General features: G+C 71.4%; 43 protein-coding genes, 1 pseudogene and 1 riboswitch (2 of these 45 cut by a window edge). Of the genes and pseudogenes, 29 read left to right on the forward strand and 15 right to left on the reverse strand.

What is annotated here, in order from left to right; translation table 11 throughout:
• Positions 1-464, reverse strand: the 5' end (the start) of a protein-coding gene (locus ABD236_RS00835) for an enoyl-CoA hydratase/isomerase family protein (RefSeq protein WP_344068484.1). Its footprint begins 625 nt before the window's first position; only the first 464 of its 1089 coding nucleotides appear in the window; the start codon lies at positions 462-464; its stop codon lies beyond the left edge, outside the window.
• 308 nt (positions 465-772) lie between these two features.
• Positions 773-5326 carry a bifunctional nitrate reductase/sulfite reductase flavoprotein subunit alpha gene (locus tag ABD236_RS00840; protein WP_344068487.1) on the reverse strand — a complete coding sequence of 1518 codons (4554 nt, stop codon included), beginning with the start codon at positions 5324-5326 and terminating at the stop codon, positions 773-775.
• 245 nt (positions 5327-5571) lie between these two features.
• A riboswitch (cobalamin riboswitch) is annotated at positions 5572-5796 on the forward strand.
• A gap of 163 nt (positions 5797-5959) precedes the next feature.
• Between ABD236_RS00840 and metE the strand changes: the two genes are divergently transcribed.
• Complete coding sequence (gene metE / locus ABD236_RS00845; RefSeq protein ID WP_344068490.1) at positions 5960-8281, forward strand: 5-methyltetrahydropteroyltriglutamate--homocysteine S-methyltransferase; 2322 nt, start codon at positions 5960-5962, stop codon at positions 8279-8281.
• 57 nt (positions 8282-8338) lie between these two features.
• Here metE and ABD236_RS00850 read toward each other — a convergent pair whose 3' ends face one another.
• Positions 8339-9133 carry a VOC family protein gene (locus ABD236_RS00850; protein ID WP_344068493.1) on the reverse strand — a complete coding sequence of 265 codons (795 nt, stop codon included), beginning with the start codon at positions 9131-9133 and terminating at the stop codon, positions 8339-8341.
• 238 nt (positions 9134-9371) lie between these two features.
• Here ABD236_RS00850 and ABD236_RS00855 point away from each other — a divergent pair, with 238 nt between their 5' ends.
• The 5 genes and pseudogenes from ABD236_RS00855 (at position 9372) to ABD236_RS00875 (ending at position 13061) form a co-directional block, all read left to right on the forward strand.
• A complete protein-coding gene (locus ABD236_RS00855) occupies positions 9372-10280 on the forward strand; it encodes a substrate-binding domain-containing protein (protein ID WP_344068496.1) in 909 nt (302 codons plus the stop codon).
• A 113-nt stretch (positions 10281-10393) separates the two neighbouring features.
• A complete protein-coding gene (locus ABD236_RS00860) occupies positions 10394-10783 on the forward strand; it encodes a cell division protein SepF (RefSeq protein ID WP_344068499.1) in 390 nt (129 codons plus the stop codon).
• 92 nt (positions 10784-10875) lie between these two features.
• Positions 10876-12000: an AAA family ATPase gene (locus ABD236_RS00865; protein ID WP_344068502.1), complete on the forward strand. Its 1125-nt coding sequence runs from the start codon at positions 10876-10878 to the stop codon at positions 11998-12000.
• Positions 11997-12317 (forward strand): annotated as a pseudogene (locus ABD236_RS00870) (nucleotide pyrophosphohydrolase); the annotation flags it as partial. The gene ABD236_RS00865 and the pseudogene ABD236_RS00870, both read left to right, overlap by 4 nt.
• A 252-nt stretch (positions 12318-12569) precedes the next feature.
• The gene (locus tag ABD236_RS00875; RefSeq protein ID WP_344068505.1) at positions 12570-13061 is read left to right on the forward strand and encodes a DUF6099 family protein; all 492 of its coding nucleotides are present in this window, start codon (positions 12570-12572) and stop codon (positions 13059-13061) included.
• 20 nt (positions 13062-13081) lie between these two features.
• Here ABD236_RS00875 and ABD236_RS00880 read toward each other — a convergent pair whose 3' ends face one another.
• Positions 13082-13309, reverse strand: coding sequence for a hypothetical protein (locus ABD236_RS00880; RefSeq protein WP_344068508.1), 228 nt, complete (start codon positions 13307-13309; stop codon positions 13082-13084).
• A gap of 248 nt (positions 13310-13557) precedes the next feature.
• Here ABD236_RS00880 and ABD236_RS00885 point away from each other — a divergent pair, with 248 nt between their 5' ends.
• The 6 genes from ABD236_RS00885 to argF all read left to right on the forward strand — a co-directional run bounded on the left by ABD236_RS00885 (position 13558) and on the right by argF (position 22214).
• Positions 13558-14487, forward strand: coding sequence for an LLM class F420-dependent oxidoreductase (locus ABD236_RS00885; RefSeq protein ID WP_344068511.1), 930 nt, complete (start codon positions 13558-13560; stop codon positions 14485-14487).
• 2 nt (positions 14488-14489) lie between these two features.
• Positions 14490-15455: a homocysteine S-methyltransferase gene (gene mmuM, locus ABD236_RS00890; RefSeq protein WP_344068514.1), complete on the forward strand. Its 966-nt coding sequence runs from the start codon at positions 14490-14492 to the stop codon at positions 15453-15455.
• Positions 15456-15605: 150 nt separating this feature from the next.
• On the forward strand, positions 15606-17072 hold the full coding sequence (locus ABD236_RS00895) for a 3' terminal RNA ribose 2'-O-methyltransferase Hen1 (protein WP_344068517.1): 1467 nt from the start codon (positions 15606-15608) through the stop codon (positions 17070-17072).
• On the forward strand, positions 17069-19792 hold the full coding sequence (locus ABD236_RS00900) for a polynucleotide kinase-phosphatase (protein WP_344068520.1): 2724 nt from the start codon (positions 17069-17071) through the stop codon (positions 19790-19792). Before ABD236_RS00895 ends, ABD236_RS00900 begins: the two co-directional genes overlap by 4 nt.
• 97 nt (positions 19793-19889) lie before the next feature.
• Complete coding sequence (locus ABD236_RS00905) at positions 19890-21122, forward strand: arginine deiminase (RefSeq protein ID WP_344068523.1); 1233 nt, start codon at positions 19890-19892, stop codon at positions 21120-21122.
• A gap of 60 nt (positions 21123-21182) precedes the next feature.
• On the forward strand, positions 21183-22214 hold the full coding sequence (gene argF / locus ABD236_RS00910) for an ornithine carbamoyltransferase (protein ID WP_344068526.1): 1032 nt from the start codon (positions 21183-21185) through the stop codon (positions 22212-22214).
• Here argF and ABD236_RS00915 read toward each other — a convergent pair.
• Positions 22174-22632, reverse strand: a complete 459-nt coding sequence (locus ABD236_RS00915; RefSeq protein ID WP_344068529.1) for an ATP-binding protein — start codon at positions 22630-22632, stop codon at positions 22174-22176. The two genes, argF and ABD236_RS00915, sit on opposite strands and share 41 nt — an antisense overlap.
• 303 nt (positions 22633-22935) lie before the next feature.
• Here ABD236_RS00915 and ABD236_RS00920 point away from each other — a divergent pair, with 303 nt between their 5' ends.
• The 3 genes from ABD236_RS00920 to ABD236_RS00930 all read left to right on the forward strand — a co-directional run bounded on the left by ABD236_RS00920 (position 22936) and on the right by ABD236_RS00930 (position 26776).
• A complete protein-coding gene (locus tag ABD236_RS00920) occupies positions 22936-23763 on the forward strand; it encodes an enoyl-CoA hydratase family protein (RefSeq protein WP_344068532.1) in 828 nt (275 codons plus the stop codon).
• A gap of 3 nt (positions 23764-23766) precedes the next feature.
• Positions 23767-26079, forward strand: coding sequence for a bifunctional salicylyl-CoA 5-hydroxylase/oxidoreductase (locus ABD236_RS00925; RefSeq protein ID WP_344068535.1), 2313 nt, complete (start codon positions 23767-23769; stop codon positions 26077-26079).
• A gap of 241 nt (positions 26080-26320) precedes the next feature.
• Positions 26321-26776, forward strand: a complete 456-nt coding sequence (locus tag ABD236_RS00930; protein ID WP_344068538.1) for a tellurite resistance TerB family protein — start codon at positions 26321-26323, stop codon at positions 26774-26776.
• A 43-nt stretch (positions 26777-26819) separates the two neighbouring features.
• Here the strand turns inward: ABD236_RS00930 and ABD236_RS00935 are convergent, their stop codons facing one another.
• Genes ABD236_RS00935 through ABD236_RS00950 form a run of 4 tightly spaced genes read right to left on the reverse strand, consistent with a single transcriptional unit; the run spans position 26820 to position 30830 of the window.
• Positions 26820-27884: a M56 family metallopeptidase gene (locus tag ABD236_RS00935; protein ID WP_344068543.1), complete on the reverse strand. Its 1065-nt coding sequence runs from the start codon at positions 27882-27884 to the stop codon at positions 26820-26822.
• Between the two features lie 2 nt (positions 27885-27886).
• Complete coding sequence (locus ABD236_RS00940; RefSeq protein WP_344068546.1) at positions 27887-28309, reverse strand: BlaI/MecI/CopY family transcriptional regulator; 423 nt, start codon at positions 28307-28309, stop codon at positions 27887-27889.
• A gap of 54 nt (positions 28310-28363) precedes the next feature.
• Entirely contained in the window at positions 28364-29206 is an 843-nt protein-coding gene (locus tag ABD236_RS00945) for a PaaX family transcriptional regulator (RefSeq protein WP_344068549.1), read from the reverse strand.
• 4 nt (positions 29207-29210) lie between these two features.
• Positions 29211-30830: an AMP-binding protein gene (locus ABD236_RS00950; RefSeq protein WP_344068553.1), complete on the reverse strand. Its 1620-nt coding sequence runs from the start codon at positions 30828-30830 to the stop codon at positions 29211-29213.
• Positions 30831-31012: 182 nt separating this feature from the next.
• Here ABD236_RS00950 and ABD236_RS00955 point away from each other — a divergent pair, with 182 nt between their 5' ends.
• The 11 genes from ABD236_RS00955 (at position 31013) to ABD236_RS01005 (ending at position 43897) form a co-directional block, all read left to right on the forward strand.
• Positions 31013-32122, forward strand: a complete 1110-nt coding sequence (locus ABD236_RS00955) for an acyl-CoA dehydrogenase family protein (RefSeq protein WP_344068556.1) — start codon at positions 31013-31015, stop codon at positions 32120-32122.
• A complete protein-coding gene (locus tag ABD236_RS00960; protein WP_344068559.1) occupies positions 32119-32517 on the forward strand; it encodes a RidA family protein in 399 nt (132 codons plus the stop codon). The genes ABD236_RS00955 and ABD236_RS00960 overlap by 4 nt, the downstream gene beginning before the upstream one ends.
• A gap of 389 nt (positions 32518-32906) precedes the next feature.
• Entirely contained in the window at positions 32907-35264 is a 2358-nt protein-coding gene (locus ABD236_RS00965; RefSeq protein WP_344068562.1) for a collagenase, read from the forward strand.
• A 79-nt stretch (positions 35265-35343) separates the two neighbouring features.
• Positions 35344-36522, forward strand: coding sequence for an NAD(P)/FAD-dependent oxidoreductase (locus tag ABD236_RS00970; RefSeq protein WP_344068565.1), 1179 nt, complete (start codon positions 35344-35346; stop codon positions 36520-36522).
• Positions 36523-36605: 83 nt separating this feature from the next.
• Positions 36606-36929, forward strand: a complete 324-nt coding sequence (locus ABD236_RS00975) for a (2Fe-2S)-binding protein (RefSeq protein WP_344068750.1) — start codon at positions 36606-36608, stop codon at positions 36927-36929.
• The gene (locus tag ABD236_RS00980) at positions 36910-38349 is read left to right on the forward strand and encodes an FAD/NAD(P)-dependent oxidoreductase (protein WP_344068568.1); all 1440 of its coding nucleotides are present in this window, start codon (positions 36910-36912) and stop codon (positions 38347-38349) included. Before ABD236_RS00975 ends, ABD236_RS00980 begins: the two co-directional genes overlap by 20 nt.
• A 118-nt stretch (positions 38350-38467) precedes the next feature.
• Positions 38468-39397 (forward strand): dihydrodipicolinate synthase family protein, encoded by a 930-nt coding sequence (locus ABD236_RS00985; protein WP_344068569.1) that lies wholly within the window; start codon positions 38468-38470, stop codon positions 39395-39397.
• A gap of 2 nt (positions 39398-39399) precedes the next feature.
• Positions 39400-40401: a proline racemase family protein gene (locus ABD236_RS00990; protein ID WP_344068572.1), complete on the forward strand. Its 1002-nt coding sequence runs from the start codon at positions 39400-39402 to the stop codon at positions 40399-40401.
• Complete coding sequence (locus tag ABD236_RS00995; protein ID WP_344068575.1) at positions 40398-41375, forward strand: ornithine cyclodeaminase family protein; 978 nt, start codon at positions 40398-40400, stop codon at positions 41373-41375. Before ABD236_RS00990 ends, ABD236_RS00995 begins: the two co-directional genes overlap by 4 nt.
• Before the next feature lie 41 nt (positions 41376-41416).
• The gene (locus ABD236_RS01000; protein ID WP_344068578.1) at positions 41417-42127 is read left to right on the forward strand and encodes a GntR family transcriptional regulator; all 711 of its coding nucleotides are present in this window, start codon (positions 41417-41419) and stop codon (positions 42125-42127) included.
• A gap of 222 nt (positions 42128-42349) precedes the next feature.
• Positions 42350-43897 carry an MFS transporter gene (locus tag ABD236_RS01005; RefSeq protein WP_344068581.1) on the forward strand — a complete coding sequence of 516 codons (1548 nt, stop codon included), beginning with the start codon at positions 42350-42352 and terminating at the stop codon, positions 43895-43897.
• A gap of 52 nt (positions 43898-43949) precedes the next feature.
• On the opposite strand, the gene ABD236_RS01010 is transcribed toward ABD236_RS01005, so the two are convergent.
• The gene (locus ABD236_RS01010) at positions 43950-45476 is read right to left on the reverse strand and encodes a helix-turn-helix domain-containing protein (RefSeq protein WP_344068584.1); all 1527 of its coding nucleotides are present in this window, start codon (positions 45474-45476) and stop codon (positions 43950-43952) included.
• A 249-nt stretch (positions 45477-45725) separates the two neighbouring features.
• On the opposite strand from ABD236_RS01010, the gene ABD236_RS01015 reads away from it, so the two are divergent.
• The 3 genes from ABD236_RS01015 to ABD236_RS34970 all read left to right on the forward strand — a co-directional run bounded on the left by ABD236_RS01015 (position 45726) and on the right by ABD236_RS34970 (position 49957).
• Positions 45726-46121, forward strand: a complete 396-nt coding sequence (locus ABD236_RS01015; RefSeq protein ID WP_344068587.1) for a hypothetical protein — start codon at positions 45726-45728, stop codon at positions 46119-46121.
• Between the two features lie 319 nt (positions 46122-46440).
• Positions 46441-49155, forward strand: coding sequence for an aconitate hydratase AcnA (gene acnA, locus ABD236_RS01020; RefSeq protein WP_344068590.1), 2715 nt, complete (start codon positions 46441-46443; stop codon positions 49153-49155).
• Between the two features lie 484 nt (positions 49156-49639).
• The gene (locus ABD236_RS34970) at positions 49640-49957 is read left to right on the forward strand and encodes an FG-GAP repeat domain-containing protein (RefSeq protein WP_425543794.1); all 318 of its coding nucleotides are present in this window, start codon (positions 49640-49642) and stop codon (positions 49955-49957) included.
• Between the two features lie 125 nt (positions 49958-50082).
• Here ABD236_RS34970 and ABD236_RS01025 read toward each other — a convergent pair whose 3' ends face one another.
• The 5 genes from ABD236_RS01025 to ABD236_RS01045 all read right to left on the reverse strand — a co-directional run.
• Entirely contained in the window at positions 50083-51000 is a 918-nt protein-coding gene (locus ABD236_RS01025) for an FG-GAP-like repeat-containing protein (protein ID WP_344068593.1), read from the reverse strand.
• A gap of 208 nt (positions 51001-51208) precedes the next feature.
• Positions 51209-52138, reverse strand: coding sequence for an FG-GAP repeat domain-containing protein (locus ABD236_RS01030; RefSeq protein ID WP_344068595.1), 930 nt, complete (start codon positions 52136-52138; stop codon positions 51209-51211).
• A gap of 248 nt (positions 52139-52386) precedes the next feature.
• Positions 52387-53349 carry an FG-GAP repeat domain-containing protein gene (locus ABD236_RS01035; protein ID WP_344068598.1) on the reverse strand — a complete coding sequence of 321 codons (963 nt, stop codon included), beginning with the start codon at positions 53347-53349 and terminating at the stop codon, positions 52387-52389.
• A gap of 246 nt (positions 53350-53595) precedes the next feature.
• Positions 53596-54573, reverse strand: coding sequence for an FG-GAP repeat domain-containing protein (locus ABD236_RS01040; RefSeq protein ID WP_344068601.1), 978 nt, complete (start codon positions 54571-54573; stop codon positions 53596-53598).
• Positions 54574-54734: 161 nt separating this feature from the next.
• Positions 54735-57671: the 3' portion of a GH92 family glycosyl hydrolase gene (locus ABD236_RS01045; RefSeq protein ID WP_344068604.1), read on the reverse strand. 915 nt of this gene lie beyond the right edge of the window; the window shows 2937 of its 3852 coding nt (coding positions 916-3852); its start codon lies off the right edge, out of view; it ends in the stop codon at positions 54735-54737.

Consider the following 57671-nt stretch of genomic DNA (forward strand, 5'->3'; position numbering starts at 1 on the left):
AAGCCGATGCCCGTCTCCGGCATGGCGACCCGGGAGTGTTCGGTGACCACGCGTACGTTGCCGTGGGCCGAGATCCCGACCCCGCCACCCATCACGATGCCGTCCATCACGGCCACGTACGGCTTGGACCAGCGCGCGATGCGAGCATTCAGACGGTACTCGTCCCGCCAGAAGTCCGCCGACGCCGTGCCGCCCGCGCGGGCGTCCTCATAGATCGCGCGGATGTCGCCGCCCGCGCAGAGCCCTCGATCGCCGGCGCCGGTGAGGACGACCGTCTCCACCTCCGGGTCGTGCTCCCATGCCGTCAGCGCCTCGTCGATCCGGCGGACCATGGCGTGGGTCAGCGCGTTCAGCGCCCTCGGCCGGTTGAGGGTGAGGTGGGCGGCACGGCCGCGGCGCGCCACCAGGACGTCCTCGGCGTCGGGGGCGGTGTCCGGGAGCGTGTCGGCGGTGCTGCGGCCCATGGGGTGGCGGTTCCTCTCGGATCCGGGTCGGTCTGCGTTGATCTTGGAGTGATCCCCTCGAACCTATAGTCGGGCGTCCTGGTAAGTCCATCGTGCGAGGTCGGCGGGCCTGTCCGCGCCCTCGGGCCAAGAACGCTCGCGTGCGGTCCTCCGAGAGGCGCGATACGCGCTCGCGGCAGCCCGCACGGCGTCGCCGTCGCGCTACCTGCTCCCCGTGCCCTCCCTGCTCGCCCTGCTCTCCGTGGCCTCTGGCTCCTGGACGATCGCCAGCTGGGGTGCGGCCGTCTTCAGGGTCCGTCGCTCCTCCGTCAGTAGACATCCCGGACGTAGCGTTTCCCCGCCGTCAGCCGCTTCAGATACGCCCCCGCCGACTCCTCGTCGAGCCCGCCGTGCGCTATCGCGATGTCCCGCAGCGCCCGGTCCACGTCCTTGGCCATACGGGACGCGTCGCCGCACACATAGAAGTGCGCGCCGTCCTGGAGCCAGGACCACAGCAGGGGTCCGTGCTCGCGCATCCGGTCCTGTACGTACACCTTGGCGCGCTGGTCCCGGGAGAACGCGGTGTCCAGGCGTGTCAGGGTGCCCTCCGCGCTCAGTTTGGTCAGCTCGTCCTCGTAGTAGAAATCGGTGGCGCGGTGCTGCTCCCCGAAGAACAGCCAGTTCGGGGCGTGATGGCCCAGGGCTCGGCGCTCGTAGAGGAATCCTACGAACGGGGCCACTCCGGTGCCCGGGCCAACCATCACCATCGGCGTCCCCGGGTCGGTGGGCGGCCGGAAGTGCCGGGTGCGCTGCACGTACACCGGCACCGGCGCGTCCGGCGGTGAGTCCGCGAGCAGGGCGGAGCACACGCCCGCGCGCGCGTGGCCGAGACGGTTCTCGTACCGGACGACCGAGACCGTCAGGGACACCTCGTGCGGGTCGGTCAGCGGGCTGGACGATATCGAGTACAGCCGTGGCCGCAGGCCGCGCAGGATGCCCGCCCACTCGGACGCGCTCGCGCGCACCCCGTGCTCGGCCACCACGTCCACCGCCTGACGGCCCCACGACCACTGCGCCAGCTGCCACTTGTTGTCGGGGCGCAGCAAGTGCTTCAGACGGCGGTCATGGGTCCGCTCGGCGACGAACCTGAGCAGGTCGGGGCCGACCCGTGTGATGTCCAGGTGTTCGTGCAGCGCCGTGCCGAACGGGACTTCGCCGACCCCGCTTATCTCGACGGGGTCGGTGGCGTCCAGACCGGTGACGGCCAGCCACTCGGCCACCAAGTCGGGTGAGTTCACCGGGTGCACGCCGAGCGCGTCCCCGGCCGCGTAGGTGAGCGGGATGTCGCTCGCGCGGGTGTCGAAGGTGAACCGCCGCACCTCTTTGCTCGACCCGGGGAGGCTGAGCAGCGAGTTCCCCGTCAGCCGGGCCGTGATGGCGGCGGCCCGGGAGCTGGGGAGAGGCACGGTGGAGGCGGTGACGCCCTGGGGTCGGGTCGCCGTGGAACTCGTAGGGATGGTTGCGGTGTTGGGGACCGAGGTTGTTGCTGTACCCGGTGAACGGACGCCCCGCGCCGCGAGTTCCCGCCCGGGCGCGAATTCGCCGGAGAGATTTCCGGGGGCCCCGGGGGTGTCCGTGGCGGGGGCGCCCGAAGACGTGTCACCCGGGAGTCCTGCCGTCGGACCGGCCGCCGGGCCTGCCGCCGTGGCCCCGCCCACTGACAGAGCCCCGTTCGGGCCCGCGTCCCCGCCCGCCGCTGCGGCGTCGGCATCCGCCAGCTCCTCCAGCTTGGCCAGCACCCCGGCCAGCCACTCCTGCGCCCGGCCCTCGAAGTCCGGTTCGCAGTCGGTGCGCGGCAGCAGCCGTACCGCGCCCAGCTCGGCCAGCCGCCGGTCCAGGCGGCGGCCGTGCCCGCAGAACTCGTCGTACGACGAGTCCCCGAAGGCCAGGACCGCATAGCGGCGCCCTTCCAGGCGCGGGGCGTCGGCGTCGGCCAGCGCGTCCCAGAACGCGGCGCCGTTGTCGGGTGCCTCGCCGTCACCGGTGGTGCTGGTGACCAGCAGTATCTCCGCGTCGGTGGGCAGAGTGTCCGGGGCGGCGTCGTCCATGGCGACGAGCCGGATCCGGTGCCCGGCGGCGGCGAGCTGCTCCGCGCCCACCGCGGCCAGCTGCTCGGCGTTGCCGGTCTGCGAGGCCCACAGCAGCAGCACGTCACGGCCCCGCGGGGCCGGGGGCGCCGCGGCGGGCGTGGGGGCCGGGGCCGGGGCGGGCCGCGGGCTCGTGCGGGAGTACATCCCGGCCAGCACGCCGTTCACCCACAGCGCGTGCTCCTCGCTGAAGGGCGCGGTCTGCGGCAGCACCGGAATGCCGGGCGCACCCGACTCCAGTCCGGCCAGGAAGCCGGCGAGGTACTGGCGTTCGCGCTCGGTGAGGACCGGCGGAGGCGTGCCGAGGCCGAACACGGCGGCCGGCGGGCTGCCTTGGCCCGCCGACAGGTGCGCCTCGGAGCCCGAGCGCTGAGCGGGGACGCCATACGGGAGGGGCGCGGGGGCATCGAGGAGCGCGGTACCTGTGGCGGGCGCCCCCGTAATGCCGTTCGCGCCTGCGGTCGCCGCCACGCCACCCGAGACGAGCGCTTGCGCTGCTCGCCCTGCGTCGGCCGAGCGGTCAGGGGATGCCATCGCGGAGGCCGCCGCCGTCCCCGGCATCACGGCCCGCGCCACCGCGGCCGCCGACTTCGTCAGCGACACCGCGCACATCTTGAACTCGGGCTGGAGCGAGATCGGGTCGACGGCGTCACTGGTCACCGCGTTGATGCTGAGGCTCTCGCCGAACAGGTCGTTCCAGTGGAAGGGCGCGAAGCAGCACCCCGGGCGCACCCGGTCGGTCACCACGGCGGGCAGTACCGCCCGGCCGCGCCGGGAGGCGATCTCCACCCCGTCGCCCTCGGCGATGCCCAGGCGTTCGGCGTCCTCGGGATGCAGTTCCACGAACGGCGTCGGGTTGAGCTTGTTGAGCTTGGCCACCTTCCCCGTCTTGGTGAGCGTGTGCCACTGGTGCTGGAGGCGCCCGGTGTTGAGGACGAAAGGGAAGTCGTCGTCGGGCATCTCGGCGGCCGGCAGGTGCGGGCGCGCGTGGAAGACGGCCCGCCCGCTCGCCGTCGGGAACACCGGGCCCGTGCCGTCCTCGGTCACGTACCGGATGGGGTTGCGGTCGGGGCCCTCGGCCGTGGAAGCGGGCCACTGCACCGGTGTGGCGCGCAGCCGCTCGTACGTCACTCCGCGCAGGTCGTAGCCGGTCTTGGGGTTCCAGGCGCGCTTGATCTCCTCGAAGACGTCCTCGGGGCCGGCGTAGCTGAACGCCTCCTCGTACCCCATGGCGCACGCCACGCGCGCGATGATCTGCCAGTCGGGCAGCGCCTCGCCGGGCGCGTCGACGGCCTGGCGGGCGAGGGTGAGGTTGCGCTCGCTGTTGACGAGGACGCCCTCGGCCTCCGTCCACAGGGCGCCCGGCAGCACCACGTCCGCGTACGCGGTGGTCTCGGTGTCGGCGAACACGTCCTGGACGACGACGAACTCGGCCGCCTTCAGGCCTTCGACGACGGTGCGGCGGTTGGCGACGGAGGCGACCGGGTTGGTGCAGATCACCCAGCACGCCTTGATGGCGCCGTCGGCCATCCGCCGGAACAACTCGACGGCGCCGAGCCCGGCCCCGTCCGTGCGCAGCGTGCCCGGCTCCAGCCCCCACAGCTCCTCGGTGAAGGCCCGCTCCTCGTCCACGAGCACCGAGCGCTGTCCGGGCAGCCCCGGGCCCATATAGCCCATCTCCCGGCCGCCCATCGCGTTCGGCTGGCCGGTGAGCGAGAACGGGCCGCTGCCGGGGCGGCATATCGCACCGGTCGCCAGATGCAGGTTGACCAGGGCGTTGGTGTTCCAGGTGCCATGGGTGGACTGGTTGAGCCCCATGGTCCAGCAGCTCATCCACTCCCCGGCCGCGCCGATCCACCGCGCCGCCGTACGGATGTCGTCCTCGGGGATCCCGGTGGTCTCGGAGACACAGGCGGGCGGGTAGTCGGCAAGGAACTCGTCCATCGCCTCCCAGCCCTCGGTGTGCTCGGCTATGAAGGCGGAGTCGGTGTGCCCGTCCTCCTTGAGGAGGTGCAGCAGGCCGTTGAGCAGCGCGAGGTCCGTACCCGGCTTGATCTGGAGGAACAGGTCGGCCTTGGCGGCGGTCGCGGTGCGGCGCGGGTCGACGACGATCAGCTTCGCCCCCGCTTTGACGCGCTCCATCATCCTCAGGAAGAGGATGGGATGGCAGTCGGCCATGTTGGAGCCGATGACAAGGAAGACGTCGGCCTTCTCGAAGTCCTGGTACGAGCCGGGCGGTCCGTCCGCGCCGAGCGACAGCTTGTAGCCGCTGCCCGCACTGGCCATGCACAGCCGGGAGTTGGACTCGATCTGGTTGGTGCCGATGAAGCCCTTGGTCAGCTTGTTGGCCAGATACTGCGCCTCCAGGCTCATCTGGCCGGACACATAGAGGGCCACGGCGTCCGGCCCGTGCTCGTCGACGATGGCCCGCAGCCTGCCCGCCGTCTCGGCGATCATCGCGTCGACTCCGGCCGGCACGGGCTCCGCTCCCCGTTCGCCCCGTATCAGCGCGGTGGCCAGGCGTCCTGGTGCCGCCAGCATGTCGGCCGTGGTCGCCCCCTTGGTGCACAGCCGGCCCCCATTGGCGGGGTGCGCCTTGTCGCCGGAGGCCTTGAGCACCGTCCGTCGGCCGTCCGGTCCGGCGGTGATGTCGAGGACCATCCCGCAGCCCACACCGCAGTACGAGCAGACCGTGCGCACCTGTTCGGTGGCGGCCCGCGTGCCCTGTGCGGTCAACGGGTGTCCCCTCTCGTCTCGGCCGGGCGCCCTTGGGCTCCGACCGTACGAAATGCCCGTTACTTCGATGTCACGTGCGGCGATCACGAGTGGTTACGTCGGCCACACTAAGCGCGCCCCGATGCTGTGAGCACCTGTGTGCGACTGCGGCACGCCTCCGATGTCGGACATCACCGGGCCTGCCCGCGCCCTGTGAGGCGCGCGTTCTCGGCCATGACTTCGCCGGCCTTGCGGCCGGACTCGCTAGGGTGGCGGGTGCAGCTGGTTCGCCCCGTCCGCCAGGCGGGATGCGTCGTAAGAGGGAACCCGGTGGGAATCCGGGACTGCCCCGCAGCGGTGAGCGGGAACGACCGCCGTCATACGCACTGGGACCGACAACGGTCCTGGGAAGCGACGGCCAGTAGGTGTCCGCCGGGAGACCGGCAGACGCGCCCGCGAGTCCGAAGACCTGCCCGTTGCCCGCGCGCGACAGATCGCGCGCGGAGACCTTGGTGACCTCGTGGGCGGGTCGGCGGGACGAGCGGCGGTTTCGCACGCGGGCACTGCTCCGCGCGGGCCGCCCGGTCTGTCATCCCTTCGCGCCCATGACCCTACCGGGGTCGATTTCGGGACATTCTCGCGAAGGAGAGTTTCGTGACCAGCAAGTCCGCAGCCGCGGCAGCACGGGCCACCGTGTACGGCTACCCCCGCCAGGGCCCCGACCGGGAGCTCAAGAAGGCCGTCGAGGGCTACTGGAGGGGCCGTGTCGGCGCCGAGGCCCTCCGCGACACCGCCCGTGACCTGCGCCGCGCCACCTGGCGCCGGCTGGCCGAGGCGGGCGTCGACGAAGTGCCCACCGGCGACTTCTCGTACTACGACCATGTCCTCGACACCAGCGTGATGGTGGGGGCGGTCCCCGACCGGCACCGCGCCGCCGTCGAGACCGACCCGCTGGACGGCTACTTCGCCATGGCCCGCGGCACCCAGGACGTGGCGCCCCTGGAGATGACCAAGTGGTTCGACACCAACTACCACTACCTGGTGCCCGAGCTCGGACCGGACACCGTCTTCAGCGCCGACTCGGGCAAGCAGGTCGGTGAGCTCGCCGAGGCGCTGGCGCTCGGCCTCGCGGCCCGGCCCGTCCTGGTCGGCCCGGTCACCTACCTCCTCCTGGCCAAGCCCGCACCCGGCGTCGACGCCGACTTCCAGCCGCTGACCCTGCTGGAGCGCCTGCTGCCCGTCTATGCCGAGGTCCTCGCCGATCTGCGGGCGGCCGGCGCCCAGTGGGTGCAGCTCGACGAGCCCGCCCTCGTCCAGGACCGCAACCCCGCCGAGCTGGAGGCCGCAGCCCGCGCCTACCGGGTGCTCGGGAGCCTCACCGACCGCCCCAAGCTGCTGGTCGCCTCCTACTTCGACCGCCTCGGCGAGGCCCTTCCCGTCCTCGCCAAGGCACCCGTGGAAGGCCTCGGCCTCGACTTCACGGGACCGGCCGCCGCCAACCTGGACGGCCTCGCGGCGGTCGGCGGACTGCCCGGCAAGCGGCTGGTGGCGGGCGTCGTCGACGGCCGCAACATCTGGATCAACGACTACGAGAAGTCACTCGCCACCCTCGGCACCCTCCTCGGACTCGCCGACCGGGTGGACGTGGCGCCCTCCTGCTCGCTGCTGCACGTCCCGCTCGACGCGACGGCCGAACGCGACATCGACCCGCAGATCGCCCGCTGGCTCGCCTTCGCCCATCAGAAGACCGCCGAGACCGTGACACTGGCCCGCGGCCTCGCCCTCGGTACCGAAGCCATCGGCGCCGAACTCGCCGCCAACCGCGCCGACCTGGCCTCGCGCGCCGGATCCGCCCTCACCCACGACCCCGCGGTACGCGCGCGTACGTCGACGGTCACCGAGGCGGACGGCCGCCGCTCCCAGCCGTACGGCGAACGCGCCCCCGCCCAACGCGCCCGTCTGCGGCTCCCGCTGCTGCCCACCACCACGATCGGCTCGTTCCCGCAGACCACCGAGGTGCGCACCGCGCGCGCCGACCTGCGGGCCGGACGCGTCGACACCGACGGCTACGAGGAGCGCATCAAGGCAGAGATCCGCGAGGTCGTCGCCTTCCAGGAGAAGGCGGGCATCGACGTCCTCGTCCACGGCGAGGCCGAACGCAACGACATGGTGCAGTACTTCGCCGAGCAGCTCACCGGCTACCTCGCCACCCAGTACGGCTGGGTCCAGTCCTACGGCACGCGCTATGTCCGCCCGCCGGTCCTGGCCGGCGACATCTCCCGGCCGCGGCCGATGACGGTCCGCTGGACCGGCTACGCCCAGTCGCTCACCGACCGCCCCGTCAAGGGCATGCTGACCGGGCCGGTCACCATGCTGGCGTGGTCGTTCGTCCGCGACGACCAGCCGCTCGCCGAGACCGCCCGCCAGGTGGCGCTCGCCCTGCGCGACGAGGTCGAGGACCTGGAGGCGGCCGGGACCCCGGTCATCCAGGTCGACGAGCCCGCCCTGCGCGAGACGCTGCCGCTGCGCGCGCAGGACCGCGCCGCCTATCTGGACTGGGCCACCGAATCGTTCCGCCTGACCACCGGCGGGGTGCGCCCCGACACCCAGATCCACACCCATATGTGCTACGCCGAGTTCGGCGACATCCTCCAGGCCATCGACGACCTCGACGCCGACGTCATCAGCCTGGAGGCGGCCCGCTCACACATGCGGGTGGCCGACGAGCTGGCCGGCGCGGGCTATCCGCGCGAGGTGGGGCCCGGTGTCTACGACATCCACTCGCCGCGCGTGCCGAGCGCCGAGGAGGCGGCCGCGCTGCTGCGCAGGGCACTCTCCGCCATCGCCCCGGAGCGGCTGTGGGTCAACCCGGACTGCGGTCTGAAGACCCGCGGCTGGACCGAGACCAGGCAGTCCCTGGAGAACCTGGTCGAAGCCGCCCGGACGGTCAGGGCACAGGTGCGGCAAGAGGCTTGACAGACAACGGGGTGTTCGGGCACGCGCGCGTGCCCGAACACCCCGGGGTCCGGCCCGCTACACGTCCGTCATCTCCGGCATCTCGCCCTGCGTCGTCTGCAGGTCGATCACCGAGAAGGCTGCGCCCTGCGGGTCGCTGAGCGCCGCGAACCGGCCGAAGGGCGTGTCCATCGGCCCGAACCGCAGCACCCCGCCCAGCTTGGTCGCCTTCGCCACCGCGTCGTCGCAGTCGGCGACCGTGAAGTACACGTTCACGTACGAGGGGACCTCGGGCGGGAACTCCTCCGTCATCCTCATCCGGCCCAGCGCCATCTCCTCGCCCACGCTGAAGACCCGGAAGTCGGCCGCGTCGTCCTGCATCTGCTTGGCGCCGTACGGGAACACCGCGGGAAGGAACGCGTCGACCTTCGCCGGGTCGCGGGTGAAGAACTCGGCCCAGCAGTACGCGCCGGGCACGGCCTTGGCCTCGAAGCCCTCGTGGCTGCCCGCCTGCCACACGCCGAAGACGGCGCCGCTGGGCTCGCGGGCGATCGCCATCGAGCCGAAGTCACCGACCTGCATCGGCTCCATCAGCACCTCGCCGCCGTTGGCCTTGATCTTCTCGGCGGTGGCGGCGACATCGGGCGAGGCGAGGTAGAGGCACCACGCCGACTGGCCCTCCTGGCCCGGCATCGGCGGCACGACGGCCGCCACCGCCTTGCCGTTCGCGTACGCCTGGGTGTAGTTGCCGTACTGCGACGACGCCTCGCCGAACGTCCAGCCCAGCACTTCACCGTAGAAGCGCTTCGCTCCCTCGACGTCGGTGAACATCGCATCGGCCCAGCACGGAGTGCCCTCTGGTTCTGCGGCCATGACTGTGCTCTCTCCTGTGTGAAAGACGGTCCTGCCCGCCACGCTAACCAGCCGCCCACACCCCCGCGCGTCGAGCGCTGCCATGCGCCGGGGCGCGACGACCGGGGCGCCCGGAAGGGGTGACGCGCCCGCAGGGCGGGCAGGTAATCGGGTACGGATCCTGGCGGGGCGGGACGACTCGGGCGTAGCGTGACCCGGCGCTGGCGCGCACAGCGACCTACAGGGGGCGTGTGACCTCATGGACAAGCCGGTCTGGCAGTTCTCGGACGACCGCGGGCAGAGGGCGACGGCGCGGTCGGCGCCCACCCGGGTGACCGCCTACATCCAGGCCGGAGCCACGCTCTGGGACCACGGAGTCGGGCCCGGAGCCGTCTTCGGCTCCTTCCACGACGGCGCCACGCCCGACCGCGCCAAGGCCGGCGGGCTGCCCCTGGACCGCCTGCGCTACCTGGGCGCCGGCGCCGCCCTGGACCTCGACGCACTGCTCCAGGGCACACCCGACCTCGTGGTCGCCGTCAGCTACGGCGGCGGCCAGGTCTACGGCCTCGACCCCGAGACCGCGAAGCACCTGGAGGAACACGTTCCGGTGGTGGTCATCGACATCGGGCACTCGCGCTCCCTGGCCGAGATCAGAAACCGCTTCGCTGAGCTCGCACGGGCCCTCGGCGGCGACCGCCGCCCCGAGGACGCCGCCCGCCTCCTCGACGCGGCACAGCGCCGTCTGCGGGCCGTGACGGCCGCCACGCGCGCGTACCCGGAGACCGACCCGCCCGCGCGGCCCTGCGTACTGGCCCTCTCGCCCGCCGGAACCGACCAGGTCCACGTGGCCCGCCCGGCCGCCTGGCCGGAGCTGCGCGCCCTGGCCGAACACGGCGTACAGCTCGTGGACCCGCCCGCCGGAAGCGGCGCGAACTGGACGACGCTCACCTGGGAGGCGGCCGCCGCCCTGCCCGCCGAGATCGTCCTGTGCGACGTACGGGTGAACGCCACCCCCGTCGAGCGACTGCGCGCCGACGCGCACTGGAGGGCCGTCGAGGACCGCGCGCGCGTGCTGCCGTGGAACCCCGAGGCGCCGTGCAGCGCCCGGTCCCACGCCCGGTTCTTCGCCCTGGTGGCCGACGCCGTGGACTCCCGCACCGCACGCTAGTACGCCCCGGCCCGGACAACTTCACAGCTCAGAGCCGTGTCGGAGTTGGGCTGAACGGGTGAGCGGCGTCATCATGGCGTGATGCAGATACAGCACAGGGGCGAGGTGGTCCGGTGAGCAGGTACGACGTCACCGATGAACAGTGGGAGGGGCTCGCCCAGGTCGTTCCGCTGCGCAGTCGCAACGAGTGGCCGTCCCGCGTCGACCACCGCACCCTCCCCAACGAGTACGCGACCGTCGAACAGCGCCGCTTCGTGGTCCTGCGCGTCCAGGTCTTCGCGGACGCCCGCGAGGTCGCCGAGTACATGATGTCGCAGACCCCGGTCCTGCTCGATCTGACGGGCGCGGACACCGAAGTCGCCAAGCGGATCCTCGACTTCAGCAGCGGAGTGGTCTTCGGCCTGGGCAGCGGAATGCACCGGGTCGACCGCAATGTCTTCCTCCTCGCCCCCGTCGGCACGGAGGTGGAGGGCATCGCCGAGGCCGTCGTCCCCCACGCGTAGCGCGGGCCTTCGGTGCGGGGGCCGTCCCTCATTCGTAGGAAGGTGATCGCGGTGTAACGGTTCGTCGGATTTCGCCCCCATACGGTCCGTCCATGAACGGAACCTGTGACCGGCCCACCGTCACCGAACTGCGGCTCTCCGCCTTCAAGTCGCACCGCGGGGCGGTCTTCCCGCTCGGCCCGCTCACCTTCCTCGCGGGACCGAGCGGCAGCGGCAAGTCCAGCGTCCTCCAGGCGTACGAGGCACTGGCCCGGCTGGGAGCCGGAGCCACCCTCGCCGCGGCCTTCCCCGATCCCGCCGGGTGCGTACCCGAACGCGCCGAGGCGGACGCCCAGGGCCGGCGGGGGTTCCGCATCGGCTGCACCGTCGACGGGCCCGCCGGGCCCGTTCGGCTCGATCTCGCCATCCAGGCCGAGCCGGAACTCCGCGTCGTCGGCGAACGTTTGACCAGCGACGGCGACACCCTCCTGTCCACCGCCCTGCGCGACCCCGGCCGCTCCACCGTGCAGGCGGCCTGGCACACCGCGGGCACGGTCCCGGTCACCCGCGCCCCGCTCCCCGACGACCGTCTCGGCACCGCCCTCCTGCCGCTGCGGGTCGCCGGGAAGACCGAAGGCCAGCTGAGGGTCCTCGCCGCCGCCGAGCAGGTCGTCGTCGCCCTGCGGTCCGTGTTCGCCTGCGACCCCCAGCCGCAGCGCATGCGCGAACCCGTCCTGCCCGGCCAGGGAAAGCTGCGGCGCGGCTGCGACAACCTCGCCGAGATCCTCTCCCGCACCGCCGACGAGTGCGCCATCCGCCACGCCCGGCTGGTCACCGCGGCCCGCGCGGGCTGCGCCGGCACCGTCACCGCGCTCGCCGCCGAAGAACTCTCCGACGGCACGTTAAGGGCCGTGGTGGGCCGGGGCGAGCGGAACCCCACGCCCGTCGCCCGCCTGGGCGAGGGCGAACTTCGCTACCTCGCGCTCGCCCTCGTCCTGCTCACCGGCCCCGGAGTGCTCGCCGTCGACACCGTCGCCGAGATCCCCTCCGCCATGCAGACCCTCACCGTCCTCACCGACGGCTTCGACCGGGGCCTCGACCGGCGGCAGGCCCGCGAACTGGCCACGCTGGCCGCCGAGATGTGCCGCCGCGGCCACATCCGCCTCACCGGCACCGTCGGCGACGCCGGATGCGCCCGAGGAGTCCAGGGAGCGGCAGTGGTAGACCTGGAGCCGTGACCGAACCCGATGTAGCGGGACTCCAGCGCCGACTGGCCGACTTCGCGGCCGCACGCCACTGGCAGCCCTTCCACACCCCCAAGAACCTCGTCTGCGCCCTCAGCGTCGAAGCCTCCGAACTCCTCGAGATCTTCCAGTGGCTGACCCCCGAGCAGTCCGAGCGCGTCATGCACGACCCCGACCGCGCCCACCGGGTGACCGACGAGGTCGCCGACGTCCTCGCCTATCTCCTCCAGCTCTGCCAGGTGCTCGGCATCGACCCGCTCGCCGCGCTCTCCGCCAAGATCGACCGCAACGAACTCCGCTTCCCCGTCCCCACCGCCCCGCCCGACCCCCAGACCCCGGGCGGGCCGGACCCGGCCCGGACCCGCCCCGCCTGTGCACAAACCGGGCCCGCGCCTGTGCAAAACCCCGAAGAAAGTCCAAACGGTCACTCTTCGGAGTGAGCGAGTTATTCAAAACCCCCTGCTCGTCCACAGATTTCCCATTTCCTCTGGCTTTCCTGGCGTCAGAAGCTCACTCTAGGTAGTGACGGGAACGCGAATCGTCGTATGAACGGGGGCCGGCGCATGGACGCGGTACGACTCATCGGAATGAGCAGGTTAGCGCTCGCGGAAAGCACCGCGCCGCTGGAGATCGTCGCCGAGGCCTGGCAGGCACAAGCCCTGGCCCAGGCCATCGGAAGCCACCTGGCGGCCACCGGACCGCCCGAGCTCAGGGGCGAGGCCCGGGGCCTCAGCGAGACCGGCAGCCGAGGCTGCGGCGCGCTCGACCACCCCGGACTGCGCATCGGCGGCGTCCGCGCCACCCAACTGTCCGCGGTCACCGACGCGAGACAGACGCTCACCGGCCTCAGCGGCCTCCTCGGAGACGTCGGCATGGCGCTGGTCGGCGTCGCCTGCGGCACCGACGAAGAAGGTCTCTACTGGCAGTGCATCGAAGCCATCGACGCCGCCGACGAGTCGAGCGACCGGGTCCGCGGCATGCTCCGCCGACTCACCGTCCGCGAGCAGGAGAGACGGCCCGGCGCCCTGCGCGACTCGACGACGAGGCCGTCATGACCGTACGGAAGACACCCCACTCACACCCCCGTGGAACGGCCCTCCGCCTGTCCACCGGCGTCCTGACCCGGCACACGCTCGGCCGACGACTGGAGATCGGCGTCGAGCTGCGACAGATCCGCGGTCAACGCCGCCATCAGCTCCTCCATCTGCTGAAGCAGCCCCTTCGGCGCACCTGGCTGCTCGGGCACGGACGCCCCGACCGGCTCCTGCGGCACAGCCTGTTCCGGCACGGCTTCCTGGGACATGGCGGCCTCCTCGGCCCGAGCCCTCCCGCGCGGTCGCGGGGGTGGCAGTTCGACAGACGCGTCGGCAGTGGCCGCCGGCGCGCGGGCCGGGCGGTCCGGCTCCGCCCGAGCCAACGACCACTCAGCGCCACAGTCACTGGTCAGAGCCTGCGCGGCCCGTCAGGTGGACGATATTCACCCGACTGGGCAGCCATCGAGCATGCCGCAAGGGCGGGGTTGACGACAGTTCGAAGGTGCAGGATGGATGCATGGATCTTCGAATCTTCACGGAGCCCCAGCAGGGCGCCGACTACGACACCCTCCTCGCCGTCGCGAAGGCCACCGAGGCCCTCGGCTTTGACGCCTTCTTCCGCTCCGACCACTATCTGCGGATGGGCTCCGCCGACGGCCTCCCGGGCCCCACCGACGCCTGGATCACCCTCGCCGGACTCGCCCGCGAAACCAGCCGCATCCGCCTCGGCACCTTGATGACCGCCGGCACCTTCCGCCTGCCCGGCGTCCTCGCCATCCAGGTCGCCCAGGTGGACCAGATGTCCGGTGGCCGAATCGAACTCGGCCTGGGGGCAGGATGGTTCGAGGAGGAACACAAGGCGTACGGCATCCCCTTCCCCAAGGAGAAGTCCGCACGGCTCGAAGAACAACTGGCCATCGTCACCGGCCTCTGGGCCACCGAGACCGGCAAGACCTTCAACCACGACGGCACCTACTACCAGCTCACCGACTCGCCCGCGCTCCCCAAGCCCGCCCAGGCCAAGGTGCCGGTCCTGATCGGAGGCCACGGCGCGGTCCGCACCCCACGGCTGGCCGCGCAGTACGCAGACGAGTTCAACATCCCGTTCGCCTCCCTGGCCGACAGCGAGCGGCAGTTCGGCCGGGTGCGCACCGCCGCCCAGAACGCCGGGCGCAACCCCGACGACCTCGTGTACTCCAACGCCCTGGTCGTCTGCGTAGGAAAGAACGACGCCGAAGTGGCGCGCCGGGCGGCCGCCATCGGAAGGGAGGTCGAGGAACTCAAGGCGAACGGGCTGGCCGGCTCGCCCGCCGAAGTGGTGGAGAAGATCGGCGCGTACGAGGCGATCGGTTCGTCCAGGATCTACCTCCAGGTCCTCGACCTGGACGACCTCGACCACCTCGAACTGATCTCCTCCGAGGTCCAGTCCCAGCTGAACGGGTCCTGACCGTGCGCCCCGCCCGTCCACTCGCCGACGTGCTGGCCACCCGGACCCTGGTCCTCGACGGCGGCCTCTCCAACCAACTGGGGTCCCAGGGCTGCGACTTGAGCGACCCGCTCTGGTCGGCCCGGCTGCTCGCCGACGACCCCAGCCAGATCGAGGCCGCACACGAGGCGTACGTACGGGCGGGTGCACAGGTACTGATCACGTCGAGCTACCAGGCGACGTACGAGGGCTTCGCACACCGGGGCGTGCCCCGGGAAGAGGCGACGGCACTGCTCGTACGGAGCGTGGAGCTGGCCAGGAGGGCGGGGGAGAGGGCGGGGGCGGGGGGAGGGGGGAAGCCCCCCGAAGCCGAAGCCGAAGCCGAACCCCAAGTCTGGATCGCCGCCTCCATCGGCCCCTACGGTGCCTTCCTGGCCGACGGCAGTGAGTACCGAGGCCGGTACGGGCTGACGGTGAAAGAGCTGGAGCGATTCCACCGCCCCCGCGTCGAGACGCTGGCGGCGGCCGAGCCGGATGTGCTCGCGCTGGAGACCGTGCCTGATGCCGACGAGGCCGAGGCGTTGCTGCGGGCGGTCGAGGGGCGCGGGGTGCCGGTGTGGCTGTCGTTCAGCGTGGAGGGGCTCAGGACAAGGGCGGGGCAGCCGTTGGAGGAGGCGTTCGCGCTGGCGGCGGGTGTGGACCAGGTGATCGCCGTGGGAGTGAACTGCTGCACTCCCGCCGACGCGGACCAGGCCGTGGAGCTCGCGGCGTCGGTCACTGGCAAGCCGGTGGTCGTGTACCCCAACAGTGGGGAGCGCTGGGACGAGCGGACCCGGTCGTGGCGGGGTGGCGCCACGTTCGACCCGTCCCGCGTCCGGGCCTGGCGCACCGCGGGTGCCCGACTGGTGGGCGGCTGCTGCCGGGTGGGGCCGGGGGAGATCGCCCGGCTGGCGGAGTTCGCGGCGGAGTTCGTGGCGGAAGAGGGGTAGGCCGCGGCGAACGAGGAGCGAAGGCCAGGGGGCGACGGCCTGTCGCCGTTCCCGACCCGCCATCCACCCCCACCCACCCGAAAGGCCTGCCGCCGCGCTCCAAAGGAAAATGCCTGGTAGAAGCCGTCGAAACCGGACGATACTCGATGCGTGTTCCTGACAATAACCACGACCGGTACCCCTGAACGCCCCGCCACCGATCTCGGCTATCTGCTGCACAAGCACCCCGAGAAGGCGCAAGCGTTCTCCACCTCGCATGGCACCGCGCACGTCCTCTACCCCGAGGCGACTGCCGAGCGCTGCACGGCCGCGCTGCTTCTGGAGGTGGACCCCATCGCTCTGGTGCGACGGGGCCAGGGCAAGGGTCGTGGCGGAGCTCCCGATTCCGCGCTGGCGCAGTACGTCAACGACCGCCCGTACGCGGCGTCGTCCCTGATGTCCGTCGCGCTGAGCACCGTCTTCAAGAGCGCCCTGCGCGGTGTGTGCAACGCCCTGCCGGAGCGGGCCGAGGAGCCGTTGCCGCTGCGGATCGAGATTCCCGCGCTGCCCGCGCGCGGCGGAGCCGACCTCGTACACAAGCTGTTCGGGCCGCTGGGCTGGGACTCGGTGTCGGCGGAGCCGGTCATGCTGGACGAGGAGTTCCCGGAGTGGGGCGAGTCCCGTTACGTAAGGCTCGTACTGGACGGGGAGCTGCGGCTCGCGGACGCGCTGCGGCAGTTGTACGTACTGCTGCCGGTACTCGACGACGCCAAGCACTACTGGGTCGCGCCCGACGAGGTCGACAAGCTGCTGCGCGCCGGGGACGGCTGGCTGGCCGACCACCCCGAGCAGAAGCTGATCACCAGCCGTTATCTGTCGCGGCGCTGGGGGCTGACCCGGCAGGCGATGGAGCGTCTGGAACTGGTGCGGCTTGCCGAGGCCGACGACATCGCGGTCGAGGCCATCGACAACGCGGTGGACGAGACGAGCGACACCGAGGAGCGGCCGGTACCGCTCGCGGTGCAGCGGCGTGACGCGATCCTCACGGCGCTGACCGCCGCCGGGGCGAGCCGTGTCCTCGACCTCGGGTGTGGCCAGGGCCAGTTGGTGCAGGAGCTGCTCAAGGACGTCCGCTTCACCGAGATCGTGGGCGTGGACGTCTCGATGCGGGCGCTGACAATTGCCGCGCGGCGGCTGCGCCTGGAGCGGATGGGTGAGCGGCAGGCCGGGCGGATCACCCTGATGCAGGGCTCGCTCGCGTACACGGACAAGCGGCTCAAGGGGTACGACGCGGCGGTGCTCAGCGAGGTGATCGAACACCTCGACCTGCCGAGGCTGCCTGCGCTCGAGTACGCGGTGTTCGGCGCGGCGCGCCCGCGAACGGTGGTCGTGACGACGCCGAACGTCGAGTACAACGTGCGCTGGGAGACGCTCCCGGCCGGGCATGTGCGCCACGGCGACCACCGCTTCGAGTGGACGCGCGCGGAGTTCCGCGACTGGGCCGGGTCGGTGGCCGAACGGCATGGGTACGGAGTCGAGTTCGTGCCCGTGGGGCCGGATGATGCCGAGGTGGGGCCGCCCACGCAGATGGCCGTGTTCGAGATGACTAAGACCGCGAAGGAGGCGAACGCCGCATGAGCGCCGAGCGCGACAACCCCACCGAAACTGACACCGACACTGACGTCGAGGCCGGTACGGACACGGGCACCGATGCTGTCACCAGCACCAGCACCAGCACCAGCACCAGCACCGTTGCCGGCGCCAGCACCAACGCCGTTGCCGACGTTGAGGCGGCAGCACCGTCGGCGGCCAAGCGCCCCCTCGCCGTTCCCGACCTCTCCCTCGTGGTGCTCATCGGTGCCACCGGATCAGGTAAGTCCACTTTTGCCCGACGGCACTTCAAGCCCACCGAGGTCATCTCCTCCGACTTCTGCCGCGGTCTGGTGGCCGACGACGAGAACGACCAGAGCGCCAGCGGCGACGCCTTCGACGTGCTCCACTACATCGCGGGCAAGCGGCTCGCGGCCGGGCGGTTGACGGTCGTCGACGCCACCAGCGTGCAGGTGGAGAGCCGTAGACAGCTGGTCCGGCTGGCCCGGGAGCACGATGTGCTGCCGGTGGCGATCGTCCTGGATCTGCCCGAGGACGTCTGCGCCACCCGTAACGCGGCTCGGCCCGACCGTGCCGGCATGCCCCGCCAGGTCATCGCACGGCACCGCCGTGAGCTGCGGCGTTCGCTGCGCGGGCTGGAGCGCGAGGGGTTCCGCAAGGTCCATGTCCTGCGCTCCGAGGCCGAGGTGGACAGCGTCGAGATCGCCATCGAGCGCCGCTACAACGACCTCACCCACCTCACCGGCCCCTTCGACATCATCGGTGACATCCACGGCTGCCGCTCCGAGCTGGAGACGCTGCTGGCGAAGCTGGGTTACGTGGATGGGGCGCACCCCGAGGGCCGGACGGCGGTCTTCGTGGGTGACCTGGTCGACCGTGGCCCGGACAGCCCGGGCGTGTTGCGGCGAGTGATGAAAATGGTGGCCGACGGTAACGCTCTGTGCGTTCCCGGGAACCATGAGAACAAGCTCGGACGTTACCTCGGTGGAAAGAAAGTCCAGCGCACCCATGGACTGGCGGAGACCATCGAGCAGTTGGACAGGGAGGACGATGGATTCAAGGAACAGGTGAAGGAGTTCATCGACGGGCTCGTCAGCCACTATGTGCTCGACGGCGGCAAGCTGGTCGTCTGTCACGCGGGTCTGCCCGAGAAGTACCACGGGCGAACGTCGGGGCGTGTCCGCTCGCACGCCCTGTACGGGGAGACGACCGGCGAGACCGACGAGTTCGGCTTGCCCGTGCGGTACCCGTGGGCCGAGGACTACCGGGGTCGTGCGGCGGTCGTCTACGGCCACACACCCGTCCCGAACACATCGTGGATCAACAACACCATCTGTCTGGACACGGGTGCGGTGTTCGGCGGAAAGATGACCGCGCTGCGCTGGCCGGAGCGTGAGCTCGTCGACGTGCCCGCAGAGAAGGTCTGGTACGAGCCGGTCCGTCCGCTGACCACCGAGGCGCCCGGTGGCCATGACGGACGGCCGCTCGACCTGGCCGATGTACACGGCCGCCGGGTCGTGGAGACCCGGCAGCTGGGCAATGTGGCGGTGCGCGAGGAGAACGCGGCGGCCGCGCTCGAGGTGATGAGCCGGTTCGCCGTCGACCCGCGGCTGCTCGCCTATCTGCCGCCGACGATGGCGCCGACGGCGACCTCGCGCGGGCCGGCCCGTGGCAGCGGCGGTGACGAGCAGTTCCTGGAGCACCCGGCGGAGGCGTTCGCGCAGTACGCGGCGGACGGTGTCGGGCGGGTCGTGTGCGAGGAGAAGCACATGGGCTCGCGGGCGGTGGCCCTGGTGTGCCGGGACGCCGAGGTGGCGCGCGAGCGGTTCGGGGTGCAGGGGCCGACGGGCGCTCTGCACACCCGCACCGGTCGTCCGTTCTTCGACGACGCGGCCGTCACCGAGGCGGTCCTCGGCCGGCTGAGGGCTGCCGTGTCCGCGGCCGGGCTGTGGGATGAGCTCGGTACCGACTGGCTGCTGCTCGACGCCGAGCTGATGCCGTGGTCGCTGAAGGCCTCGGGGCTGCTGCGTTCGCAGTACGCGGCGGTGGGTGCCGCGTCCGGGGCGGTCTTCCCGGGCGCGCTCGGGGCGCTGGAGGCGGCGGCGGGGCGCGGTGTGGACGTGGCGGGACTGCTGGACCGTCAGCGCGAGCGGGCGCGGTACGCGGAGGCGTTCACCGACGCGTACCGGCGGTACTGCTGGACGACCGAGGGCCTGGAGGGGATGCGGCTCGCTCCCTTCCAGATCCTGGCCGCCCAGGGGCGCAGCCTGGCCGCGGTGCCGCACGACGAGCAGTTGGCGTGGCTGGACCGGCTGGTCGAGCACGACCCGACCGGTCTGCTCCAGGTCACCCGGCGCCTGGTCGTCGACACCGGTGACGAGGTGTCGGTGCGGGCCGGTGTCGACTGGTGGCTGGAGCTGACCGGTGCGGGCGGCGAGGGCATGGTGGTCAAGCCGCTCCAGGCGCTGGCCCGGGACGGCAAGGGGCGTCTGGTGCAGCCGGGTGTCAAGGTGCGCGGACGCGAGTATCTGCGGATCATCTACGGTCCGGAGTATCTGCGCCCGGAGAACCTGGACCGGCTGCGGCAGCGGTCGCTGGGGCACAAGCGCTCGCTGGCGCTGCGGGAGTACGCGCTGGGACTTGAGGCGCTGGACCGGCTCGCGGCGGGGGAGCCGCTGTGGCGGGTTCACGAGGCGGTCTTCGCCGTCCTGGCCCTGGAATCGGAGCCGGTGGACCCCCGGCTGTGACGCCGCGGGGGCGGAGCCGTGCGGCTCCGCCCCCGTGCCGGGAGTCAAGCCGTCGGTTCGCCGGGTGAGCGGGCGGCGCGCGGGACAGGATGGGGACATGGGATTCCATGTCGACTCCGAGACCGGGCGGCTGCGCCGCGTCATCCTGCACCGGCCCGATCTGGAGCTGAAGCGGCTCACTCCGAGCAACAAGGACGCTCTCCTCTTCGACGATGTGCTCTGGGTGCGCCGGGCCCGCCAGGAGCACGACGGCTTCGCGGACGTGCTGCGCGACCGCGGGGTCGAGGTGCATCTCTTCGGCGATCTGCTACGCGAGTCGTTGGCGATCCCGCAGGCGAGACAGCTGGTACTGGACCGGGTCTTCGACGAGAAGGAGTACGGGCCGCTGGCCACCGGGCATCTGCGCGAGGTGTTCGAGGAGCTGTCCGCCGCGGAGCTTGCGGAGGCGCTGGTGGGCGGGATGACCAAGCGGGAGTTCTTGGAGCGTCACGCCGAGCCGGTGTCGGTCCGGTTCCACGCGATGGACCTGGACGACTTCCTGCTCGGGCCGCTGCCCAACCATCTGTTCACCCGTGACACCTCCGCCTGGATCTACGACGGGGTGTCCATCAACGCGATGCGCTGGCCCGCCCGGCAGCGCGAGACGGTCCACTTCGAGGCGATCTACCGCCATCACCCGCTCTTCTCCGGTCCCGAGGCCGGGCGGTTCCACACCTGGTCGAAGGGGCAGAGCGACTATCCCTCGACCATCGAGGGCGGCGACGTCCTGGTGATCGGCAATGGCGCGGTGCTCATCGGGATGAGCGAGCGGACCACTCCGCAGGCCGTGGAGATGCTGGCGCGCGGGCTGTTCGCGGCCGGTTCGGCACGCACGATCGTGGCGCTGGACATGCCCAAGCGCAGGGCGTTCATGCACCTCGATACGGTGATGACGATGGTGGACGGAGAAACCTTCACTCAGTACGCCGGGCTCGGCATGCTCCGCTCGTACACGATCGAGCCGGGCGCCGGTGAGCAGGAGCTGAAGGTGACGGACCACCCGCCGGAGCACATGCACCGGGCCATAGCGGCAGCCCTGGGCCTGGACGGTATCCGGGTGCTGATGGCCACCCAGGACGTGCACTCGGCGGAGCGCGAGCAGTGGGACGACGGCTGCAACGTCCTGGCGGTGGAGCCGGGTGTGGTGGTGGCGTACGAGCGCAACGTCACCACCAACACGCATCTGCGCAAGCAGGGCATCGAGGTGATCGAGATCCGCGGGAGCGAGCTCGGGCGGGGGCGGGGCGGGCCGCGGTGTATGAGCTGTCCGGTGGAACGGGATGCCGTATAGTGATGCGTTCAATCGCATATACTTACAGTTTCCGTCTTCCGTGACCCAGGAGCAGCCACCATGGCGACAGACCTCGCAGGCCGCCACTTCCTCAAGGAGCTGGACTTCACCGCCGAGGAGTTCCGCGCTCTGGTGGAGCTCGCCGCCGAGCTCAAGGCCGCCAAGAAAGCGGGCACCGAGGTCCAGCGGCTGCGGGGGCGGAACATCGCGTTGATCTTCGAGAAGTCGTCGACGCGTACCCGGTGCTCCTTCGAGGTGGCTGCCGCCGACCAGGGTGCCTCCACGACGTACATCGACCCGGCGGGCTCGCACATCGGCAAGAAGGAGTCGGCGCGGGACACCGCACGGGTGCTCGGCCGGATGTTCGACGCGATCCAGTTCCGCGGGGACGCCCAGGAGACGGTCGAGACCCTGGCCGCGCACGCGGGCGTACCGGTCTACAACGGCCTCACCGACGCCTGGCACCCCACCCAGATGCTCGCGGACCTGCTCACCATGACCGAGCACACCGACAAGCCCCTGGAGCGCATCGCGTTCGCCTATCTGGGTGACGCCCGGTACAACATGGGCAACTCCTACCTGGTCACGGGCGCGCTACTGGGGATGGACGTACGGATCGTGGCGCCCCGGGCGTACTGGCCGGCCGACGACGTGGTCGCCCTCGCGCACCAGGCCGCCCGGGAGAGCGGGGCCCGGATCACTCTCACCGAGGACATCGCCGAAGGTGTGGCGGGCGCGGACTTCGTCGCCACGGACGTCTGGGTGTCGATGGGCGAGCCCAAGGAGATCTGGGCCGAGCGGATCAAGGCGCTGGCGCCCTACGCGGTGACCATGGACGTGCTGCGCGCCACCGGCAACGCGGACGTCAAGTTCCTGCACTGCCTGCCCGCGTTCCACGACCTGGGTACGGCGGTCGCCCGCGAGATCCACGAGCAGTACGGCCTGGCGGAGCTCGAAGTCACCGACGAGGTCTTCGAGTCCGCGCACTCGGTGGTCTTCGACGAGGCGGAGAACCGCCTGCACACCATCAAGGCCGTCATGGTCGCGACGCTCACGGGAACTCCGGCAGGGGCGGCCGCCCAGGGAGCGTGAACCACACCGCCTTGCCGTGCGCGGTGGGGCGGTGGCCGCAGGCCGAGCTCAAGGTGCGGATCAGCAGCAGGCCCCGGCCGTGCTCCTGCCACGGGTCCGGATCGAGCGGATCCGGGGCGCCGAGGTCGCCCGGCGGCAGCGGAGAGCGGTCGTGGACCTCGACCTGGCAGCCCGAGTCGAACAGCTCGACGATCAGCTCGATGGGCTGGTCGGCGGGGGTGTGCTCGACGGCGTTGGCGACCAGCTCGGCCGTGAGCAGCTCGGCTGTGTCGCTGTCGGCGGGGGCGTCGATGTCCGCGAGCGCGGTACGGATCAGGGCTCGGGCGATGGGGACGGCGGCGTTGGAGTGGGGGAGCGGGATGCGCCAGGAGGGCGGGGCGCCGGCCGGGTCACGGGCGGAGCCGTTGGGGTCGGGCACGGCGGGGGTTTCCGTTCGGTCGCGTGGAGTCGTCCGGGGCGCGGGGGGACGCGCGGGGCGCTGATACTCCCTTCAACCTTACGAAGCGGGGCAAGGGGCAGGACAGAGGCCGCCGACCATCGGTTCCAGGGCCACTCGGCATGCCCGACGAGGCCCCTGGTCCTGCCCTGTCCCCTTCGCTGTGCGCGGCCGCCGCGCATTCCTCCTTGCCCTGCTCGTATCGCGTACTCGTGACGACAGTCACACATGAGTGATACCTTCGAGATGCAGGCATCTGGCAGCCCGCTGAGGAGGCCACACCCCATGAGCCCGTTCCCCAGCTCCGCCCCCCACACCGAGAACTGGCGCCATCTGCGGCTCGTCATAGAGGACGGCTTGGCCACCGTCACCCTCGCCCGCCCCGAGAAGCTGAACGCGCTCACCTTCGGGGCCTACGCCGACCTCCGCGATCTGCTCGCCCAGCTCTCCCGGGAGCGGGCCGTGCGCGCCCTGGTGCTGGCGGGTGAGGGGCGCGGCTTCTGCTCCGGCGGCGACGTCGACGAGATCATCGGCGCCACGCTCTCCATGGACACCGCCCAGCTGCTCGACTTCAACCGGATGACCGGCCAGGTCGTCAGGGCCGTACGGGAGTGTCCCTTCCCGGTGATCGCGGCGGTCCACGGTGTGGCGGCCGGAGCGGGGGCGGTCCTGGCGCTGGCCGCCGACTTCCGTGTCGCCGACCCCTCCGCCCGGTTCGCCTTCCTGTTCACCAAGGTCGGCCTCTCCGGCGGTGACATGGGCGCGGCCTATCTGCTGCCGCGCGTGGTCGGGCTCGGCCACGCCACCCGTCTGCTGATGCTCGGCGAGCCGGTCCGCGCCGCCGAGGCCGAACGGATCGGGCTGCTCAGCGAGCTCACCGAGGAGGGGCAGGCCGACGCGCGCGCCGCCGAGCTCGCCCGCCACCTCGCGGCCGGGCCCGCCCTCGCGTACGCGCAGACCAAGGCGCTGCTCACCGCCGAACTCGACATGCCGCTCGCCGCCGCCGTCGAACTCGACGCCGCGACGCAGGCCCTGCTGATGAACGGGCAGGACTACGCCGAGTTCCACGCCGCCTTCACCGAGAAGCGGCCCCCCAAATGGCAGGGGCGCTGAGCCGTGCCCGGGCCCCGGGACAGTGGCCCCGACCCCGCCGGACGGCCGCAGCGGATCGCGGTCATCGGCGGCGGCCCCGGCGGGCTGTACGCCGCCGCGCTCCTCAAACGGCTCCGCCCCGACCGCGAGATCACCGTCTGGGAGCGCAACGCGCCCGACAACACCTTCGGCTTCGGCGTCGTCCTCTCCGACGAGACCCTCGGCGGGATCGAGCACGCCGACCCCGTGGTGTACGAGGCGCTGAAGGCCGAGTTCATCCGCTGGGACGACATCGACATCGTCCACCGCGGCCGCACCCTCACCTCCGGCGGGCACGGCTTCGCCGCCCTCGGCCGGCGCAGACTCCTGGAGATCCTCCAGCAGCGCTGCCGCGCCCTCGGCGTACAGCTGCGCTTCCGCACCGAAGCGCCGCCCGCCGCCGAACTCGCCGCCGCGTACGACCTGGTCATCGCGGCCGACGGCGTGCACAGCGCCACCCGAGAGGCGCACGCCGAACACTTCGCGCCCCGCATCACCGGCCACCGCTGCCGCTATATCTGGCTGGCCGCCGACTTCGCCTTCGACTCCTTCCGCTTCGAGATCGCCGAGACCGAGCACGGCGTGATGCAGCTGCACGGCTATCCGTTCGCCGCCGACTCCTCCACCGTCATCGTCGAGATGCGCGAAGAGGTCTGGCGGGCGGCCGGGTTCGACGAGCTCGACGAGCAGGATTCGGTCGACCGGTGCGCCAAGATCTTCGCCGACGCCCTGGGCAGCCGGCCACTGCGGAGCAACAACTCCTCCTGGACCGTGTTCCGTACCGTCGTCAACGCGCACTGGTCGCACGGCAACACCGTGCTGCTCGGCGACGCCGCCCACACCGCGCACTTCTCCATCGGCTCCGGCACCAAGCTCGCCGTCGAGGACGCCCTGGCCCTGGCCGCCTGCGTCGAGGAGCAGCTCACCCTGGCGGACGCCCTCGCCGCGTACGAGCGGGAGCGCAGGCCCGTCGTCGAGTCCACCCAGCGTGCGGCCGCCGCCAGTCTGCGCTGGTTCGAGGAGCTGGCGCTCTACCTCGACCAGGCGCCCCGGCAGTTCGCCTTCAACCTGCTGACCCGCAGCCGCCGGGTCACCCACGACAACCTGCGCCTGCGCGACCCCGGCTTCACCGGCGCCGTCGAGCGCGACTTCCCCTGCCCCTTCGGCACTCCTCCGATGTTCACTCCCTTCCGGCTGCGCGGCCTCGAACTGCGCAACCGGGTCGTCGTCTCCGCCATGGACATGTACTCCGCCAGCGACGGCCTCCCGGGCGACTTCCATCTCGTCCACCTCGGCGCCCGGGCCCTCGGCGGCGCGGGTCTGGTGATGACCGAGATGGTGTGCGTGAGCGCCGAGGGCCGCATCACTCCGGGGTGTACCGGTCTCTACACCCCCGAGCAGGCCACGGCCTGGCGCCGGGTCACCGACTTCGTGCACCGGCAGGCCCCCGGCACCGCCATCGGCGTCCAGCTCGGCCACTCCGGGCGCAAGGGCTCGACCAAGCTGATGTGGGAGGGCATCGACGAGCCGCTCGACGACGGCAACTGGCCCCTTGCCGCCGCCTCACCGCTGCCCTACCGGCCCGGCGTCAACCAGGTCCCGCACGCGCTCGATCGCGCGGGGCTGACCGACATTCGCGAGCAGTTCGCCGCGGCGGCCTGGCGGGCCGCCCGCTGCGACTTCGACCTGCTCGAACTGCACTGCGCCCACGGCTATCTGCTGTCCGGATTCCTCTCCCCTCTCACCAACCAACGTGAGGACGCGTACGGAGGTTCCCTCGCCAACCGACTGCGTTTCCCGCTGGAGGTGTTCGACGTGCTGCGGGGCATCTGGCCGCCGGACCGGCCGATGACGGTGCGCATCTCGGCGACCGACTGGGCGCCGGGCGGCACCACCGCCGAGGAGTCCGTCGAGATCGCCCGGGCCTTCGTCGCGCACGGCGCGGACGCCATCGACGTGTCCACCGGGCAGGTCGTCGCGGAGGAGCGGCCCGAGTTCGGCCGCTCGTACCAGACGCCGTACGCCGACCGGATCCGCAACACGCTCGGCGTGCCCGTCATCGCGGTCGGGGCGATCTCGTCCTGGGACGACGTGAATTCGCTGCTGCTCGCGGGACGGGCGGACCTCTGCGCCCTCGCCCGGCCCCATCTCTACGACCCGCACTGGACCCTGCACGCGGCCGCCGAGCAGGGCTACTCGGGCCCCGGCGCGCCCTGGCCGGCGCCGTACCGGGCGGGCAGCCGCAGGCCGCCGACCGGCCGCACGGACGCGCCGAGGCCTCGCCGCACCTTGAATTGACGGTGCCGAGGCCTCGCCTCACGCTGAGCTGACGGGGCCGGGGCCCCGGCTCACCTTGAACTGACGGCGCCCAGGCCGCGGCTGCCGCGGCACCGGCAACGCCCAGACCGGCCTCACCGCGTGCTGCGTGGAGGCCCGCGAAAGAAAGTTCCAGGCGATGGCGCGGCGTGGGAACCATTCGGCTCGCCCGTCAGTTTCTACAGCGTTGTAGAAGTGACTATCGAGAACCGATGGAGACCTCATGGCCCTGTGGGACCGCTTCAAGGAGTCCGCGTCGACCATGCAGACGCAGCTGCTCGCCAAGAAGAACGACCTGAAGAGCGGCGCGTTCCGCGATGCCAGCATGGCGATGTGCGCCCTGGTCGCGGCGGCCGACGGCACCGTGGACCCGTCCGAGCGGCGCCGGGTCGCCCAGCTCATCTCCACCAACGAGGTGCTGCAGAACTTCCCGGCCGACGACCTCCAGCGCCGCTTCGACGGCTATCTGGACAAGCTCACCGCCGACTTCGACTTCGGCAAGGTCAGCGTGTTGCAGGAGGTGGCCAAGGCCAAGAAGAAGCCCGCCGAGGCGCGTGCGGTGATCCAGATAGGCATCGTCATCGGCGGCGCCGATGGCGACTTCGACAAGACGGAGCAGGCCGTCGTGCGCGAGGCCTGCTACGCCCTGGGCCTCGCGCCGTCCGAATTCGACCTGTAGCGGCCGCCGTTCGGTGAGCGGGGCCGCCCCTCGGGGCGGCCCGTCACAGCGCGGTCGCGGCCCTCAGCACCGTGAAGAGCGTCACGGTCGCGTTCGCCGACGACAGCGCCGAGACCGCCGCGCCGCCCGCGGCGGTCCACAGCGCGAGCCCGGCCGCCGTCCAGGCGGGCGGCAGCGCGGGCGCCGGAGGCACCGGGCCGAGCAGCGCCGCGACCCGGCGCGGCACCGGCCCGGCCACCGCGAACCCCGCCAGGGCGGTCGCCGTGCCCAAGCCCGGTCCCGCCGGGCGGGAGATGAGCGCTGCCTTGCCGATGGCCCGGGCCACGGTTCGGCGGTCGCCCACCCTTTGCGCCGCCTCCTCGTCCGCCCAGCGCTCCGTGGTGTACGCCACGGCAGTGCGCAGCGGGCGCAGAAACGGGTTCGCACGTGCCGCGAGCCCCGCCACCAGCAGAAAGCGGTGATGAGATGCCGTCAGATGTGCTTCCTCGTGCGCGATCAGCGCCTGCCGCTCGCGCGCGTCGAGGTTCGCCAGCATCGCGCGCGACACGACGATCCGGCCGTACGACCGCCCGCGCGCTCCGGCCCGGCCGCGCCCGCCCGGCCATGCGGCTGCCCGGCCCCGCCTTCCCGGCAATGCGTACGCATAGGCCCGGGAGTCATCGGGCAGCACGACCAGCGTGCCTCCCTGGGCCCCTGCCGCCCCGCCCTCGGACCCGGACAGTCCAGACAGCCCCGACAGCCCCGGCACCCCAACCAGCGCTCGCGCCGCTCGCGTGCGCAGCCGTCGGTGCCGCCACACGAGGTGTGCGCACGCTCCGGCGACCGCTGCCAGGAGGGGGATCGCCGCCTGGCCCACCACCTCGTCGTACGGCAGTACCGCCCGCACCTCGGGGTCGGCCCAGGCGTCCGGCAGTGGGTTGCCCGGCAGTTGGGCCGTGCCCACCACCATCAGCAGCATCAGAGACAGCGTGCTGCACAGCGCGAGGACGCCGCCGACCGCCGCCAGCAGCCGGGTCGCCGCGCGCGGGTGCAGCTGTTGCTCGGCCAGTCGGGCGATCGGCCAGGCGGTCAGTGGCAGGACGAGTGGCAGAAAGACGAACACGCCCACCGTCAGTCCCCGGTCTCCGCATCGGCGCGATCGGAGGCGCGGCCCTCGGCGCAGTCCTCCGCGCCGTCGAGGAGGGCGCGCAGCAGCCGCTCGTCGTCGGGCGAGAGCGCGGTGACGAAACTGGCCAGGACCGCGCCCCGGTCCGGTTCGCCGTCCAGTACCTTGCGCATCCGCAGCGCCGCGAGCCCGGCCTCGTCGGCCGGGGTCCACACGAACGAACGCCCCGCGCGCTCCCGGGACACCGACTCCTTGGCGTGCAGGCGCGACAGGATGGTCACGACGGTGGTGTACGCGAGCGCTCCACCGATCCGCTCCCGCACCCAGCCGGCGGTCACCGGCCCCGCCGCGTTCCGCAGCGCCGCCAGGACCTGGGCCTCCAGCTCACCCTGCCCCCGTCTGCGGGCGCGCCTGTCCTCATCCGTCACTTCGTCATTCTACTGAGGCGGCCGCAACCACCGGGAGGGACAGCGGCTCCGGTGTCAGCCCTCGGCCCGCCCCCGTACGAACGCCGCTCCCGCGTCCCGCAGCCGGGCGTGCAGTCGGCGGAACACCTCCGCCGAGCGCTCGCCCGGCCAGTCGGGCGGCAGCAGGGCGGAGGGCAGACCCGGGTCCGCGTAGGGCAGGCGGCGCCAGGAGTCCAGGGCGAGCAGATAGTCCCGGTAGGCCTCCTCGGCCTCGACCTCCGGCGCTGTCTCGGAGGGCGTCCGGGCGCGCGCCTCCCAGGCCCGCAGCGCGGGTTCGTGCAGTCCCAGGAACTCGTCGTGCTGCTTGGCGATCGCCGGCAGGTCCCACCACCGGGCGACCGCGTCGGCCGTCGGGGCGAAGCCCAGGTGTTCGCCCTGGAACAGATCGACGTACGGGGCGAGTTGAAGCCGCTCCAGGGTGTGCCGGGTCTCGTCGTACAGCCGGGCCGGGGCGATCCACACCCCCGGCGCCGCCGTCCCGAAGCCGAGCCCGGCGAGTCGCGAGCGCAGCACATGGCGCTTGTTGCGCTCCGACTCGGGGACGGAGAAGACGGCCAGCACCCAGCCGTCACGCGCGCGTGGCGGGCTGTGGGGGTAGATGCGGCGGTCTCCGTCGTCGAGGAGCTGGCGGGCGTCGGCGGACAGGGCGTATCCGGCCGCGCCGCTCGCGGTGCGCTCGGGCACCAGCAGGCCGCGCCGTTTGAGCCGGGAGACCGACGACCGTACGGACGGCGCGTCGACGCCCACGGCGGCGAGCAGGCGGATCAGCTCGGCCACCGCGAGGGAGCCGGTCGTCTCGCGCCCGTACGCTCCGTAGAGGCTGACGATCAGGGATCGGGGTGTGTGCTGCTCGGCCACGTGATCACTCTAGGGCCCGCAGCCGGAAGCGCTGAAGCTTGCCGGTCGGCGTCCGGGGGAGGGCCTCCAGGAAGACGACCTCGCGCGGGCACTTGTAGGGGGCGAGCTCCGCCTTCACATGGTCGCGCAGCAGCCCGGCCGTGGCCTCGCCGCCCACCACCCCCTCGCGCAGCACGCAGTAGGCGACGACCACCTGCCCGCGGGCCTCGTCGGGCCGGCCGATCACCGCCGTCTCCACGACGTCGGGGTGGCGCATCAGCGCGTCCTCCACCTCCGGGCCCGCGATGTTGTACCCGGCCGAGATGATCATGTCGTCGGCGCGGGCGACATAGCGGAAGTAGCCGTCGCTCTCGCGTACGTAGGTGTCGCCGGTGAGGTTCCACCCTTCTTTGACGTACTCCGTCTGGCGGGGATCGGCCAGATAGCGGCAGCCGACCGGTCCGCGCACCGCCAGCAGACCGGGCTCGCCGTCAGCCACCGGTTGACCGCAGGCGTCGACCACGCGCGCGTGCCAGCCGGGCACCGGCTTGCCCGTGGTGCCCGGCCGGATCTCGTCGTCGGCCGCCGAGATGAAGATGTGCAGCAGCTCGGTGGCGCCGATGCCGTTGATGATGCGCAGCCCGGTGCGCTCGTGCCAGGCGCGCCAGGTCGCGGCGGGCAGGTTCTCGCCGGCCGACACACAGCGCCGCAGCGCGCCCACGTCGTACCCGTCGAGCTCGTCCAGCATCGCCCGGTAGGCGGTGGGCGCGGTGAAGAGCACGGAGACCCGGTGCCGGGCCAGCGCGGGCAGCAGCTGCTTGGGTCCCGCCTGTTCCAGCAGCAGGGAGGAGGCGCCCGCCCGCATGGGGAAGATCACCAGACCGCCCAGGCCGAAGGTGAAGCCGAGCGGCGGGCTGCCCGCGAAGACGTCGTCGGGCCGGGGCCGCAGGACGTGCCGGGCGAAGGTGTCCGCGATGGCCAGTATGTCCCGGTGGAAGTGCATACAGCCCTTCGGGCGGCCGGTGGTGCCCGAGGTGAAGGCGATCAGGGCCACGTCGTCGGCCGAGGTCTCCACCGCCGTGAAGGGCTCCCGGGCCGTGGGCGCGTCGGCCAGTCGCAGCAGGTCGTCGGCCGTGGCGCCGCCGTAAGGGGTGATGCGCAGCCCCGGCACCGCCGCCTTCTCCAGGTCCTCCAGCGAGCGCGCGTCGCACAGGGCGTGCCCGATCCGGCCCAGCTCGCAGATGGTGGCCAGCTCGTGCGGTCGCTGCTGGGCGAGTACGGTCACGGCCACCGCGCCCGCCTTCATCACCGCAAGCCAGCAGGCGGCCAGCCAGGGCGTGGTGGGCCCGCGCAACAGCACCCGGTTGCCGGGGACGACGCCGAGCCCGGTGGTGAGGGCGTGGGCGATCCGGTCGACGCGGGTGCGCAGCTCGCCGTACGTCCACCGGGCGCCCTCCGCCGTACGGAAGACGGGCCGGTCCGCGCCGAACCGTTCGATCGTGCCGTCCAGGAGCTCGGCGCCGCAGTTGAGCCGCTCGGGGTAGCACAGTTCGGGGAGGTCGAAGACCAGCTCCGGCCACTGATGGGCGGGCGGCAGATGGTCGCGGGAAAACGTGTCGGCATGCGCTGAGGTCTTCAGCTCCATACGGGATCGCCCCCTTGTCGCAACTGGAGCGTATCGTTTGGATGACGACAGTCAACGGTTCGCGATAAGAGCGGGTTCAACGAGTTGGGCCAATGAGTTGGGCCCATGAGTCAGGACAACGAGTCGGGCCAACGAGTCGGGCCGACGAGTCAGCGACTGGACGCGACACGAGAGGGGCCGCCATGCCCGCATTCGCGCTGGAGCCGGAGCAGCAGGAGTGGTGCGCACAGCTGCGCACCACCGCCGAGGAGCGACTGCGGCCCCTTGCGGACAAGGGTGACCCGGGACGCGTCAACCGGCCACTCGTCGCCGCCCTCGGAGAGCTCGGCCTCCTTGAGCGGCTGTTCTCCTCGGGCGCGCTCGACCTCTGTCTGATGCGCGAGTCGCTGGCGTACGCGTGCACCGAGGCGGAGACCGCGCTCGCCCTCCAGGGGCTGGGCGCCCACCCCGTCGCCGCGCACGGCAGCGAGGAGCAGCGGGCCCGCTGGCTGCCCGAGGTCACCGCGGGGCGGGCCGTCGCCGCCTTCGCGCTGAGCGAGCCGGACGCGGGCTCCGACGCGGCCGCCCTCGCCCTCAAGGCCGAGCCCGATGCCGGCGGCTGGCGCCTGACCGGCGAGAAGTGCTGGATCTCCAACGCGCCCGAGGCCGACTTCTGCACCGTGTTCGCCCGGACCACCGAGGGCGCGGGCGCCCGGGGCGTCACCGCGTTCCTGGTCCCCGCCGACCGGCCCGGGCTGAGCGGCACCGCGCTCGACATGCTCTCCCCGCACCCGGTGGGGACGCTCGTCTTCGACGGGGTGCGCGTCGGCCCGGACGACGTCCTGGGGGAGCCCGACCGGGGCTTCCGCGTCGCCATGGGCACGCTCAACCTGTTCCGGCCGAGCGTCGGCGCGTTCGCGGTCGGCATGGCGCAGGCGGCGCTGGACGCGACCGTCGCGTACACCACGGGCCGCAGCGCGTTCGGCGGCCCGCTCAAGGATCTCCAGGCGGTCGCCCACCAGGTCGCGGAGATGGCGACCCGCACGGAGGCGGCGCGCCTGCTGGTGTACGGGGCGGCCGCCGCGTACGACAGGGGGGCGCCCGAGGTCCCCAGGTACTCGGCGATGGCCAAGCTGTTCGCCACGGAGACCGCGCAGTACGTGGTGGACGCGGCCGTCCAGCTGCACGGCGCGCGGGCGCTGCGCCGGGGCCATCTGCTCGAACACCTCTACCGCGAGGTGCGGGCGCCGAGGATCTACGAGGGCGCGACCGAGGTGCAGCGCACGATCATCGCGAAGGAGCTGTACCGATGAGTCTCCACCGGGTGAACCCCGCCGAGCTGTCCCCGCCCACCGGCTTCAGCCACGCCGTCACCGCGACCGGCGGCCGACTGGTCTTCCTCGCGGGCCAGACCGCGCTGGACGCGGACGGCAAGGTGGTGGACGGGACGCTGGCCGAGCAGTTCCGGACCGCGCTCACCAACCTGCTGGCCGCGCTCGCCGCCGCCGGGGGCACCCCGGCCGACCTGGCCCGGGTCACCGTCTACACCACGGACGTCGCCGACTACCGCGCCCAGGCCCATGAACTCGGCCGCGTCTGGCGCCAACTGGCCGGGCGCGACTACCCGGCGATGGCCGTGATCGGCGTGGTACGGCTGTGGGACGAGCAGGCGCGGGTGGAGCTGGACGGGTTCGCGGTGCTGGACTGACGGCCTTTCCGGACGGCCCGTACGGACAGCCGCCGGTCGCCCCAATGGCATCGCACGCCGCCCACGTTGATCGACTGACATCAGCGGACAAACCCCGCCCGACCGCAAGCAACTGACGCCCCCCGAGGTGACGCCCGGGGAAATAGGGGCTGCACAAGGCTTGTCAGTGCAATTTCACATTACTATGTTACAGCTCACAGCGGCGGCTCCTCCGTTCCCCAAGTGCCGTACGGAACAGGGCGATTCACTCCGACCCACCCCTCCCGGGGTGATCTCGTCGCGCCTCGCCCCAGGAGCCGCGGCCGCACCACCCGCATGACCCGCCGCACCACCCGCATGACCGCACCGCCGCGCCACCCCCCAACTCACCTCCCACACAGGAGCCTTCGGTGTCACAGCTCAGATCCGCGCGCAAGCCGCTGCTCGCCGCCGCCGTCGCGGCGACCCTGCTCGTCACCGCCGGGCAGGCCGCCCAGGCCGCGCAGGCGCCGCACCCCGCGAAGGCCGACGCCGCGCAGGCGCTCCCCGCCTCCCTCGCCGCGCGGCCCGCCCCGTCCGCGAACCAGGGCGCCAACCCCTTCGACCAGGTGGAACACCTCGCCAAGGCACCCAAGCAGACGGCCCGCCAGCTCCCTGCCCCCGGCGGCACCCAGGACGGCCGAATAGCCGGGCCGCAGACCCGCGCGGTCGCCCCGGCCACCCACTCCGCGCTACGCGCCGCCGGCGTCCCCTGCACCCTCGACGGCATCACCGGACTGAGCCCGGAGGGGCTGGCCGACTTCCTCACCGACCCGGCCGTCACCGCCGACGGCTGTCTGCGCGGGCTCATCTGGACCTGGGACGCGCGCCTCGCGCCGGTCATGTCAGACGCCCATGTCCAGGCCGTCGCCCACCGCGCCACCAGCCTCGCCGCCTCCCACGACGGCAAGAACACCAGCCACCTCCTGGAGCTGTTCACCTACCTCCACGCGGTCGCGTACCAGGACTACTCGCACGGCGAGATCGACGTCACCGACCAGCCCACGGTCGACGCGACGCGCGAGGCCGTCGCCGCCCTCGGCGCCGCCGCGCACACCTTCGACGTCACCCCGCAGAACGCCCAGACCCTGCGCGAGGCGCTGTACGCGGCGAGCGCGCCGGGGCTGCGCCAGCACCAACTGCCGCTGATCAAGCGGGTCCTGGCGACGATGGCGCCGGGCACCCAGACCGCCGCCGACAAGGACTGGGCCGGTGCCGCGCTCGCCGCGCTCTCCGTGAACTACCTCGGCGTCTACCCGGGCAACAAGGACGCCGCGTTCCACGCCGCCGCGGCCGCCGACCCCGCCTACCGCGCCGCCTTCCGCGTCTTCTCCGGCTACACCCACCTCAAGGGCACGAGCAACGCCTGGGTGGTCCGCGACGCGCTGTCGGAGTACGGCCGCTTCGGCCAGATCGACGCCGTCAAGAGCCAGATCGTCCCCGACCTCGGCGCCCTGCTGCCCAGCACCCAGGCCAACTTCGGCAAGCTGAGCGCCCCCGTGCTGTCGCTCGCGAGCTGGCTCAACGTCTACGGTCAGTGCGCCCCGTACAACGTGTGCAAGGACCAGATCGAGAACCAGCTCTTCACGCACACCTACACCTACGACAACGGCGCCATCGAGGTCCGCACGGCGCTCGACAAGGCCACCATCGACCAGCTCTACTACGCGAGCAAGCAGGTCAAGTCGCAGTTCTTCCGGGTGCTGGGCACCGACAAGCCGCTCGCGGGCGACCCCAACAAGACGCTCCACATCCACCTGTACGCCTCGCGCGCCGACTACGAGGTCTACCAGCCGTTCCTCACGGGCTACTCCACCAACAACGGCGGGATGTACATCGAGGAGGGCGCGACCTTCTACACCTATCAGCGCCGGGTGCCGCAGGACTCCTCGCTCACCCTCGAAGAGCTCTTCCGGCACGAGTACACCCACTACCTCAACGGCCGCTGGGCGGTGCCGGGGACCTTCGGCCAGGGCGCCTGGTACACCGGCGACCGCACCACCGCCATGGACGAGGGGACCGCCGAGTTCTTCGACGGCGGCACCCGCGACGACGGCATCGCGGTCCGCAAGTCGCTGGTCAAGGGCATCATCAACGACACGGCGGGCGGCGGCCCGCGGATGACGGTCAACCAGCTGCTGCACGCCACCTACGACGGCGACGGCTTCCGCTTCTACAACTACGCGGGCACCTTCTTCGAGTTCCTGTGGAACGAGCACCCCTCGCTGCTCACCGAGATGTACGCGCACCTGCGGGCGGACGACCCGGCCGGTTTCGACGCCTGGCGCGACCGGCTGGGCCGGGACGCCGAGCTCCAGAAGGAGTACAACGCCTTCCTCGACGAGCAGATCGCCAAGGTCGACACGCTCTTCGTCCCCAACACCACGTTCACGGCCAACTCCAGGCTGCGCTACTCGCGGGTGGCGGACGTCAAGGCGGCGTTCGCCCGGAGCACCTACAGCAAGCCGGACTGCGTGGACAGCGGCGCGGCGGGCAACCACCGGTTCATCTGCACCGGCAAGATCACCGCGCGCCTGGCGGACGCCGACGACGCCGACCAGGTCTTCGTGGACATGTCCGACACCGTCGACTACTTCCTCCTCTCCCGGGCCGAGAGCGGCGGCAACAACCTGGCCGACATGAACTGCTCCTTCGGCACGGTCGACATCTGGGCCGACAAGAAGGGTGGCACCTCCTCGTACACCTGCGAGGGCCCGCTGCGCAGCTGACACCCGATCTCCAAGGGCCGGGGCGACCACGGCCGTTCCGGCCCTTGGCCCACCTAGAAGAATGTGACATATTACTGTGGTGCCCAAGAGACACCCCCTGGACGCCGTGATCGTCGGCGCCGGAGTAGTCGGAGCGGCCTGCGCGTACTACGCGGGGCGCTGCGGACTCCGCGTCGCGGTGGTCGACCGCGGCCCCGTCGCGGGCGGCACCACGGGTGCCGGGGAGGGAAACCTGCTCGTCTCCGACAAGGAGGCGGGCCCCGAGCTCGACCTCGCGCTGCTGTCCACCCGACTCTGGCGCGACCTCGCCCACGTCCTCCCACCGGAGATCGAGTACGAGCCCAAGGGCGGTCTCGTCGTGGCGCCCGACGAGAGCGCCCTCGGGGCGCTGCGCGCCTTCGCCGAGGAGCAGCGCAAGGCCGGGGTGCAGGCGCGGGAGATCGGCCCCGAGCGGCTGTACGACCTGGAGCCCCATCTCGCCCCCGGCCTTCCCGGCGGCTTCCACTACCCGCAGGACGCCCAGGTCCAGCCCGCCCAGGCCGCCGCCCAACTGCTGCGCGCGGCCCGCCAGTTCGGCGCCGAAGTCCATCTGGGCCAAGAGGTGAAGGAGGTCCTCACCGGGCCGGACGGCCGGATCAGAGGGGTCCGCACCCCGGAGGACGACCTGCTCGCCCCGGCCGTCGTCAACGCCGCGGGGACCTGGGGCGGCGAGGTCGCCGCCCTCGCCGGCACCTCGCTGCCGGTGCTGCCCCGCCGGGGCTTCGTCCTGGTCACCGAACCGCTGCCCCGGGTGGTGCGGCACAAGGTGTACGCCGCCGACTACATCGCGGACGTCGCCAGCGGCTCGGCCGCGCTCCAGTCCTCGGCCGTGGTCGAGGGCACGCCTTCGGGACCTGTCCTGATCGGCGCGACACGCGAACGGGTGGGCTTCGACCGCACGTTGTCCACCGAGGCGCTGCGCCGCCTCGCCGCCCAGGCCGCCGCGCTCTTCCCGGTCCTCGCGAGCGTCCGCGCCATCCGCACGTACCACGGCTTCCGCCCCTACCTGCCCGACCATCTGCCCGCGATCGGCCCCGACCCCCGGGTGCCGGGCCTGCTGCACGCCTGCGGGCACGAGGGCGCCGGCATCGGGCTCGCCCCGGCCACCGGTCTGCTGATCGCCGCGGCGCTGCGGGGCGAGCGAGGCGCCCTGGACCTGCGGCCGTTCCGGCCCGAGCGGTTCGAGGAGCAGCGCGAGCGGGAACGGGGAGTCGGCTGATGAGGAAGGTGTACGAGAGGGAGCGCGGCGCGGGGTCCGGCGCGCCCCGTACCCGCTGGTGGCACAGGTTCACCGGCGACCCGGTGGCCGAAGCCGCCGCTTCCCCCGCCGCCCTCGTCGAGGCGGCCCCCGACCCCGCCTTCCCCTTCACCTTCGACGGCCGCACCCTCACCGCCCTGCCCGGGCAGAGCGTCGCCGCCGCGCTCTGGGCCGCCGGGATCCTCTCCTGGCGCACCACGCGCACCCAGGGCGAGCCGCGCGGCGCCTTCTGCGGGATCGGCGCGTGCTACGACTGCCTCGCCACCGTCAACGGCCGCCCCAACCAGCGCGCCTGCCTCGTCGCCGCCCGCCCCGGCGACGTGATCACCACCCAGGAGGCCACGGGCCATGCCGACCTCACCCCCTGACTCCTCCGGCCCGCGCGACCTCGCCGTCGTCGGCGCCGGTCCGGCCGGGCTCGCCGCCGCCGTGGCCGCCGCCGATCTCGGCCTGGGCGTCACCGTGCTGGACGCGGGGGAGCGGCCGGGCGGGCAGTTCTACCGGCACCCCGCGCCCGGCCTGCGCGCCGCCCGGCCCGAGGCGCTGCACCACGACTGGGAGGCGTTCGCCACACGCGCGTCCCGGCTCGCAACCCACCGCCGGGCCGGCCGTGTCACCTATCTGGCCGCCCACCACGTCTGGACGGTCGTACGGGACCCGGCCACGGGGGAGTGGCTGCTGCACGCCGTGGCGGGCGACCCCGGCGGCGAGGAGGCCCCGGCCGTGGTCCGTGCGCGGGCCGTGCTGCTGGCGACGGGCGCGTACGAGCGTCAACTCCCGTTCCCGGGCTGGACGCTGCCGGGTGTCGTGGGCGCCGGCGGGGCGCAGGCCATGCTGAAGTCCGGTCTGGTGCTGCCGGGCAGACGGGTCGTGGTGGCGGGCAGCGGCCCGCTGCTCCTGGCCGTCGCCGGGTCGCTCGCGGCGGCCGGCGCCACCGTCCCGGCCGTGGTCGAGGCCTCCACGTACACCTCGTACGCCCATGAACTGCCCGCGCTGGTGCGCAACCCCGGCAAACTGGCCGAGGGCGCGCGCTACGGCGGCGGGCTGCTGCGGCACCGGGTTCCGCTGCTGACCCGGCACGCGGTGACGGCCGCGCACGGCGCCGGCCGCGTCGAGGCCGTGACCGTCTCCCGGCTCGACCGCGACTGGCGGCCCGTCCCCGGCGGCGACCGCCGGATCCCGTGCGACGCGCTCGCGGTCGGCCACGGGCTGATCCCGCAGCTGGAGCTGGCGACCGGCCTCGGCTGCGCCACCCGCCGCACCGCCGACGGCACCCTCGCCCTGGACCTCGACCCGGCGCAGCGCACCTCCGTCCCCGGCGTCTGGGCGGCGGGGGAGACCGGCGGCATCGGCGGCGCGCAACTGGCCCTCGCCGAGGGCGAACTGGCGGCGGCGGCGATCGCGTACGAGCTCAAGGGGATCCCGCGCCCTCGCGGGAGCGCCGCGCTGGTGCGGCGGCGGGCGCGGCTGCGCCGGTTCGCCGAGGCGATGGCGGCCGCGCACCGGCCCGGCGACGGCTGGACCGGGTGGCTCGACGACGCGACGCTCGTCTGCCGCTGCGAGGAGGTTCCCGTACGGCGGGTCAAGGAAGCCGTGGCGGAGCTCGGCGCGCGGGATGCCCGTACGGTGAAACTGCTGACCAGGGCCGGGATGGGCTGGTGCCAGGGCCGGATGTGCGGCCAGGCCGTGGCGTGTCTCGCGGGCGGCGGGGCCGATGAGGACCGGCGGCCGCTGTCCTGCCCGGTGCAGCTCGGCCATCTCGCCCAACTGCCGCCGTCCGAGGGCTGACCGTACGCCTCGCGCACCCACCACGCGCGCATCTCGCACGGGATGCGTGCGTGTGTGGCCCTTGTGGCCGCCATGCGTCCGCCAGTAAAATGTCACACACCACACTAGGGAGTCACCGATGACGTCTGCCCAGACCGCCGTGTCCGCCCGCTCCTCGTCCGCCCGGCAGCCCTGGCGCGGCATCATGGTCGCCACCGCTCTGCCCCTGCGTGACGATGGGTCCGTCGACTACGACGCCTATGCCGCGCATGTGCGCTGGCTGATCGACAACGGCTGCGACGGCGTCGTCCCCAACGGCTCGCTGGGCGAGTACCAGACCCTCACCGGCGAGGAACGTGCCCAAGTGGTGCGGGTCGCCGTGGAAGCGGCGGGCGACGGGGCCCGGGTGATGCCCGGCGTCGCCGCCTACGGCAGCGCCGAATCGCGCCGCTGGGCCGAACAGGCCGCCGAGGCGGGCTGCGGCTCGGTCCTGCTGCTGCCCCCGAACGCCTACCGCGCCGACGAGGCAGCGGTCCGCGCCCACTACGCCGAAGTCGCACAAGCCGGAGTACCGGTCGTCGCCTACAACAACCCCATCGACACCAAAGTCGACCTGACACCCCCGCTCCTGGCCGAGCTTCACCGCGACGGCAGCATCGTCGCCGTCAAGGAGTTCAGCGGCGACGTGCGGCGCGCCTACGAGATCGCCGAACTCGCCCCCGAACTCGACCTGCTGATCGGCGCCGACGACGTCCTGCTCGAACTCGCCCTCGCCGGCGCCGTGGGCTGGATCGCCGGATACCCCAACGCGCTGCCCACCGCCTGCGCCACCCTCTACCACGCGGCCCTCGCCGGTGACCTGGAGACCGCGCTGCCGCTGTACAAGTCGCTGCACCCACTGCTGCGCTGGGACTCCAAGACCGAGTTCGTGCAGGCCATCAAGTTGTCGATGGACATCGCCGGACGGCCCGGCGGCCCCGTCCGCCCACCGCGCGCGGCCCTCGTCGGGGACCAGGAGGCCGCCGTCCGCGCGGCCACCGAGAAGGCGCTCGCGGAAGGACTCCGCTGACCATGCGCACACGCCACGTCTACCACGCCGTCGACTCGCACACCGAGGGCATGCCGACCCGGGTGATCACCGGAGGCGTCGGGGTCATCCCCGGTGCCACCATGGCCCAGAAGCGGCTCCACTTCCTCGACCACCTCGAGGACCTGCGCACCCTGCTGATGTACGAGCCGCGCGGCCACGCCTCCATGAGCGGCGCGATCCTCCAGCCGCCCACGCGCCCCGACGCCGACTACGGCGTCCTGTACATCGAGGTGTCCGGGCTGCTGCCGATGTGCGGCCACGGGACGATCGGCGTGGCCACCGTGCTGGTCGAGACCGGCATGGTGGCGGTCACCGAGCCGGTGACCACCGTCCGCCTCGACACCCCGGCCGGACTGGTCAGCGTCGACGTCCGGGTGGCGGACGGCGAGGCGAAGTCCGTCACCTTCACCAATGTGCCCGCCTTCTGCCTCGGGCTCGACCGCAAGGTGGAGGTCCCCGGCCACGGCACGGTCACCTACGACATCGCGTACGGCGGGAACTTCTACGCCTTCGTCCACCTCGACGACCTGGGGCTGCCCTTCGACCGGGCGCGCAAGGACGACCTGCTCGCCGCCGGGCTCGCGATCATGGACGCCATCAACGCCACCGACCGGCCGGTGCACCCGGAGAACCCGGAGATCGGCGGGGTCAAGCACGTCTATCTGGCCGCTCCCGGCTCGGACGCGGTCCGCTCACGGCACGCCATGGCGATCCACCCGGGCTGGTTCGACCGCTCCCCGTGCGGCACCGGCACCTCCGCCCGGATGGCCCAGCTGCACGCCCGGGGCGAGCTGCCGCTCCACCGCGACTTCGTCAACGAGTCCTTCATCGGTACGGAGTTCACCGGCAGACTCGTCGAGGAGACCACGGTCGGCGGGCTGCCCGCGGTGGTGCCGACGGTGACCGGGCGGGCCTGGATCACCGGGACGGCCCAGTACTTCCTGGACCCCGCCGACCCGTTCCCGGCGGGATTCCTGCTGTGAGCGACGAGTCCGGCGCCGCGCGCGGCCGCGCCTCGGCCCCCGCCCTGATCGGCGCCGACGAGATCGCCCGGCTGCTCACGCCCACCGCTGCCGCCGAGGCGGTGGCGGACGTGCTGCGCGGCGGGTTCGACCCCGAGTCGGACCCGCCGCGCGTCAACCTGCCTCTCGCGGCGGGCGAGCTGCTGCTGATGCCCGCCGCCTCCGGCGCGTACGCGGGCGTGAAGATCGCGGGGGTCGCCCCGGCCAACCCCGTACGCGGTCTGCCCCGGATCACCGGCAGCTATCTGCTGCTGGACGGCGCGACCCTGCTGCCGCTCGCCCTCCTGGACGGCGCGGCCCTCACGACCCTGCGCACCCCGGCCGTCTCCGCCGTCGCGCTGGAGCACCTGGCCGCGCCGGACGCGGCCCGGCTGGTCCTGTTCGGCGCGGGCCCCCAGGCGTACGGCCATCTGCGCGCGGCCCTGGCCGTACGGGAGTTGAAGGCGGTCACCGTGGTCGCCCGCCGCCCCGAAGCCGGCGCGGCGCTGGTGGCGTACGCCCGTACGCTCGGCGTGGAAGCGGGTGCGGGCACACCCGACGACGTCCGCGACGCCGACCTCGTCATCTGCTGCACCACCGCCCGCGAGCCGCTGTTCGACGGCCGGCTCGTCGCGGACGGGGCCACCGTGGTCGCGGTCGGCTCGCACGAACCGGCCGCCCGCGAGACCGACTCGGCGCTCCTGCGGCGCTCGGCGGTGTACGTGGAGTCCCGGGCGGCGGCCCTGCGCGAGGCCGGGGACCTGCTGATCCCGCTGAACGAGGGGGCGATCGGGCCCGGCCAGGTGGCGGGCACCCTCGCCGAGCTCGTCGCCGGCCGGGTCGCGGTCGCACCCGACCGCCCCCGCCTCTTCAAAAGCGTGGGCATGGCCTGGGAGGATCTGGCGGTGGCGGCGGCGGTGCACCGCGCACAGGGGCGACCCGACAGGGCAACGTGACATTGTACGCTGAGCCTCCGCGGATTCACGGAGGAAGTGCCATGGGCGACCTGAAGCAGCGCAATCTCATCACGGCCCAGGAGCGCCTGCGCGACCAGGTCGCCCACGCCCTGCGGGCCGCCCTGGTCGCCGGTGAACTGCGCCCCGGCACCATCTACTCCGCCCCGGGCCTGGCCGCCGACTTCGGCATCTCGGCCACCCCGGTCCGCGAGGCGATGCTGGACCTGGCCCGCGAGGGCCTCGTCGAACCCGTACGGAACAAGGGCTTTCGCATCACCGAGGTGAGCGAGCGCGACCTCGACCAGTACACCGAGCTGCGCGCCATGATCGAGGTGCCCACGGTCGGCCGGGTGACGCGGATGGCGACGGCCGAGCAGCTGGAGGAACTGCGGCCGGTCGCCGAGGAGATCGTCGCCCACGCCCGCGAGCACAACCTCATCGGCTATCTCGACGCCGACCGCCGCTTCCACCTCCAGCTGCTGGGCCTCGCGGGCAACGAGCGGCTGGTGGAGACCGTCGGCGACCTGCGCAAGCGCTCCCGCCTGTACGGTCTGACCCGCCTCGACGAGCGCGGCCAGCTCATCTCCTCCGCCGAGGAGCACATCGAGCTCCTCGACCTGATGGTGGCGGGCGACCAGCTCGCCGCCGAGGAGTGCATGGCCCGCCACCTCGGCCATGTCCGCTCGCTGTGGGCGCAGGCCCGCGACGAACCGGTGGAGCCGCGCCCCAAGCGCACGCTGGGCAACCGGTGACGTCCGTACGGTGACGCCTGCCTGGTGACCGGCGTACGACTCCTCGGTGACCGGCGTACGGTGACGGCTTCGCGGTGGTGAAGGGCCGCGCCCGGGGCGGCCCTTGGCGCACCCGGCCCCGACCGGGCCGGCCCTTGATCGACTGGTGACGGCCCCGGCCCGGGTTTACGGTCGAAAAGTGGACGGGACCGTCCACTCCCTCGTGCGAGGGCAAGGTCCGCCATGACGAGTTCGCAGCCGACACCCACGACCGACACCGTCGCCCCCGACAGCGGAGGCGGCGGCAAGGGAATCGCGCTCCTGGTCATCGCCTCGTGCCAGTTGATGGTGGTGCTCGACATCACCATCGTGAACATCGCGCTGCCGCACATCCAGAGCGCCCTGGACTTCTCCACGACCAGCCTGGCCTGGGTGGTGAGCGCCTACACGCTCACCTTCGGCGGGCTGCTGCTGCTCGGCGGCCGGGCCGGCGACATCCTCGGCCGGCGCCGGGTCTTCGTCTTCGGCGTGGTGCTCTTCGCGGTCGCCTCGCTGCTGGGCGGACTCTCCCAGAACTCCGGCGAGTTGCTGGCCGCGCGCGCCCTCCAGGGCGTCGGCGGCGCCATCGCCTCGCCGACCGCGCTGGCCCTGATCACCACCACCTTCACCGAGGGCCCGGAGCGCAACCGGGCGTTCGGTGTGTTCGCGGCGGTCTCGGCGGGCGGCGGCGCGATCGGACTGCTCGCGGGCGGCATGCTCGTCGAATGGCTCGACTGGCGCTGGGTGTTCTTCGTCAACGTGCCGATCGCCGCGCTGATCGTGCTCGCCACGCCCCGCCACATCAAGGAGTCCGAGCGCCACCCCGGCCACTTCGACCTCGTCGGCGCGCTCACCGTGACGCTCGGGATGACCGCGCTGGTCTACGGCTTCATCCGGGCCGCCCAGCAGGGCTGGCGCGACCCGTACACCCTCGGCTCGTTCGGCGCCGCCGTGCTGCTGCTCGTGGCGTTCGTCCTGGTGGAGCGGCGTTCGGAGCGGCCCATCACCCCGCTGCACATGTTCGCCGACCGCAACCGGGCGGGCACCTACGGCATCATGCTGAGCCTGGCCGCCGCGATCTTCGGCATGTTCTTCTTCCTCACGCTGTTCGTGCAGGACGTGCTGGGCTTCAGCCCGCTCAAGGCCGGGCTCGCCTTCCTGCCGGTCAGCGCGGTCATCGCGGTGGGCGCGGGCATCGCCTCGCAACTGCTGCCGAAGTACGGGCCGAAGCCCTTCATGGTGACGGGTTCGGTGCTGGCGGCGGCCGGCCTGTCCTGGCTCACCCTCACGGACATCCACTCCACCTATGCGGGCAGCATCCTGGGCCCGATGCTCGTCTTCAGCCTCGGCATGGGCCTCAACTTCGTCTCGCTGACGCTGATGGCCGTCTCGGGCGTGCCCGTCCACGAGACGGGCGCGGCCTCGGGCATGCTCAACGCCACCCAGCAGGTGGGCGGCTCGCTCGGCCTGTCCATCCTGGTCACAGTCTTCGGCACGGCCAGCCGCAACGAGGCGACCGACCAGGTCCCGAAGTTCCTGCGCCAGGCGAGCCCCGCCGAGCGCGTCACCTTCCAGCGCACCGGCAAGCTCCCGCGCCCCTGGAGCGACCAGGTGCTCGCCTCCGGGGTCTCCACCGCCTTCATCGTGGCCGCGGTCTTCGCGATCGTGGCGGCGGTGATCGCCCTGCTGGCCATCCAGGTCCGCCCCTCGGACCTGGAACGCCTCCAGGGCGGAGTGACCCCCGGTCCCTGAGGCCGCCCGGCGGGGACGATCTCAGGGACCGGGGACCAGCGCCGACTCGCGGCTAGATGTCCCGGAAGATCTCGATCTGCGCCCCCACCGAGTTCAACCGCTCCGCGAGATCCTCGTACCCGCGGTTGATCACGTACACATTGCGCAGGACCGACGTGCCCTCGGCCGCCATCATCGCCAGCAGGACCACCACCGCCGGGCGCAGTGCGGGCGGGCACATCATCTCCGCCGCGCGCCAGCGGGTCGGGCCCTCGACGAGCACCCGGTGCGGGTCGAGGAGCTGGAGGCGGCCGCCGAGGCGGTTGAGGTCCGTGAGGTAGATCGCGCGGTTGTCGTAGACCCAGTCGTGGATGAGGGTCTGGCCCTGGGCCACCGCCGCGATCGCCGCGAAGAACGGCACGTTGTCGATGTTGAGCCCGGGGAACGGCATCGGATGGATCTTGTCGATCGGCGCCTCCAGCTTGGAGGGGCGGACCGTGAGGTCGATCAGGCGGGTGCGGCCGTTGTCGGCGGCGTACTCCGCCGAGCGGTCGTGGTCCAGGCCCATCTCCTCCAGGACCGCGAGCTCGATCTCCAGGAACTCGATCGGCACCCGACGGATCGTCAGCTCCGACTCCGTCACCACGGCGGCCGCGACCAGGCTCATCGCCTCGACCGGGTCCTCGGAGGGCGAGTAGTCGACGTCCACGTCGATGTTCGGCACGCCGTGCACGGTCAGGGTGGTGGTGCCGACGCCGTCGACCCGTACGCCGAGCGCCTCCAGGAAGAAGCAGAGGTCCTGGACCATGTAGTTGGAGGAGGCGTTGCGGATGACCGTGACGCCGTCGTGGCGGGCGGCGGCCAGCAGCGCGTTCTCGGTCACCGTGTCGCCGCGCTCGGTCAGCACGATGGGGCGGTCCGGGGCGGTCCGGGTCACCTCGGCGTGGTAGATGCCCTCGGTGGCCGTGATGTCCAGGCCGAACCGGCGCAGGGCGATCATGTGCGGCTCGATCGTGCGCGTACCGAGGTCGCAGCCGCCCGCGTACGGCAGCCGGAAGTGGTCCATGCGGTGCAGCAGCGGGCCGAGGAACATGATGATGGAACGGGTCCGGCGGGCGGCCTCCGCGTCCATGCCGTCCATGTCGAGGTCGGCCGGGGGCACGATCTCCAGGTCGACGCCGTCGTTGATCCAGCGGGTGCGCACCCCGATGGAGTTGAGGACCTCCAGGAGCCGGAAGACCTCCTCGATACGGGCCACCCGGCGCAGCACCGTACGGCCCTTGTTCAGGAGCGAGCCGCAGAGCAGCGCCACACAGGCGTTCTTGCTCGTCTTGACGTCGATGGAGCCGGAGAGCCGGCGCCGGCCGACCACCCGCAGATGCATGGGCCCGGCGTAGCCGAGCGAGACGATCTCGCTGTCGAGTGCTTCACCGATGCGGGCGATCATCTCAAGGCTGATGTTCTGGTTCCCGCGCTCGATACGGTTCACGGCGCTCTGGCTCGTGCCCAGAGCCTCGGCCAGCTGCGTCTGTGTCCAGCCCCGGTGCTGCCGGGCGTCACGGATGAGCTTGCCGATGCGTACGAGGTAGTCGTCTGACATGGCGGCAGGTTATCTCACATATGAGATGAGATTCCTGTTGGGGTGCGCCGTCCGGGTGGGGTTCGAGTGAGGACCGTGTGTGCGACCCGGGTGAAACACCGTCAGTTCCGATGCTGCGGCGGCAGCTGCCGCCCGGCAACCGGAAGGCTCGCGTCCACCGCCACTCGGGTGCGGGTGCCCAGTCGCACGCCGTTCATTCCGAGTACGCGCACTCATGCCGTGCGCGCAGCCACGGGCTTGGCTGTTGCCATGCCGAAGCAGCTCTTTGCCAGTGTCGAGGAAGACAACCTCCGGGCCTCCGTCGCCCGCTTCGACGACCGCCTGCCCAGCCGCTGGACCGCGCCGGTGATCTCGACGGTCCTCACCCTCCCGCTGGCCTTCCTGGCCCTGCTCTTCGCCGGGCTCTCACCGATGGCCTGCGACAACTGCGACCAGGAGCAGAACGCGCGCTTCACGCCGAGCTTCGACACCGCCTTCGACGTCTTCCAGGCGGGGCTCGTCCTCGCCATGGGCCTGCTGCTGACGAGCTGGGTGCTGCCGTGGCGGCACCGCCTCGCGGCGCGGCGCGTCCTGTTCGCCGTGCTCGCCCCGATCTGCGTGATCTGCTCCTACGTGATCTTCGTCGCGATGGTCGACTGGCCGTGACCGGCGGGGCCCGCCGGCCGCTGCGGGCGACCGCCCGTGTTCCGGGTCGGCCGGTGTCGGTGACCGGCCCCGTTCCGCCGTGCGCACCGGCCTCCCCGGGGTACCCGGGGCATACCGGAGCGCGTGCCCGCGCATGACCAGCGGCCGCCCATGTACTAGAGTTATCTCGACATCGAGATATCTGCCGAGGCGCACCGCGGCCGCATGCATCGTCACAGTGGCGGTAAGGGTGACCTAACTTAGCCTTACCTTAGCGGATTGGCTATCCAGCGTGACGGCAGGATGCGGTGGAACGCGCACATATATGAAGGAGACTGTCGTGTCGGCGAACAGCTTCGACGCCCGCAGCACGCTGCAGGTGGGCGACGAGTCGTACGAGATCTTCCGGCTGGACAAGGTCGAGGGCTCCGCGCGCCTCCCTTACAGCCTGAAGGTCCTGCTGGAGAACCTGCTCCGTACCGAGGACGGCGCGAACATCACCGCCGACCACATCCGGGCGCTCGGCGGCTGGGACTCCCAGGCCCAGCCCAGCCAGGAGATCCAGTTCACGCCGGCCCGCGTGATCATGCAGGACTTCACCGGCGTGCCCTGTGTCGTCGACCTCGCCACCATGCGTGAGGCCGTCAAGGAGCTCGGCGGCGACCCGGCGAAGGTCAACCCGCTCTCCCCGGCCGAGCTGGTCATCGACCACTCCGTCATCGCCGACAAGTTCGGCACGAAGGACTCCTTCGCGCAGAACGTCGAGCTGGAGTACGGCCGCAACAAGGAGCGCTACCAGTTCCTGCGCTGGGGCCAGACCGCGTTCGACGACTTCAAGGTCGTCCCGCCGGGCACCGGCATCGTCCACCAGGTCAACATCGAGCACCTCGCCCGTACGGTCATGGTGCGCAACGGCCAGGCGTACCCCGACACCCTCGTCGGCACCGACTCGCACACCACCATGGTCAACGGCCTCGGTGTGCTGGGCTGGGGCGTCGGCGGCATCGAGGCCGAGGCCGCGATGCTCGGCCAGCCGGTCTCGATGCTCATCCCGCGCGTCGTCGGCTTCAAGCTGACCGGTGAGCTGAACCCCGGCACCACCGCCACCGACCTGGTCCTCACGATCACCGAGATGCTGCGCAAGCACGGCGTCGTCGGCAAGTTCGTCGAGTTCTACGGTGAGGGCGTCGCCGCCACCTCGCTGGCCAACCGCGCCACCATCGGCAACATGTCGCCGGAGTTCGGCTCCACCGCCGCGATCTTCCCGATCGACGGCGAGACCCTGAACTACCTCAAGCTCACCGGCCGCTCCGAGCAGCAGGTCGCGCTCGTCGAGGCGTACGCCAAGGAGCAGGGCCTGTGGCTCGACCCGGCCGCCGAGCCGGACTTCTCCGAGAAGCTGGAGCTCGACCTCTCCACGGTCGTCCCCTCCATCGCCGGCCCGAAGCGCCCGCAGGACCGCATCGTCCTGGCCAACGCCAAGCAGCAGTTCGCGCAGGACGTGCGCAACTACGTCGCCGACGACGAGGAGGCCGGCAAGGAGTCCTTCCCGGCGTCCGACGCCCCGGCGTCCTCCAACGGCGTCCCGACGAAGCCGACCCTGGTCACGCTGGCCGACGGCTCGTCCTTCGAGATCGACCACGGCGCGGTGACGGTCGCGGCCATCACCTCCTGCACCAACACGTCGAACCCGTACGTCATGGTCGCCGCGGCGCTCGTCGCGAAGAAGGCCGTGGAGAAGGGCCTGACCCGCAAGCCGTGGGTCAAGACCACCCTCGCCCCGGGCTCGAAGGTCGTCACGGACTACTTCGACAAGGCCGGTCTGACGCCCTACCTCGACAAGATGGGCTTCAACCTCGTCGGCTACGGCTGCACCACCTGCATCGGCAACTCGGGCCCCCTCGACGAGGAGATCTCGAAGGCGATCAACGAGGCGGACCTGGCCGTCACCTCGGTGCTCTCGGGCAACCGCAACTTCGAGGGCCGCATCAACCCCGACGTCAAGATGAACTACCTGGCGTCCCCGCCGCTGGTCGTCGCGTACGCCATCGCCGGCTCGATGAAGGTCGACATCACCACCGAGGCCATCGGTACGGACACCGACGGCAACCCGGTCTTCCTCAAGGACATCTGGCCGACCGAGGCCGAGGTCAACGACGTCGTGGCCAACGCCATCGGCGAGGACATGTTCAACAAGTCCTACCAGGACGTCTTCGCGGGTGACGCGCAGTGGCAGTCGCTGCCGATCCCCACCGGCAACACCTTCGAGTGGGACGCCGAGTCGACCTACGTCCGCAAGCCCCCTTACTTCGAGGGCATGCAGATGGAGACGACCCCGGTCACCGACATCACGGGCGCCCGCGTCCTGGCCAAGCTGGGCGACTCGGTCACCACCGACCACATCTCCCCGGCCGGTGCGATCAAGGCCGACACCCCGGCCGGCAAGTACCTCACGGAGCACGGCGTGCAGCGCCGTGACTTCAACAGCTACGGCTCGCGCCGAGGCAACCACGAGGTCATGATCCGCGGCACGTTCGCCAACATCCGTCTGCGCAACCAGATCGCGCCGGGCACGGAGGGCGGCTTCACCCGCGACTTCACCCAGGCGGACGCCCCCGTCTCCTTCATCTACGACGCCTCGCAGAACTACCAGGCCGCCGGCATCCCGCTGGTCATCCTGGCGGGCAAGGAGTACGGCTCGGGCTCGTCCCGCGACTGGGCCGCCAAGGGCACGGCGCTGCTCGGCGTCAAGGCGGTCGTCGCCGAGTCCTACGAGCGCATCCACCGCTCCAACCTCATCGGCATGGGCGTCCTCCCGCTCCAGTTCCCCGAGGGCGCCACGGCCGCGACCCTGGGCCTGACCGGCGAGGAGACCTTCTCCATCACGGGCGTCACCGAGCTGAACGACGGCACGACCCCGCGCACGGTGAAGGTCACCACGGACACGGGCGTGGAGTTCGACGCGGTGGTCCGCATCGACACGCCCGGTGAGGCGGACTACTACCGCAACGGCGGGATCATGCAGTACGTGCTGCGGAACCTGATCCGCGGCTAGGGATCGCTGTCGACAGGTCGATCATGTATCGCAGGAAGGGCCTCACCCCGAAATCTCGGAGTGAGGCCCTTCCTGTTGCGAAGAGTATTTGAGGTGCCGCGCTAGGGGGTACCTCTCATGTGCCCAAACCATGAGGGTGAGTCAAATCCACCGTCGTCTTCATACCACTGTACGGGGCCCGATACTACATAACTCGTCAGGCCTTCCCCCAATACGTGTAGCTGCCGAGGGTTTACCTCGATGCCATGCCGGGACGCTATTTCCGTACTTTCGCTGGCCGTCCCCCGGCGAATTGTCAATCCGTCGTAATACGGCTGAAGTGACATCAGCGTGACGCCGCCAAAGTGCACGTCAATGCGTGTTGACGGCGGGTTGTCGCGACTGCTTCGCAGGAGAAGTCGACGATGGCTCACGGTGTACTGCCAGACCTTGTAGTAACGGTCGGACCGGAATAGCTCATCCATGTGACTCCGTCTCTGTTTTCATGGTTCCGTTAATCCCACTTCCTCGGCTCTGGGAAACTTGGGAGCCCGTGAAGCAGATTGCCACCGGAGACTTCAACGGCGACGGTCGCGACGACGTGGCCGCCATCGTTGGTGATGGGGCACTGAGGGGCTATCACGGGAACGCTCAGGGACTGCTCGACGACGGGCTCTCTCTGGAGCGACAGGTCGTGGCTCAATGCGAACGCCCTTCTCAGCGGCGATGTGAACGGCGACGGCAGGTCCGACCTGGTGGGGCTGTGGACCGGTTCGCAGGCGCTGAGGCTTTACAAGGGGAACGGCAAGTCGGCATTTGCTGACGGCGTGTCCATGTGGCCGCAGGTCTCCTGACCCCTCAACGGGCGACAGGAAAATGGATTGGGCCGTGCTCCCCACGGGAGCACGGCCCAATCTCATGCTTTCAGGACTGAAGAAGTCCCGAAGATCAGAACAGGATGCGGTAGGTGTTCCAGCCGCCGTTGCCGATCCTCACGCGGGACTCGAAGGGGTCCCGGGCATTGCCGTTGCCGGAGTAGCGCCACAGGGTGCCGTCGTTGCCGCGCGCGATGAGGTCGGTCTTGCCGTCGTAGTCCATGTCGCCGATGGACACGAGGGAGTTGTACGCGTTCCAGCCGCCACCGATCTTGGTGCGGCCCTCGAACGGCGCCTTGTAGTTGCCGGTGCCCTTGTAGAGCCAGAGGGTGCCGCCGCCGTCGCGGGCGACGATGTCGGGCTTGCCGTCGCCGGTCAGGTCGCCGTTGCCGGCGATCTGGGTGTACTGGCCCCAGCCGCCGCCGACCTTGTAGCGGGAGGTCAGCTGGCCGTTGCCGTAGTTGAGGTAGATGTACAGGTTGCCGCTGCCGTCGCGGGCGAGCAGGTCGCCTGCGGCCGCGCCGCCGAGGTTGCCCACCGACCAGATGCGGTTGTAGGTGTTCCAGCCGCCACCCACAAGTTCGGGCGACTGCTTCCACTTCATGTAGCCCAGGTAGCCGTCCGCGCCGCGGAACCAGACGCCGGTCGCATCGCCGCCGTTGCCGTCACTGTCGACCTGCACGACATCGCGGTCCGTGGCGAAGCCATGGCCGAGCTCCTGCCGGTTGCCGAGGCCGCCGTTCCCGTCCGGGCCGTAGCCGTACTGGGTGCCGTTGCTCGAGATGCCGTAGAGGCTGAACTGGGAGGGCGCCGCCGAGACCGCGCCGGAGCGCAGCGAGGCGGGAGCCTTCGTCGTTGCGGCGGAGTCGGCCGACTTGCCGGGGTTGTCCGCCGCAACGGCCGACGCGCCGGTCGCGATGAGCGCCGCGGTGATCGCCGCAGCGGCGAGACGGGAGGCTATGCGCCCCTTACGGCCAGAGGTGTTGGCCACGTATTTCTCCATGGAGTTGTTGAGACATGGCGGGCCCCACCAGGGGATTCGCCATACGATCAACGAGATCGTTTCACGGGTTTCTCACATCTTCCAAACAGATTTGTGCGGGAATCGTCACGTCCGGTTGAGGGTGCGCCAGGTACGGCAAAGGGCCGCACCGCCGAAGCGGTACGGCCCTTCGTTCGGGTCGGGACCCGATGGTCGATCAGAAGAACAGCCGGTACGTGTTCCAGCCGCTCGTGCCGATCTGCACGCGGCCCGCGAACGGCGCCGCCGCGTTGCCCGTGCCCTTGTACAGGTACAGCGCGCCCGAGCCGTCGCGGCCGATGAGGTCGGCCTTGCCGTCCAGGTCGATGTCGCCCGCGGCGAAGATCGTGTTGTAGGTGTTCCACCCACCACCGATCTTCGTGCGGCCCTCGAAGGGCGCCTTGTAGTTGCCGGTGCCCTTGTAGAGCCACAGGGTGCCGTCGCCGCCGCGCGCCACGATGTCGGCCTTGCCGTCACCGGTCAGGTCGCCGTTGCCCGCGAGCGCCGTGTACTGGCCCCAGCCGCCGCCCACCAGGTAGCGGGACGTCATCTTGCCGTCGCCGTAGCCCAGGTAGAGGTACAGGTTGCCCGAACCGTCGCGGCCCAGCAGGTCGCCGGCGCCCGCGCCGCCCAGGTTGCCCGGGGAGAGCAGGGTGTTGTAGGTGTTCCAGCCCCCGCCGACCTTCCACGGGGCGCTGCCGTCACCGGCCGCGTACGAGAGGTTGCCGTTGTAGTCGGCTTCCCAGACGCCGTCCATCAGGTTGTCGGCGTTGTGGTCGACCTCGCCGACCCACTTGATGCCGCTCCAGCCCGAGTCGTACTTCAGTCGGCTCTCGAGGCCGCCGTTGCCGTCCGGCGCGTAGTAGTACACGTCGCCGGCCTTGTCGATGGCGTTGAGGCCGTAGACCGGCGCGTCGCCCGGGTTCGACGCCTGGGCGCCGGTCAGCGCGCCCTTCGCCGGCTTGGCCGCCGGAGCCTTGAACGGCTTCGCCGAGGGGTTGTCGGCGGCGAAGGCGGAGGCGCCGGTGCCGACGAGGGCGGCGGTAACCGCCGCGGCAGCGAGACGGGAAGCTATCCGTCCACGCTTACGGCCAGAGATCTTGGCCACGTATGTCTCCATTGGTCGTGATTGAGACGTGGTGCGACTCGGGTGTCGAGCCGCGTCACGAGTTCAGCGGAATCGTTTCACGACTCCTTTACCTGTCAACCCGCCCAGCGACAAAGGGGATCAAGTCAACAGCTGTTTTCCGCCCGCCGTTCATCCGGCGTATCCCGAAAACGCCCGAAAGGGTCGTATTCCCCTCAGCGGAATACGACCCTCCGGTTATTGGCGAGGCGTCAGGGACGCGCCGGGTATCAGAACAGCAGGCGGTACGTGTTCCAGCCGCCGTTGCCGATCTTCACCCGCTGCTTGTACGGCGCCGCCGCGTTGCCCGTGCCCTTGTACAGGTACAGCGCGCCCGCCGCGTCACGGCCCAGGAGGTCGGTGGTGCCGTCCAGGTCCACGTCGCCCGAGGAGACGATGGCGTTGTACGTGTTCCAGCCGCCGCCTATCTTGGTGCGCGCCTCGAAGGGCGCCTTGTAGTTGCCGGTGCCCTTGTAGAGCCACAGGGTGCCGTCGCCGCCGCGCGCCACGATGTCGGCCTTGCCGTCACCCGTGAGGTCGCCGTTGCCGGCCAGCGCCGTGTACTGGCCCCAGCCGCCGCCGACCTTGTAGCGCGCGGTCGTCTTGCCGTTGCCGTACCCGAGGTACAGCCACAGCGTGCCCGAGGAGTCGCGGCCCAGCAGGTCGCCGGCGCCCGCGCCGCCCAGGTTGCCCGGGGAGAGCAGGGTGTTGTAGATGTTCCAGCCGCCACCGACGGTGGTGGTCTCCAGCTCGACGTACGGCTCGTACGTCATGGTGCCCTTGGTGTCCCACTTCCAGATGCCGTCCGCGACGCCGTCGGCGTCGTTGTCGACCTGGGCGCCGTTCTTGAGGCCGCCCTGGCCCTCGTCGATCTGCATCTTGGGCGAGAAGCCGCCCTCGAAGTCCGGCAGATAGGCGTAGCTGTTGCCGGAGCGGTCCACGCCGATCAGCGGGAAGACGGGGTAGGCGCCGTTGGGGTCGCCCTCCTTGGTGACGCCGTGCTTGGCGCCCTTGGCGGTGGCGTGCGCGGCGGCCTTGGCGGCGGCGGCCTTCACCGAGGACTTCGCGGACGGGGTCGGGTGGTCGGCGGCGAAGGCGGTGGCGCCGGTGCCGACGAGGGCGGCGGCGACCGCCGCGGCAGCGAGACGGGCGGCGGCTTTGCGCCCACGCGTACGGCCAGAAGTCTTGGCCACGTATCTCTCCATAGAGTCGATGAACCATGACGCGGCGCCGGGCACGCCTGTGAACCTGCGAACCGTGCGTCCGGGACACGTCACGCGATCATCGAGATCCTTACACAACTCCTTTACCTGTCAACCCGTTTGAGTGCGGAGTTGAGTGCGGAGCGGCGGCCGCCGCCGAAGGCCGGGCAAGGCGAAGGGCCGCACCCCCTTCTGGGAGTGCGGCCCTCGCGCACAGCGGATCTCAAGCAAGCGAGATCAGAAGAACAGGCGGTACGTGTTCCAGCCGCTCGTCCCGATGTTCTTGCGCCCCGCGAACGGCGCCGCCGCGTTGCCCGTGCCCGAGTAGCGCCACAGCGAGCCGTCGTTGCCGCGCGCGATCAGGTCGGTCCTGCCGTCGAGGTCGAGGTCGCCCATCGAGAACAGCGCGTTGTACGTGTTCCAGCCGCCCCCGATCCGGGTGCGGCCCTCGAACGGCGCCTTGTAGTTGCCGGTGCCCTTGTAGAGCCACAGCGTGCCCGAGGCGTCGCGGGCGACGATGTCGGCCTTGCCGTCACCGGTCAGGTCGCCGTTGCCGGCGATCTGGTTGTACGCGTTCCAGCCGCCGCCGACCTTGTAGCGGGCCGCGACCTTGCCGGTGCCGTAGCCCAGGTACACGTACAGGTTGCCGCTGCCGTCGCGGGCCAGCAGGTCGCCGGCCTCCGCGCCGCCCAGGTTGCCGGGGGCGAGCACCAGGTTGTAGGTGTTCCAGCCGCCGCCGACGGTCCACGGCGTCGTGGCGTCGTCCGCGGCGTAGTACATCGTGCCGTTCTTGTCCCACTCCCACCAGCCGTCGGCGTACCCGTCGGCGTCGTGGTCGACCTGGGTCGTCCACTTGATGGCGTCCCAGCCGGTGTCGATCTTGGCGCGCGGGCTCAGGGCGCCGCCGCCGTCGCGGATGTAGCCGTAGAGGGTGTTGGCGCGGTCCGCGGCGAACAGGTCGAACTGGGGGGCCTCGGGGCTGGGCGCGGACGTCATCGCGCCGGAGCGCGTGAGCGACGGCGCGGAGGGCGCCGGCGAGGCGTGGGTGAACGGCTTCGGCGGGTTGGCCGCGGCGACCGCGGTCGCGCCGGTGCCCACCAGGGCGGCGGCGGCCACGGCGGCGCCGAGCCGCGCGGCTATCCGGCCGCGCAGGCCGGAGGCGGAGGAGGCGGAAGTCCCGGCAGCACCGGAATCCTTGGCCAGAGTCTTGGCCACGTAGTTCTCCATGATCCATGAGGCTCAGATGCGACGTGGCGCGCCTCAGCAGACGAGACGCGCCACGGGTTTCACAGGAATCCTGCCATGACTCCTTTACATGTCAATCGGCTTGAGGTAAAAGCGGCCAACTCGATACGGTCGCCCGCCCGATGGGGACGTCAGCGCAGCAGCTCGATCTCCGCCAGCGTCGCCGCTCCGCCCGTCGGCACCAGCCGGTAGTGCCCGTACGAGCCGGGCCGGCCCACGGAGAACACCCGGGTCTGCTTGTCCCAGACGAACGACTCACCGGAACGCCTGTCCAGATCGACCCACTTCGTCCCGTCCGAAGAGCCTTGGAGGACCCAGCCCTTGGGCGCCTTCGCGCGGTCGGCTGAGGTGAGGGTGTACCGCACCGCGCGCGTGGCCGACGCCACCGGCAGCTCGACCGAGTCGAAGGTGCCCGCCGTCGCCGAGGTGTCGTCGAACAGCGGGCCGCCGCCCGCGATCGCGTCGGAGGGCGGCGTCGGCACCTTGCCGTCCCGTGTGATCGACACCGGCGCCGCCTGCTCGCCCGTGCCCCAGGCCGAGGGACGCGGCCCCATCGCGAAGTCCAGCGTGCCGCCCCGGGCCAGCAGGGAGTGCGGCAGCGCGGTGGACTTCCAGGCCTTGCCGTTCACCTTCAGCGACTGGACGTAGAGGTTGCGGGCGCTGTTCTTCGGCGCCTTGACCACGAGGTCGCGGCCGTTCTCCAGGTGCACGGTCGCCTTGGTGAACAGGGGCGAGCCGACGGCGTACTCGCCGCTGCCCATGACCAGCGGATAGAACCCGAGCGCGGAGAACAGGTACCAGGCCGACTGCTCGCCGTTGTCCTCGTCGCCGTGGTAGCCCTGGCCGATCTCGCTGCCGGTGTAGAGGCGGTTCATGACCTCGCGGACCTTCTCCTGCGTCTTCCAGGGCTGCCCGGCCGCGTCGTACATATAGGTCACATGGTGGGCGACCTGGTTGGAGTGGCCGTACATGCCCATCCGGACGTCACGCGCCTCGGTCATCTCGTGGATGACGCTGCCGTACGAACCGGCGAAGTCGGGCGAGGCCGTCTCCGGGGTCGCGAAGTAGGCGTCGAGCTTCTTCGCCAGGCCCGGGCGCCCGCCGTAGAGGTTGGCCAGGCCCCGCGAGTCCTGCGGGGCGGTGAACGCGTAGCCCCAGCCGTTGGTCTCGGTGTAGTCGTACCCCCACACCCGCGGGTCGTAGCCGCCGCTCGGCACCCGCCACCCGCCCTTGGCGTCCCTGCCCTGGAAGAATCCCGGCGCGCCCGCTCCGGCGCTCGCCGCCCGAGGGTCGAAGAGCTTCACATAGTTCTGGGCGCGGCCCAGGAAGTACGCGGACTCCTCCTGGTAGCGCGCCTTGTGCGTCTTCTTGTAGAGCGCCTCGCCCATCTTCGCCAGGCCGTAGTCGTTGAGGTAGCCCTCCAGCGACCACGACAGGCCCTCGTGCGTGGAGGTGGGGGTGTAGCCGAGGAAGGGCGCGGCGTCCATGCCCTTGCGGCCCACTCCCGCGGCCGGCGGGGCGACCGTCGCGTTCTTCAGCGCGGCCTCGTACGCGGCCTCGCCGTCGAACCGCACGCCCTTCACATACGCGTCGGCGAACGCCACGTCCGAGCTGGTCCCGGTCATCAGGTCCGCGTAGCCGGGCGAGGACCACCGGGAGATCCAGCCGCCGTCCTTGTACTGCTGGACGAAGCCGTCGACCATCTCGCCCGCCCGCCCCGGGGTGAGCAGCGAGTACGCGGGCCAGGTCGTCCGGTAGGTGTCCCAGAAGCCGTTGTTGACGTACACCTTCCCGTCGACGATCTTCGCGCCGGTACGGGTGGGGGTGTCCTGGCCGGTGCCGGGGGAGAAGGGGCTGGCGTAGACGTCCTTGGAACCGGCCTTCTCGGAGCCGGAGTTCGGGTACAGATAGAGCCGGTAGAGCGAGGAGTAGAGCGTGGTCAGCTGGTCGTGGCCGGCTCCCTCGACCTCGACCCGGCCCAGGATCCGGTCCCAGGCGCGCTGGGCCCGGTCCCTGACCCGCTCGAAGGAGGTGCCCGCCGGGATCTCCGCGGCGAGGTTCGCCTTCGCCTGGTCCACGCCGATCAGCGAGGTGGCCAGGCGCAGGGTGACCGTGCGGTCCTTGCCGGGCTTGAGGCGCAGATAGCCGGTGACGTCCGCGCCGCCGCCCCCGGGCAGCTTGCCGCCCGCCGTGGCCGGCACGTCGAAGACGCCGTACACGAACAGCCGGGTGGCGCCCTCGGAGAGGCCGCTCTTCACGTCGGAGTAGCCGGTGAAGGAAGACGTCGACGGGTCCAGGGTGAGGCCGCCGTTGTTGTTGACGTTGTCCAGGACCACGCTCGCGCCGTCACCGGGATAGGTGAACCGCATGGCCGCCGCGTGGTCGGTGGGCGCCATCTCGGCCCTGAGGCCGTTCTCGAAGGTGACGCCGTAGTAGTACGGCCTCGCCGTCTCGTTCTCGTGCCGGAAGGCCAGCGCGCGGGCGCCGCGCGAGGCGTCCGGGGTCCCGGCCGCCGCCGACGGCATCAGCTGGAACGTCTGGCGATCGCCCATCCACGGGCTCGGCTCATGGCTCGCCGAGAACGCCTGGAGGGTGGGCAGGTTGTCCGCGTTGTTGCGCCGCGCGTAGTCGTAGAGCCAGTCCTGCGAGCCCGCGTTGGTCACCGGGGTCCAGAAGTTGAACCCGTTGGGGACGGCCGTCGCCGGGAAGGTGTTGCCGCGCGAGAAGGAGCCGCTGGAGTTGGTGCCCCGGGTGGTCAGCGCGTAGTCGGAGAGGTGCGCCAGGCGCTTCTCCGGTTTCTTCGGGGCGATCGCCAGGTCGTCGATCCAGCCCTGGAACTTCGCCGGGCCCTTGGGCGAGTCGTACGCCACCAGGATCCTGTCGACCGTTTTGCCCGCGGCCACCGCGCCGATGCGCGAGGACACCTGGTTCCACTGGTTGACGTAGAGCGTCTTCGCCGCGCCCTGGCCCTGCGGGGTGAGCAGTCCGCCGTGCGAGTCGAGGGCCTTGAGGTCACTCAGATAGCTGCCGTCGGTGAAGGCGAGGTCCACCGACACCTGGGTGGCGGG

The sequence above is a fragment of the Streptomyces crystallinus genome (assembly GCF_039521265.1).
Lineage (GTDB): Bacteria > Actinomycetota > Actinomycetes > Streptomycetales > Streptomycetaceae > Streptomyces > Streptomyces crystallinus.

Bases quoted from the DNA above. Each gene is read 5' to 3' on its own strand.
- ABD236_RS01005 (WP_344068581.1), top strand. From the start codon at position 42,350: ATGACGAGTTCGCAGCCGACACCCACGACCGACACCGTCGCCCCCGAC.
- ABD236_RS00985 (WP_344068569.1), top strand. From the start codon at position 38,468: ATGACGTCTGCCCAGACCGCCGTGTCCGCCCGCTCCTCGTCCGCCCGG.
- ABD236_RS00855 (WP_344068496.1), top strand. From the start codon at position 9,372: ATGGACAAGCCGGTCTGGCAGTTCTCGGACGACCGCGGGCAGAGGGCG.
- ABD236_RS00885 (WP_344068511.1), top strand. From the start codon at position 13,558: ATGGATCTTCGAATCTTCACGGAGCCCCAGCAGGGCGCCGACTACGAC.
- ABD236_RS00875 (WP_344068505.1), top strand. From the start codon at position 12,570: ATGGACGCGGTACGACTCATCGGAATGAGCAGGTTAGCGCTCGCGGAA.
- ABD236_RS01010 (WP_344068584.1), bottom strand. From the start codon at position 45,476: ATGTCAGACGACTACCTCGTACGCATCGGCAAGCTCATCCGTGACGCC.
- ABD236_RS00920 (WP_344068532.1), top strand. From the start codon at position 22,936: ATGAGCCCGTTCCCCAGCTCCGCCCCCCACACCGAGAACTGGCGCCAT.
- ABD236_RS00960 (WP_344068559.1), top strand. From the start codon at position 32,119: ATGAGTCTCCACCGGGTGAACCCCGCCGAGCTGTCCCCGCCCACCGGC.
- ABD236_RS00980 (WP_344068568.1), top strand. From the start codon at position 36,910: ATGCCGACCTCACCCCCTGACTCCTCCGGCCCGCGCGACCTCGCCGTC.
- ABD236_RS00950 (WP_344068553.1), bottom strand. From the start codon at position 30,830: ATGGAGCTGAAGACCTCAGCGCATGCCGACACGTTTTCCCGCGACCAT.
- ABD236_RS00955 (WP_344068556.1), top strand. From the start codon at position 31,013: ATGCCCGCATTCGCGCTGGAGCCGGAGCAGCAGGAGTGGTGCGCACAG.
- ABD236_RS01000 (WP_344068578.1), top strand. From the start codon at position 41,417: ATGGGCGACCTGAAGCAGCGCAATCTCATCACGGCCCAGGAGCGCCTG.
- ABD236_RS00850 (WP_344068493.1), bottom strand. From the start codon at position 9,133: ATGGCCGCAGAACCAGAGGGCACTCCGTGCTGGGCCGATGCGATGTTC.
- argF (WP_344068526.1), top strand. From the start codon at position 21,183: ATGGCGACAGACCTCGCAGGCCGCCACTTCCTCAAGGAGCTGGACTTC.
- ABD236_RS00865 (WP_344068502.1), top strand. From the start codon at position 10,876: ATGAACGGAACCTGTGACCGGCCCACCGTCACCGAACTGCGGCTCTCC.
- ABD236_RS00930 (WP_344068538.1), top strand. From the start codon at position 26,321: ATGGCCCTGTGGGACCGCTTCAAGGAGTCCGCGTCGACCATGCAGACG.
- ABD236_RS00905 (WP_344068523.1), top strand. From the start codon at position 19,890: ATGGGATTCCATGTCGACTCCGAGACCGGGCGGCTGCGCCGCGTCATC.
- ABD236_RS34970 (WP_425543794.1), top strand. From the start codon at position 49,640: ATGGTTCCGTTAATCCCACTTCCTCGGCTCTGGGAAACTTGGGAGCCC.
- ABD236_RS01015 (WP_344068587.1), top strand. From the start codon at position 45,726: ATGCCGAAGCAGCTCTTTGCCAGTGTCGAGGAAGACAACCTCCGGGCC.
- ABD236_RS00880 (WP_344068508.1), bottom strand. From the start codon at position 13,309: ATGTCCCAGGAAGCCGTGCCGGAACAGGCTGTGCCGCAGGAGCCGGTC.
- ABD236_RS00990 (WP_344068572.1), top strand. From the start codon at position 39,400: ATGCGCACACGCCACGTCTACCACGCCGTCGACTCGCACACCGAGGGC.
- ABD236_RS00900 (WP_344068520.1), top strand. From the start codon at position 17,069: ATGAGCGCCGAGCGCGACAACCCCACCGAAACTGACACCGACACTGAC.